This is a genomic window from Pseudoalteromonas sp. 2CM28B, assembly GCF_023161935.1.
This window is the reverse complement of the sequence record NZ_JALNTH010000028.1, coordinates 1-57,671: the sequence shown is the minus strand read 5'-3', so window position 1 is coordinate 57,671 and position 57,671 is coordinate 1. Positions and strand designations below refer to the sequence as shown.

Here is a 57,671-nt window from a genome sequence, read left to right as displayed (position 1 = left end):
CCTTGTTGTTGTGTTAGGCTATATTGTGCGCCTAATAAACTAAATGCTGAGTTATTTAAATCGGCATTTAAGCCCGAACTTTGTACGTGGCTTACATAATCGCGATAGGTAATTGGGCCAGTGGCATTAAGCAGGCCACGTTGTTTATCAATCAGTGCTGATTGTGCGGACAAACTCATGTTAACGGTGTTAATATCAACATTGCCAGTAAATTCAGCGCTTTGCGTTCCTAAAAGCTCAACGTCATCAGCGCTGATATCAACCGTTCCAAGCTCAAGGCCAGCAAGCGGTTGCCAAGCTCTGGTTTGCATTGAAGTGCCACAAAAATTGTGTGTCAGTTCAGTTTCGGCAAGCGATGGTGCGCTCAGTACGCTTAGCATCAAAATGCCCCAGGTTTTGCTCATTTATCGACCTTTATGCTCTGTGATTAGTTACAAGCTATACATAATAAAGGAAAACAATGGCAAAGTAATTAGTGAAAAATAGATAGCTTATAAAATGACACGCTTTGAGAGTTTACAACAGTTTATTAATACTCACTTTAGTGAGCAATCCTATGCGCTTAATGCAATAACTGCAGATGCCAGTTTTCGCCGTTATTATAGGTTAAACGCTGAAAATAAAAACTTTATTGTGATGGACTCCGATCCAAAAAAAGTTAACAACGTCCCTTATATTGCATTAAACAAGGTGTTTTCTGGGCAGGGGTTTTTATTACCATCCATTATTCATAGTGACGAGCAGCAAGGTTTTTTTATTCTAAGTGATTTAGGTAGCACCCATTTAGCTGACTTGCTTGATGATGCCAATCGCAGCGAGTATTACCAGCAACTGATCAGTTTAAGTGCCAAGTGGGCAAAAACTCCAGCCGCGCCGTCAATGAATCCGTATGACCGTGACTTTATTGCATTAGAGTTGGATATTTTTAAAAATTGGCTGGTTAATGATTTTATTAGCGCAGAGCTCAGCGCTGAGCAGCAACAGACTTGGCAAACAAGCACAGCGCTGCTAATAAATACACTGCTTGAGCAACCCACAGTCACAATGCACCGGGATTATCACAGTCGTAATATTATGCGCTGCGAGCAGCAATGGGCGATTATTGATTATCAAGACGCGGTACAAGGTCCGTTATGTTATGACTTAGTCTCACTTTTAAGAGACTGCTACTTTAAATTGCCTAAAGACGAGCTGAATCATTTACTTGAGTTTGGTTACGACGAATTTAAACGCCAAGGTTTAATAGCTAACGAGTCATTTGCAGAATTTAAATATTGGTTTGATTTAACGGGTTTACAACGCCATTTAAAAGCGGCGGGTATTTTTTGTCGTTTATATTTGCGTGATGGTAAACAAGGTTACTTAGCAAACATACTCCCTACACTTGAATACGTAATAGAGGTGGCGGCACAATACCCTGAGCTTAGCGACTTATCGGCTTTGATAAAAACTAGCGTGGTGCCAAAGGTGCAACAGCGGTTAAAAGAGGAACAACCATGAAGGCGATGATATTAGCCGCTGGGCGCGGTAAACGTATGATGCCGCTCACCGCACAGTTACCTAAGCCTATGTTATGTGTAGCGGGAAAACCACTGATTGAGCATCATATTATGCGCCTAAAGGCTGCAGGTATTACTCAAATTATAATTAACCTTGCGTGGCAAGGAGATAAAATAAAAACCTATTTTGCTGATGGGCGCGCGTGGGGCGTGACTATAACCTATAGCCAAGAAGTGACGGGCGGGCTTGAAACCGCAGGCGGTATTATTCAAGCACTTCCCTTATTAGGGGAGTCATTTATTGTGATTAATGGCGATGTTTACAGCGACTACGATGTCAGTGCATTAATGCAGCTACATTTACAGCCTAAAGAGGCGCACATTGTATTGGTTGAAAACCCTGCGCATAATCCTGATGGCGATTTTACACTGAGCCACTTACCGACAAGTAGCCTGCGGTATACCTTTTCAGGGATAGGGCGCTATCAAGCTGACTTTTTTGAGGGGCTAGCCCCAGGCATTCGGCCATTAGGCCCTTTGCTACGTGAAAAATTAAATGAACATTTAGTCTCCACTGAACTCTATATTGGCCAATGGGACGATGTAGGCACACCAGAGCGCTTATCGGCTCTTAACCAACAACTAGCGCCATAAGCTAAATATAAAACATTAGAGGTAAGTTTTAAAATGTGGGGAAAAATTCTCGGTTTCTGTTTTGGTTTTATGTTTGGCAAAATATTTGGTGCCATTTTAGGCTTATACCTAGGCCATATGTTTGATAAAAGCTTAAAAAAAGACTTTGATAAAGCTGGCGGCTTTTCTAACCTTTTTAAGGGCGATGATGTTAACGAACGCCAAGCGTTGTTTTTTTCGAGTTGCTTTGCGGTAATGGGGCATATTGCCAAGTCGAATGGCCGTGTTAGCGAAACCCACATTAAAGCAGCGACGCTGTTTATGGATGAAATGGGCTTAAAAGGCGAAGAGCGCCGTGAAGCGCAGCAGGCGTTTCAATCGGGTAAAGACAGCGACTTTTCTCTCAAAGACACGGTTTATGACTTTAAAGAACGTTTTGCTAAACGTTATGATTTACTGCAGTTATTTTTAGAAATTCAAATCCAGATGGCGTTTTCTGACGGGGTACTTGCTGCACAAGAAAAGCAATTACTGCAAGAAGTTAGTAAGCAGCTAGGTGTGTCTAAAGCACACTTTGCCTTTGTATTAAAACGTTATCAAGCAGAGTTTAACTTTAGGCAGCAACAACAGCGTTTTAAACAGCAGCAAAGCCAAAGTAGCAGCTACCGTGAAGGCTCAGGGCATCATGTACCGCCAAGTAATGATATGAACCGTTCGCAAGCATTGGCCTTATTAGGGTTAAATAAAGACGCATCGCAACGTGATATTAAAGTAGCCTACCGAAAGCTCATGGCTCAGCACCATCCTGATAAGCTTGTATCGCAAGGGTTACCTAAGCATATGATGGAAGTCGCGGTTAAAAAAAGCCAAGATATTCAAGCGGCATACGAGTATTTAAAAAAGGCGGCGTAAAAACCCGTCTATTTCTTTGCTTAGCCGCGCATGTTGCTGCGGCGCATCGCGTAATCCAAACAACTGACGTTGGCGATAATCAAACTTTGCATTTCGGTTAACCCAACGCTGGCGGTTTTTAAGATTCATTAAGATGTCATTACTGTCTGTAGCAAAATAAATATCTAACAAAGCAGGGGCGACCAAAGATGTTATTTGGCTTAACTTTGCATTGCGTTTTGTATTAGGAAGGTAGCTACTTAAACTAATGAAGGCGTTTATTTTTAAGTCTGAAAATTCAGCGTAGTGCTCCAACAACACCCCAGCACTGGTGCCTTGTGCAATAACAACAATATTCTCAGACTCCATCGCAGCTTGTTGGTATAAAGCTTTGTAGCGAGCGACTAGTTTTAATTTATAGTTATCTACCACTTCAGTATTTACTTGTTCAACATAGTCAGCATGATGGGGCTGTTTTTGTGTACTGGTGTCTGGCTTAGTATTTGCGTTGGCTGTTTCATTATTTTTGCCCACAGGATCATTAATCGTTTTTGCTGCATCATCTTGAGCTGCTTGCCAATCAATATCAGGAACTGTCATTGCATAAGAGGTATACCCTTGATTATTCAGCTCTTTACGTAAAAAATTCATGCCTGCATTGTTTGTCGGCGTTGATTGCCAGTCAGGAATAAGTATTACAATACCTCTAAAGTCGGCACTTATATATTCACTGTATAAAGTTAAAAACTCAGTATCACCAGCTAAAATAGGCTTTACTTCATCATTTTGGGCTAGGCGAGAGATATCCGCATCAATATTTTTTGAAAAGGGAGGAGGAGCGATATACTCAGCACTCAGTGCTTGAAAACCGATTAACGTACAGCCAAGCACAAGAGTAGTAATAATGGCTTTAAACATCTGCGGAATAAACATAAATAAGCTTTTTATTTAAATCTTATTTATGTATCGGCGAAGCACGCTTAAAGTTTAGCTATTTACAGTAAATAGCTAAAAGATTAATCCGTGTTAAAACTCGCTCTCAGCTTCAAAAGTAAGTACTTGCTCCGTTACAGGGTGTTTTAGTTGTAGCATTTGTGCATGTAGCTGTAACCGAGGAGCAGCAGCAAGTGCGTCTTTATGGGCGTAGAGGCGATCGCCTAAAATAGGGTGGCCTAAGCTTAGCATGTGCACGCGCAGCTGATGTGAGCGCCCTGTAATAGGAGTAAGCTCTACACGGGTTGCCTGTGCTTCACGTTCAAGCACTTTAAAATGAGTGAGCGAAGGTTTGCCATTGTCATGATCAACCATTTGCTTAGGACGGTTCGGCCAGTCACAAATAAGCGGTAAGTCAACTGAGCCGGTTTCAGTTTCAAGTTGCCCGTAAACACGTGCAATATAACGTTTTGCTGTTTCGCGTTCTTGAAATTGCATACTTAAATGCCGATGAGCGGCTTTGTTCATTGCTAAGCAAAGTACGCCTGAGGTAGCCATATCTAAACGGTGAACAATTTTAGCACTAGGAAAAACACGATTGACGCGATTGATTAAACTATCGGCATGTTTTGGGTCTTTACCTGGGACGGTGAGTAACTCGCTAGGCTTATTTACAATAAGTAAATCATCGTCTTGAAACAGTATAGTTAAATACGGGCTCATAGGGGGATTGTAATTAACTAACACAGCAGACCTCAGTGATTTTGAAGTGCGTTATTTTAGTAGAGCGAGGGCAAAGGCTCAAGTAAAAAGCGCGATATAAATATCGCGCTTTTTTCAATGCACACACTAGTTGATCTTTAACTAACGACTGACAGCTAGATTCTCTAGTGCGAAACCACAATCAAACGAATCGCATCAAGTTTTAACTGCGCTTTTTCAATATGTGCAGTTAGCTCATTGCGTTGTTTATCGTAAAAGGTAATTTCCTCTTGGCGAATATTTGGATTAATTTGCTTCAGTGCAACTAATCGCTGCTGCTCTTCGCTTAACGATGTTTGCATTTTTACTAATGACTCGGCACGGATAACATCCAATTTTTGTTGCGCCATGTCTTTTGCGGTGTTGATCATTGGATGAACTGCACTTTGTAATGCACCAGCTAATTTACTCGCAGTTTGACGACCTACCGCAGATAGTTGCTGATTAAAGCCATCAAAACCAACATTTTCACCTAAGTTATTACTGCTCTTATCGAGTAAAATACGAATTGGCGTAGGGGGTAAAAAGCGGCCAACTTGCAGTGCTTTTGGTGCCATGGCTTCGGCAACAAATATTAGCTCAACAAAAAAGGTGCCTGGTGGTAACTTTTTGTTTTTAAGTAACGCCACCGATGAACTACCAAAATCATCATCACAAATCATATCCATAGTGCCTTGCACCATAGGGTGATCCCAACTAATAAAGTGCACATCTTCCTGAGAAAGCGCTGTATCGCGGTCAAAGGTTACTGTCATACCATCGTCTTTTAGCGATGGGAACGAAGCGTTTAACATGTGCTCAGTGGGCTTTAAAATAATGGTGTTTTCACCTTTATCTTCTTGGCTTACACCAAAGGTGTCGAACACGTTGATCATGTAGCTTGGCAGTTCAAACTGGTTGTCGAGCTTTTCAATGTCAGCCACAAGTGAATCAGCAGCACCCTGTCCCGATGAATGTAGCTCTAGCAAGCGATCTCGACCACTTTCCATTTGTTTACGTAATACTGCGTTTTTTTGTGCTACTTGCTCAAGGAGTGGATCTAGCTCATCTTCATCACAATTATGAGCTGCAATGTACTCAAGTAAATCTTCGCTGAACTCTTTATACAGCAACTGCCCAGTGGTTGATGTGCTTTCAAACGCATCTAAGCCTTCGTTATACCAACGCAGTAGTACTTCTTGTGCCGTGTTTTCGAAATAAGGCACTTGAATGTTCACATCTTGTGTTTGCCCTATACGGTCTAATCGACCAATACGTTGCTCAAGTAAATCGGGGTTGAGTGGTAAATCAAATAACACTAAGTGATGTGAGAACTGGAAGTTACGACCTTCTGAACCAATTTCTGAACACAGTAATATTTGTGCGTTATCGTATTCATCGGCAAAGAATGCCGCAGCGCGGTCACGTTCAATAATCGACATGCCCTCGTGGAACACAGAGGCTTTAATTGCTTCGCGTTCACGTAATATTTGCTCAAGGCTAATCGCTGTTTCGGCTTTAGCACAAATAAGAAGTACTTTTTCACGCTTGAGTGTTTTTAGCGTTTCAATTAACCAATCTACGCGAGGGTCAAATAATCCCCAACTTGCGCTTTCACCTTCAAATTCTTGAAATATTTTTTCAGGGAAAAGTGCACGTTGCGCAGTGAGCTCGGCATTTTGAATGCCACTCATATTACCCAGTACGGTCATTGCTGTTTTGTATTGCTTAGGTAATGCCATTGGGTAGGCATGTAATTTACGGCTAGGGTAGCCATCAATGCCACTGCGGCTATTTCTAAATAATATGCGCCCAGTGCCATGGCGATCCAGTAACATATTGAGTATTTCTTTACGTGCAGCAAGGTCGCCTTGTTGGGCTTTTTCAAGGATATCGGTGATATCTGTTTCTTTTAATAGCTCAATTAATGTGGCTTTTGCGCTGTCATCCAGTGCTTGTTCTTGTAATAGCTGATTAGCAGCTTCGGCAACGTCTTTGTAGTTTGCTTCTTCTTCTTTAAAAACGTCATAGTCGTAAAAACGATCTGGGTCGAGCAGTTGTAAACGAGCAAAATGACTACGATGACCCAGTTGATCTGGTGTTGCTGTTAATAAAATTAGCCCAGGAATATCTTGGCTCAGCTCAGCCATACGTTGGTATTCGGCACTGGGTTTATTGTTGTTAATGCTTAAATGATGCGCTTCATCGATTACTAATAAATCCCAGTCGGCCAACGTAGCTTGTTCAAACCAGCGTTTTTTCTTGGTTAAAAACTCAAGGCTAGTAAGTACCAGTTGCTCGGTATCAAATACATTGGGTGAATCAGCAAACGCTTCGTCGCAGCGTTCTTCATCAAAAATTGAAAAACGTAAATTAAAACGGCGTAGCATTTCTACTAACCATTGGTGTTGTAAGTTCTCAGGCACAACAATAAGTACACGGCTGGCACGACCGGTGATAATTTGTTGATGTAAAATCATGCCCGCTTCGATGGTTTTACCTAAGCCTACTTCATCAGAAAGCAATACCCGTGGTGCAAAACGTTTACCGACTTCTTGAGCAATATAAAGCTGATGCGGAATAAGGTTAGCGCGTTGACCGATTAAGCCTTTAAGAGGTGATTGCTGACGTTCAAACTGATGTAACCAGGTTTGATAGCGCAAAGTATACCGATCAAAACGGTCTACTTGGCCTGCAAATAAGCGGTCTTGCGGTTTATTGAACTTGATAAAGTGATCTAAAAAAGTTTCTTTTAATTGTACTTTTTCACCGTTATCAACACGCTCTCCGTGATAGCACAGTAACTCACCCTGCACTTCAATAGACTCGACTTGTAATTCCCATTCTTCAACGCTTCGGATCACATCCCCAGGATTAAATGCTACGCGGGTTACCGGTGCTTCTGCAGAAGAATAAACACGGTTTTCACCACTGGCAGGAAATAAAATACTGACCTGGCGGCCATCAATGGCAACAACGGTGCCCAATCCTAAATCTGACTCTGTGTCACTTATCCAACGCTGACCTAAGGAAAAATTCATGTATGTCTCGTCTATGAAGAAAAAGGCGGCTATGTTACCTGTTAGATAACACCACTGCAAGGCGCTATTTGCCTGACTTTTAATTAATTTTATAAGTATGAATTATTACCAACCCAAAGCGCTCATTAGTGCGTCGATTTTGTGGAAAATTCAAACTAAATGATATTTGTCATAAAACAGACTTTTATGACAAATAGACTAAACTCAAATTATATCTAAGTAATTAATCAAGTTTATTAGTAACCACTGATTAGTTTATTGGGTATAGCATAAAAATCATAAAACGTAAGGAAAGTACTATGGGAAAAGCTTCAAATTTTGATAGTAAAATGTATGTGCTAGATACCAATGTATTACTTCACGAACCCCTCGCGTATTTGTCATTCCAAGAGCACCAAGTGGTTATCCCAATGACCGTATTGGAGGAACTTGATCATATAAAAGATAGAAAACACGATGTGAGCCGCGATGCGCGAGTGGCTATTCGTGGCCTTGATGGGGTGTTGAGTCAGGCAACTCCCGAACAAATGCTACAAGGTGTGGCGCTGCCAAAGAATAAAAAAGGCGGATCGACAGGCAGCTTAATTATTGTAAACGACCATTTATTTGCCGATTCTATTTCTGGTTTGCCGGGCAATGAAAACGACCATCGTATTATTAATTGTGCGGTGCATTTACAAAACCAGCATAGCGATAAAAAAGTCATATTAGTAACTAAAGATATTAACATGCGCTTAAAAGCCAAAGGGGCGGGGCTTAAATATGTTGAAGACTATCGTACTGATCAGTTAATTGACGATATTGATTTACTCACCAGTGGTTATAAAAAAATTGAGGGCGATTTTTGGCAGCACGTCGGTCAGTGTAATACTGAGCAACACGGACGCGAAACAGTTCATCATATCCCTAAAGATTTAATTCCTGATGTGTTTTGTAATGAATATTTACTTGATGATGGCGATCAGTTTGCCGCTAGAGTTAAATCGTATGATGGTGAGCATATTACCATTAAAGATATTGGTGCAGAGCGGTTGATGCATCAAAGTGCATGGGGAATAAAACCAAAAAATATTTACCAAGCAATGGCTCTTGATGCCTTGCTCGACACGTCTATTGAGCTTGTTATTTTAACCGGCCCAGCGGGATGTGGTAAAACTTTACTGGCACTTGCGTGTGCGCTAGAGATGGTGATTGAAAAAGGTATTTACGACAAAGTCATTGTAACCCGTAATACCCCTGAAATTGCAGAATCAATTGGCTTTTTGCCTGGTACTGAGGAAGAAAAAATGGCGCCTTGGTTGGCTGCCATAACCGATACCTTAGAAGTGCTGCATAAAGGTGATGAAAACCCAATTTCGAGCCGTAATTACATTATGGAAAAAGCCAACATTCAGTTTAAGTCGGTGAATTTTATGCGCGGACGCAGTATTCAAAATGCGGTGGTGATTTTAGATGAAAGCCAAAACTTAACGGCTTCTCAGCTAAAAACTATTATTACTCGTTGTGGGGAAGGAACAAAACTAATTTGTACTGGGAATTTAGCTCAAATAGACAGTAATTATTTAACGGCGGTTACTTCGGGGCTTACCTATATTGTAGAGCGGTTTAAACATTTTGAAGGTGGTGCTACCGTAAATCTTAATGGGGTAGTACGCAGTCGACTGGCTTCGTTCTCCGAGGAAAATTTATAACTTGCGCTTAACATCTTGGCTCTATAGTCTACAGTTTTATTTTTGAGCTAATAATTAGGTAGGTCGTTGAATTTTTTACCGCTAAAACATTATCATCGCTCTGTTTTTGTGGCGTTAGCAATCCCTTTATTGGTGGCCTCTTTTTTGTGTTTGCATTTTTATGATATAAAAATGGACCGTGCAATAACAAAAAAGACCACCGATTTCAGTGCGTTATCGGCGCAGCTTGACCATGATATGCAAGGCATGGACGATTTACTTAATGCGATGTTTATAATGTATGACAAACACGCCCCACAACCAGCGAATCAGGCCTTCACAAAAAACATTAATCAATACGAGCATTATTATTATAGCCAGGTAGCACATTTTAATGGCGAAATAGTAGGAAAAGGCCAATTCAGCTATTCCGAACAGGCATTATCTCGCTGGCAAAAAGTCATGTCGCTGGCTCCGTCTTTCAACACTGCCTTAGCGCTGCTGTCGTCGCTGCATTCTGTAGCCTATGTTGATGAGCGCGGCTTTGCTTATTTAGCTCGGCGTAACAATACACAAAGTTATATTTTAACGCAGGTACTTAATGGCGATTTTAAACCCTTACCTTCAGCGAACACACTCACTTCAAGTGCCGTTATTAAAGTAGACAATAACGCATATTTTGCAGTTGGCCGACAGCGAGAGCTTAACTCCTCAGATTATATTGTTTTAATATATGACTTACAGGCTATCTCTAGTTGGTTGAAAAAAATAACCTCAAAGCAAGGCGAGTATGTTTTTATCAACCAAGAGAATGAAATTATTGCCAGTTCACAGCAGCCAATTAATCAAGCCATAAAGTTATCGACCTATTGGCCTAATATTAAAAGCCCCTCACAAAAGAGTAATGCGCGAGCAGACTCATTATTTTTAATTCAACCTTCAAAAAAGAACCCTATTCATCTGGCGTTTCTTGCTGACAAGCACACCCTCTCAAGCGGTATCGTGTATGAAGTATTGATAGAGTTTATTTTGTTAGTCTTATTTTTATGTTTGATGTTTTACATCTTTTTTTGGTTAAGCAAACGTATATTTATCAAACCTATGACCGAGTTGATACGTTATTTAGAGCATCATAACGATGACAATAGCGGGTATTTAAATTACCAAATACCGTTAAACTGGCAACCTTGGTTTGCGCGGGTAAAAGCTATTTTTGCGAAAAATGAGCACTTAGTTATTTCTTTGCAAAATGCTAATCAAAAGTTAGATGATCAAGTACGGCAACAATCGAAAAAGCTAAAACATAGCGACCAAGCAAAAGAGCGTCATTTAGCGTTATTAAACACAGTACTTAATAGCGTGCCTGATTTTATTTATTTTAAAAATACAGAAGGCATTTTTTTAGGCTGTAATAAAGCGTTTGAGTTGTTTATTGGAAAAACTCAAGGTGAACTCCTTGGGCAGCAAATACACAACATAAGTAACGAGTATGAACAAATTAGTTTGCTGGAATATCAAGTATTACAGCATAAAATGCAAATTCAGCAGCGCATAGATGTTGCTGAGCGAACTTATCAGTTAACCATTGCTCCCTTTTACAATGAACAGCAGCAATTATTAGGAACTATGGGGGTTGGCCGTGATATTACAGAACAACAACATACTTTGTATGCATTAAAAGAGTCTGAATCTATATTTAGAAGCGCAATTGAATTTGCCGCAAATGGGGTGTTTTTACTGTCGCTTGAGTACGCTATTTTACAAGTAAACAAAGCCGCACGAAAATTATTTTCCAAGCATGATAAATTAACCGATACTCCTTTTTATGCGCTTTTTAATAATACACAATGGAAGAAGCTTGAAGCGTTACTACAGCAATTATTAAATAATAAAAAAAGGGTGTTTCACTTAACCTTGGCTCATACCCAATTAAATGCCTGGTTACAGTTGAGTATGTCGTTAATTTGGAATGAAAATAGCCAGCCGCTTTATTATGTTATTCATATTCAAGATGTTACAGAGCTTACCAAAGCCAAAGATGATGCAGAGCGTGCCACGTTAGCTAAAAGCCGTTTTATTGCTAATTTAAGCCACGAAATACGCACCCCCCTCAATGCCGTGTTGGGGTTATTGGATATGCTCGCAGAGCACGGGTTAACGCAGCGGCAAATTCAACAAACTAGCCAAGCAAAATATGCGGCTAATAATTTGTTGCAGATGCTAAATAGTATGCTTGATTTTGCCCGCGTTGAAAGTAAAGAAGCAACGCTGCAATTAGCGCCATTGTGCTTAGTTGATTTGATTGACACCTGCGAAAGTTTAATTTTACCTTTATGCCAAACAAAACAGATACAGCTAAAAATCGACATAGACTCGCAAATTTCTCCATTTTTAGTCGGCGATACAATTCGTTTGCAACAAGTATTAGGTAACTTACTTACCAATGCCGTTAAGTTTACCAATAAAGGCAGTGTGACATTAAAAATGACATTACAGCCGAGCCAGGGCGATAAAGAGCAGCGTATTTGTTTTCAGGTTATCGATACAGGAGTGGGGATTGCTCAAGCGGATCAACGCCGTTTATTTGATGCCTTTACACAAGGTGATGAATCATCTACTCGCTTGCATCAAGGGGTTGGCTTAGGGCTAGCAATTGTAAAGCATAGTGTGGCATTAATGGGAGGTGAAATTGCACTCAGTAGTGATAAAGGCCATGGCTGTCATTTTTACTTCACGCTTGATTTAGCGACAGATACCGAGAAATCAGCAAGCTTTACAGATAGACTATTACTGATCACCAGCGCGAAGAGTCAGTTGCTTAATCAGGTTATTACCGCGCATCCTTTTTTCAATAATCAAGCTCTTGAAATAGTCGTAACTGATCCTGATTGTTTGCAACAAGCGCATACCATTGTAATCGATGCTGATGACGTACCTGCCTTTCTCACGTCAGCAATAAAAGCAGTATTACACACTCGTACTACTTCACTCATCGTTATAGAGCACTCGCAACCGAGTCAGCTTTCAATAAATGACTCTTTTATTAGCCAGTATTTACCGCGCAGTGCACTGGCGCAGCGGTTACTTAGTTTAACCCCTGAAAAGTTAAAGAAAGTAACTCAATATAAAGCGGATAAACCACAGGAAGAAATAGCGGGAACCTTAGTATTAGCCATAGATGATAACCCGCTCAACCTCGATATTATTAGCAGTATATTGTGTAAAGCCGAAGTGAATGTTGTGACTGCTAGTGATGCTAAACAGGGGGTTGAATGGGTGAATATATTGCGCCCCGATTTGGTTTTAATGGATATTCAAATGCCGGGTATTGATGGCTATCAAGCAACCCAAATAATACGCCAACAGTTTGACGCCCAGCAATTGCCTATTTTTGCATTAACTGCACATTGTGAGCCTGCCGATATTGCACGTTCATTGAATAGTGGTATGAATAAACATTTAACTAAGCCCGTGGTTGCGCCTATTTTATTGGCATCGATAGCTGATTTAGACATATCTAAGCCTTGCTTTTTTGATAAAACCTTCGCTTTGACACAGTTCAATAATGATGAGAAGCTATTGCAAAGCATGCTTACTAAGTTAGCGGTGTTAAATGAGTCATATTCAGCTGAGCTTCAAAAAGACATACCTACTATTGAAATGGTACGCTTAGTGCATAGTCTAAAAGGGATAGCAGGAAACTTAGGGTTTAACCGATTATTATTATGTGCTCAACATACTGAGCAATTATTAAAAGTGGGCGACAAGAACGCCAATGCTGCAATTAAAGAGCTGATAATACAGTTAAAACAAGTTCATATTTTTATAAAAATTTTAGATGTAAGCAATGATAAATAAAGCAAAAATATTAATTGTAGATGACGATGCGCATAACCGAATCATTTTAGAAAAAACCTTAAGCGATGAGCATGATGTTTACTTAGTGACAAGCGGTGAAGACGCGCTGGAGTTTGTTAAACACACGCAAATAGACTTAATCATTTTAGATATCATGATGCCTGGTATGAATGGTTATGAAGTGCTCGTACAGCTAAAAGAGAACAGTATAAGTCAGGCTATTCCTATTATTTTTATCTCTGCAAACAACCGTCATGAAGATGAGGCAAAGGGGCTAGAGCTCGGCGCAATGGATTATATTGGTAAGCCATTTAGTGCCGCTATTGTGAAAGTTAGGGTGCGGAACCAGCTATTAATTAAGCAAAAAAATGATTTGCTAGAAATGCTTGCCTCTATTGATGGCTTAACAGAAATACCCAATAGACGTTATTTAGATGAGAACTTAGAAAGAGAGTGGCGTAGAAGTAAGCGTAACCACTCTCCTTTGTGCGTTTTACTCATAGATATTGATCATTTTAAACGTTATAACGACTACTATGGCCACCGAGCTGGAGACGAATGTTTAAAAACAGTGGCAAAAACGTTAGCCGTGCAATGTGAGCGTGGCGGTGATTTTATTGCGCGTTACGGCGGTGAAGAATTTGTGGCCGTATTACCAGAAACCAATCAGCAAGGTGCAATCGCTTTTGCCAACAAGTTACGTAACGCCGTTAATGATTTGAATATTGAACATAATGCGTCTTTAAACGCTACACACGTCACCATTAGCATCGGTATTGCTTCTAGTGAGAGTAGCCAAGCTTACACTGAAAAAGCATTGTTAGAAGAAGCTGACTCCGGTTTGTATAATGCGAAAAAGTTAGGGCGCAATCAAATTAGCGCCCAATAAATGCTGTCGTTACTTAGTTTGTCAGCACTTGCAGTGCTGAGGCACCAATACCAACTAATTTATCATTTTTAAATACCAACGGTGTGCATTCATCTTTAGTCATTTTACCATCTGAATGGATGCTGTGCGTTGCATAAAATAAGACTTGGTAAACATCCTCTTCTTTTTTGAGTAATTCGGTGAAGTCAGGTGTTTTTAGGGCTTTTAATACAGACTGATAAGAGCTATCCATTGCCAAGCCTGAAATAATTTCACGATTATTCTTATGTGTTGCCTGCCAGCTAGAAGAACTATTACCAGCCCAATGACCCTCCGCTTCGCCATCGGATACAGCAATAACACAGCCAGTTAAAAAAGGAGTGGTAAGGGCGGCGATTAAAAGTGTTTTTTTCATTTTTTATTATCCTAGATGATTAATTACAGACTTTAGAGCAAAGACTAGGCCAGTTTTTTAATCCTTAAAAATCAATTATTTACTTTTAAAGTGATTTTTTTGAGTTAGTGGCTTTTTTAAGAAATAAAATTAAAAAGCCACTTTTTAGTTATTTTGACTAACTTAATTTAACGGCATTAAACCAAGCGATTACGCGACTCTTGTTGACTAAATGCAGCGATATTTAAACTCACTTCTTTAACCAAGCGCGCAATAGATTCGGTACTGGCCCACGCTATATGTGGGGTTAGTAGTAAGTTATCTCCCGTGTAATTGGCCAGTGGATTGTTGTGCTCAGCAGGCTCTTTGGTTAGTACGTCAACACCTGCACCAGCAATCACATTGGTTTTTAAGGCTTGTGCTAAGTCTGCTTCGTTTATGATCCCCCCGCGCGCGGTGTTAATAATAAGCGCAGTTGGTTTCATCATTTTTAATTCATTAAGCGTAATTAAGTCACGCGTTTCATCATTAAGTGGGCAATGTACGCTGATAATATCCGCTGTTTTTATTGCGGTTTCAAAAGGCGTGCGTCCTTGGCGACACTCAGCACCTTTGCGCTCTGCAACAATGACATGAGCACCAAAGGCTTCAGCCACTTTAGATACAGCATTGCCCAGAGTTCCCCCACCAATAATGGCTAATGTTTTACCTTGAAAGTCATTAAAGCTGTAATCAAGGCGACAAAACATTTCACTTTTTTGCCATGCACCTTGTTGGCAGTCCGCTTGGTAGCGATGAGTATTGCCTAATAAGTTAGTAATTAACGAAAAGGTGTGCTGCACAACCGAGGGGGTTGAATAACCAGCAACATTGGTTACCGCAATGCCTAAATCTTTCGCGGCATTTAAATCAACATTATTGGTGCCGGTAGCACTAACACAAATAAGTTTGAGTGATGTTAATTGTGCCATGGTGTCACGATTAATCACTACTTTATTGGTGATTAACACCTCTGCATTTTGGCTATGTGCTAGCACTTGCTCAGGGCTAGTTAGCTGATGCACGGTAAGCTTTCCCAGTGCTGAGATACAATCAAGTGAGGTGTTTGCCAGTGTAGCGTTATCAAGAATTGTTATGTTCACGGTGTGTCCTAATAGTGTATGTGTTAAGGGAATAATACCCCCTGTACGCGAAGTACTTGTGATAAAAAGAGTATCATCTATTTGAATGTTATTGGGTTTATCATGTTGCGTTTACATTAGCAGTTGTAGAGGCATATTTAAATGTGGTCTGCCCACTGAAGCTTAACTGGCATGTTATTATGAGCAACTGCCTTGCTAAGTTAATTTGAATAAAGTGCTGTTAGTAAGGTCTACCCATTTAAATTAATAATTAATAGCCATAGTCTATACGTATGCGTTGTTAGCAAGACAGCTAGGCTCAGCGTTAAACTATAACGCTATGAAAACTCAGTAAATCGAACTTTAGTATTGCTAGTTTCGTATTTTTGATTGAGTTATAATCAAAATCAGACACAGCGGGGCGTTTTAACGCGCCGTTTTTAACTTTGTAGATGCAGTAAATGATTGAATTAGAAGATAAGTACGCAGATATAAGACCTTACAATGACGATGAAGTTGCCGCCTCATTAACGCGATTAATTAACGATAATGCGTTTATTGATGTAATTGCAAAATACAATTTGCCACGCTTTATATCCGCAGTTGGGTTTTTAGCACGCGCTATAATAAAGCATCAGTTGCGCAAAAAGTGGGGCAAAGTTAAAACGGTTGAAGATGTACAAAATGAAGTGGCACATTACTTAAATATATTAATAAAACGTACCACCTCAAAAGTCACTTTTTCTGGCTTAGAAGACTTAGACCCTAATCAAGCCTATCTTTTTGTTTCAAACCACAGAGATATTGTACTTGACCCTGCACTGGTTAATTGGGGCTTATTCCAGCATAAAATGAAAACAGTGAGAATTGCGATTGGCGATAACTTGCTGCAAATTCCTTACATTACTGAGCTTATGCGCTTAAATAAAAGTTTTATTGTGAAACGCTCAGCGAAAGCCCCAAAAGAGATGTTAAAAGCGCTGACTCAGTTATCAGCTTATATTTATGATTCACTCAGTAGCGGGCACTCAATTTGGATTGCCCAAAAAGAAGGGCGCGCTAAAGATGGGGTTGATCAAACTGATCCTGCGCTTTTAAAAATGTTGCAACTTAATGGCCGTAAACAAAAGAAAGAATTTGGCGAATACATTAAAGAGCTCAAAGTGGTGCCAGTTGCAATCTCTTACCAATACGAGCCTTGTGCTATAGCTAAGGCAAAAGAGCTATATCATAAACAACATCATGGGAAGTATGTTAAATCGGCGGGTGAAGATATTGCCAGCATTGTTGAAGGGTTTAGTTCAGCCAAAGGGCATGTGCATTTATCGTTTGGTCAGCCTATTGAGTCAGGTTGTGACAGTGCCGATGAACTGGCAAAAACCATTGATAAGCAAATTATTGATTCGTTTTACTTACACCCAGGCAACTTTATTGCTGCTGGCTGCACTGAGGCGGTGATCAATAAAAATGACGTAGTACAATTTGAAGAACGTTTGGCCAAGGTGCCAGAAGAGTTAAGGGCTTTGGTTTTAGCTATGTATGCCAAGCCATTTCATCGAAAAACACAAGTAGATGAACAAAGCTGTGAGCAGTAATTAACAGCTTAAGCTAACAACAAAGCAGCAATTTATTTGCTGCTTTTTTTTTGCACAAAAATAGCGCTATACTCAGGCTATGCTTTTAATACCGGAGGGTAAAATGCAACAAATTGAAATATTTGATATTCCTAGCCCTTGTAAAGGTATTTGCTTAGTTAATAATCGCGGTTATTGCAAAGGCTGTTATCGCAGTCGCGATGAGCGTTTTTCATGGAATTCGTTAACGAATTCTCAAAAGAAAAAAGTATTGAGTTTATGCCAGCAGCGCTATAAACGTTACTTACAGCAAAAAAATAAAGTGGCACAATCATCACCGCAAGCAGATCAACAAGGTTTTGATTTTTAAAAGTGTAGGTTGTATTTTGACCTGAGTTTTGCAACTGTGCCGTTATTGTGTAACTTATCCAGTGTAGCTTCTAGCTGGGGAACAATATCCGCATGACTGTGATGTAAATAATGATAAAGCGGGTAGGTTGCAACTACATGTTTTTCATAGCAGCCTAAAGAGGGAGGAATGGTTTTATTTGCCATCGCAAAATCAATAAGTAACGCTCCTTGTACTTTTTGCTGGATCAGTAAGTTAAGCTGCGTATTATTATTTTTAACTTCAATTACCTTACCTTGAAAATCAATACTGTCTAAATATCGCTGTTGCACAGGGTAACTGGAAATAATAGCAACGCTATCTATGGTTTTAGTGGAGCTGGGCTCACAGCGTTTATAAAGTTCAAGGTTAAATTTAAAGAGTGGATAGTTAACTCGAATTAAATTTTTATAGGCACTTTCAATACTGATATCGCGAGCAAGCTGCCCATCTAACATGCCATTATCTGCTGCAAATAGTGCATTTTGACGATTAAAATCGACAATATTTAGTTTAAAGCCCATATCTGTATAGGCCAATTGTAATAGCTCAATGGTATAGTTTGCTTGTTGAGTGTTTTGCGGGCGATTAAATGTGTAGCTATAACTGTGCGCAAAAGACATATTACTAAAAACTAAGCACAGTAATACCAGCAATCCGTTAAAGCGTTTAAGCACGTCAGTATTTCCAATTAATTGCGGCAAGATAATAAGCAGCCATAGTAACAAATTGTCTGTCTTTTGCACAGTTTGCATTAGTAATCTTGCAAAAGTTACCACCAACAATTATTGATTACGTTGAATTATTTACAGTCGCTTATTTTTATTAGTTATAGAGTTAGTTTTTTATAAGCTTAAACGTATAATCTATGTTTTATTGAGCGAGGGGCTGTTGACCTTTGCGGATGGAAATTTGTTCAAACTAGGGGCGCTCGGGCGAGTTGTTTAACCTAGTGGGCTAGTAAAAGCCGAGCAAAGCCTCCGTATGCTGCTCACGCCACTTACCTGTATTCATGCAGGCAACAATAAGTTTATAGCCACTAATAATTGGAGTGAATATGAGTTTTAATCTGTGTAACTTGCCGCGAGAGCAAAAGTATCAAATTCAGTTAGATTACGAGGCCTCATTTTGGGCTTATCAAATTAAGCGCGGTAAAAAAACGCGTGAGCAAGTGTACGACAATCTGCATAGTCGTCCTGTTGCAGAGCAAGGTGTTTTAAAACAAAAATTTGAGCAGTATTTGGCCATTATGCTTAGCTAGGGTTTGCCTACTATGCTTGTAATTAAACAATTAGAATCAATTAAAACGCCCTTAGTTAATAAGTTTTATACGTTATATAACGTCCGCGGCCGTGCTAATAAACAGGATCAGGTCTGGGTCGCTTACGATAATAATACGATTATTGCCGCCTGCCGGTTACAGAATAAGCCCACATTTTTATTTTTATCAACGGTGTTCGTGGCTCCTTCTTATCGTTCAAAGGGGGTGGCAACCCAGTTATTAGTTGCCCTTTTAAATGCGCAAACAGAACCTGTTTACACCTTTGCTTATCAACGCCTTACTGATTTTTATCAAGCACTTGGTTTTAACCAAGTGTTAACATATACTCCTGCATTATTAACGCTATTTGATGCTTATAAGCACCGAAATATTACCGCATTGAAATATCAATAAAACATAAATTAGTAATAGGGCAAGCATGGGTATGAGTATTAATGGGTTTATCACAGCCATATTTGTGCTGTTTATGCTCATAAGCGTTGAAGTAACAGCGCAAGTAAAACGATTATCCCCAAGCGAAGGCTTATCTCAAAGTTACGTTAATACCATGCTTATCGATAACAATGGGTATTTATGGCTCTCTACTGAAGGGGGCCTTAACCGTTACGATGGCTATCAAGTTATTACAATCAATGGCCCTAATGGTGAGTTAGAAGAGGCGAACATTGATCGCATATATCAAGATCAGCAAGGGCATATCTGGATTGCCTCCTTATTAGCAGGCTTGTTCAGATACGATCCGAAAACGGATACCTACCAACAATACATAGAAAAACCTGTCACAGAAGAGCAAATACTACAGCAGTCCGTTTTTACTATGTTAGCCACCGATGATAAAACCTTATGGATTGGACAAGGCCGAGAGTTTGCAAAACTCGATATAGACAACGGCTCTATTACCTCCTTATTTACACTTCCTGAGCAATTTGAAAATGCGTTTGTGCGTACTTTGTTTCATTATAACGGTTATATTTTTATAGGTAGCACAGACGGTGCGTATGTTTTTAACATCGCAACACAGCAGGTAAGGCCACTCGAGCACTTGAGTGAAACGGATGTACATATTTATCAAAATAATGTGAAATCATTTGCGCTAGGTAATAATAATCAGTTGCTTGTAGGTGCGGTTAAGGGCTTATACGCTGTTGATATTAGTAATTTAGAGGTAATGTTTAACAACCGCGAACAATCATTTACAAGCCAAAAATTACTGGCCGATTTGAATGTTTGGGATATTGATAATCAGCAAGGAGTGCTCGATTTAGCAACAGATAAAGGCCTGCTTTGTTTTAATTTAACTACTAAAAAAGTGGTAAAAAATAAACGTATCCAGCAGAGTAAGTACACCCTCGCCGATAACAGTATTATTGATATGGTGAAAGATAAATCGGGCGGAATGTGGCTAGCCACTAAAACCGATGGTGCGTTTTATTTATCGGGCGACAATTACAAGTTTTATAATGTAGAGGGAAATGCACTGATTGGGGATGGTTTATCACATCATTCGGTATGGTCAATTAAGGAGTTCCAAGAAAAGCTATGGTTAGGCACACACAATGGTTTAACTGCGGTTGATTTAAAAAGTAATCGCTCGAAGGTGTATTTAAAAGATTATAAAGTCGATTTACTGACCACAGAGTTTACTATTTTCAAAATTATGCCTTACAAAGATAAACTCTGGCTGCACTCAAACCGAGGATTATTCATTTTTGACCCGCAAACTCAGCAACTTACCCAACCAAAAACTAACAGTCCTACCAATCAGGTTTTTTTAAATGATTGGATGCATGGCCTGACATTGCTACCAAACGGGGATTTGTATTTTGTACACCCAGATCATGGTATGTTTAAATATAATATTGATAGCCGACAATTAGTTCACTTAAAAGGCGAATTAGCACAATTTGACCCTTTTTTAGCGCATGGCTTTTTACCTCCATTACCGCATCAACCCGAGAAGCCATTATTTTTTAGTGGTGGCGTTTTATATCAATTTAACCCCAATGATTTAAGTTTAAACACCATTTATAAAGTGCCTAAACACCATGAAAATGTAGCCGTTAGTATTCTTTCCTACGTGGTAGATGGGCAAGGCATACTTTGGCTATCGTTATCTAATTTTGGGCTGATTGGTATAGATGCAACGACCTATGAGTTAGTGCACACAATTGATTTAGATAAAAATAAGCTAGGCACCTTGTTGTACGATATGGTTCTTGATGAAGAGGGAATGATTTGGATGAGTAGCCATAAAGGAATATGGCGACTAAATCCTGAAACAATTCATTTTCAGCAATTTACAACATCAGATGGGGTGCTCTCTGCTGAGTTTAATAATGGCGCTATGGCTAAGTTAGCGGATGGTCGAATTGCCTTCGGTAGCCTCAAGGGTTTTACCTACTTTGATCCTAAAGACAATAAAAATAGCCAAGGTTTATTAGAGCAGGTCAATATCACGCGCATCAACTTAATGTCTCGGGACTTGTCTATAAATTTACAGCAGCCATTAAAAAATATCACTTTAAACCATGATGATATCGGGCTTGAGATTGCATTTTCAGCGATGTCATTCAGCTTCCAAGAGCGCATTATTTATGAATATCAGCTCGATAAAGGTAAAAAAAGTTATACCCGAAATAATCGGGTGGTGTTTCCTAAATTAAACCCAGGCAGTTACCAGTTAAAAGTCTGGGCAAAAGATCCATTGACCGGCGACTATACTGCGCCAGCAACGTTAAATATTAAAGTGAAATATCCGCTATGGCGTGCTCCATACTTTTTAGCGCTTTATGCCATTTTATTGATCACCATAGTGACTGCATGGGTAATGAGGCGCAACAAAATACAGCGTATCTTATTGGCAGCACACAAAGAAAGCCAAGACAGTGAAGCGCGTTTAAAGCTTGCACTAGAGGGAAGTGAGTCCGGGGTATGGGATTGGCAGGCGAGCCAGTTAAATATTTATCAGCCTAGATTAGTCAACGAATTAGGCTACGAAGATGACTCGGTGAGTTTAGATGACTACCTAGAAAAAATTCACCCTCAAGAGCGTGCTATTTTTAGGTTGGAGTGGTTAGAATTTTTATCAACAGATAAAGGGTATTTTAATTGTACCTACCGATTACGCCACGCCAAAGGTCATTGGCGCTGGTACAAAGACTTTGGCAAGGTGGTTGAATGGGATAAAAAAACGCCGCAAAAAGTAGCCGGTACGTATACCAATATGACACGTGAAAGGGTGTTTGAAGAGCATGCACGGTTATTTACCGCCGCGTTTGAACAAACCCGAGATTGGGTGTTTATCTTAGATAAAAACTTTAATATACGTGCCTCAAATAAATCGCTGCAAAGCGCTTTTGGCTTATCAGCAGAGCCTCGTTCAACCCGTGCGCTTAACTTGGGAATGTCCCGCAGTAGCTATTTTGATTATTTACGAATTATGCAAAAGCTTGAAGTGGGCGAACATTTTTCATGTGAAGACACTGTCGTTCTGGCAAACAAAGAGCAACGCCATGTACTGGTTAAAATAAGCGCCGTGGCTGATGAAAGCCAAAGGCTGAGTAGTTTCGTGATTATTTTAACGGATATTCATGCACAAAAGTTAGCTGAGAGCGAACTGCACATACTAGCTAATTACGATTCACTTACAGGGCTGCCAAATAGAACCTTGTTTAACGACAGAGCTATACATGCCATCGATCAGGCGCGCCGCCATCAGTGTAAAGTGGCTTTGTTACACGTTAATATAAAACGGTTTAAGTATTTTAATGATTCATTTGGTACAGAAAACGCCGATGAGATAATAAAGCTGGTGGCAAACCGCTTGAAAACAGCATTGCGCCCTTGTGATAGCGTCGCGCGTTTAGGCGGTGATGAATTTGTAATTCTAGTTGAAGATATTCAGCAAATAGAAGAAGTATTACTTATATGCACCAAACTAATGGATTGCGTGAGTAAAGACATTGTTATGAATCAGCAAAGCGTCAATGTGCACCTAAGTATTGGTGTGGCTATTTTCCCTGATGATGCCGCGCATTATAAAGCACTATTGAAAGCATCAAATGTGGCGCTTTATTATGCTAAAGATGGCTTGGAAGGGTGTTATAAGTTTTACAAACAAGAAATGAATCAACGTGTTGAAAAGGCGATGCATTTAGAATCACAGTTGTTCAAAGCTTATCATGAACATAAATTTTGTAATTATTATCAACCCATTATTAATGCGTCTACGCAAAAAACAGTGGGCTTTGAGGTGTTACTACGCTGGCCTGATAATCAGTTAGCGAGTACACAAGAGTTTGCAAACGTAGCTGAAAATATAGGTTTAATCACTAAAATAATGCTACAAACATTTAAGCGTGCTTTGGTGCAGTTAGCTCGTTGGCGTAAAGTGTGTCCTGATCTATACCTATCAATTAACCTCTCAGCACTGGATTTTGAATTTATCGGACTCGTCCCTGAAATTCGCCAAGCACTAAACAATGCAGCACTGCCGCCCGAGGCTATTGTATTTGAAATAACAGAGTCTATTTTAATGCGAGACTCAGAACATGCGCTTAAAAATATGGACTTATTAAAGCAACTAGGCTGTAAGTTGTACATGGATGATTTTGGAACAGGGTATGCCTCGTTAACTTATTTGAAGCGCTTTCCGATTGATGTATTAAAAATAGATCGTAGCTTTGTGCAAGATATTGGTATTGATTCGGATAACGAAGCGATTATTCAATCTACACTAGCTTTAGCAAGCAGTTTAAGTAAAGAGTGCATTGCTGAAGGGGTTGAAAGCGCACATCAGTTGGCTTTTTTAAAAGCGCAAGGTTGTAGCTACTTTCAAGGTTACTTGTTTAGTAAAGCGGTGCCTAAAGAGCAGGTGCTTGAGCTTATTGAGCACGATTGGCATCCTGTATTCTCACAAGCTTAAAGCGCCGCTTAATACATTATTTTATTAAGGACGTTTACCACAGTGACGGCAAAATAAGTGTGAGCTGCGTTTATTTAGCTCCGCTTTTATTGCTTTATTGGCCTCTAGCTTACTTAGCCCTAGTTTGTAGCGTAACTCCTCAAGGTGATGCATCTGCTCATCAGTGAGCTTACCATCGGTTATTTTCTCGTGGGTGGCATCTTCAAAGAGCTGGCGACGTTTGCGTATTTGCTCTGAGAAACTCGACGCTAATAAACCGGTTGGTATGGCAACCATCCCCATACTCACCAACGTGATTACGCCACCAAATAGTTTACCAATAGGCGTTATAGGCACAACATCACCATAACCAACCGTGGTAAGGGTTGCCATTGCCCACCACATGGCAGCAGGAATAGAGCCGAACTTGTCTGGTTGAATGTCGTGCTCTAATAAATAAATACCGCAAGAGGCTAAAATAAGTAACACAGACATAATAAAAAATGCCGCCAGTAATGAACTCGACTCATCAATAAACGCCTGCAATAACAATTGCATTGCTCGTGAATAACGAGTGAGCTTAAATACCCGCAACAACCGCAGTACCCGTAAAAAACGCAAATCGATAGCAAAGAAAAACATTAATAAACTAGGCAAAATGGCAATTAAATCGATAATTGCCAGAGGTGATAAAATATATCGAATCCGTTTTTGTGTGTTTGAGCAATTCATGGAGGCGTACTTTACGCGATCGACACAGGTCCAAGCACGTATTAGGTATTCAGCACTAAATATAGCCACTGATACCAGCTCCAAGATTAAAAACTCGCTATAGTACTCGGTTGCGATGCTGCGCACCGACTCAAGTACAATCGCCACCACATTAATCATAATGATACTGATCAGTATGATATCTAAAATGTGTCCCGCTCGCTGATACTTACCTGACGCTTCAAATACTTGGTTTATGGTTTGTCTTAGTTTACGCATAGTACCTATTATAATGTGAGCAGCATATTGATACTGCCTTCTTCAAAATCACGACTTATTTTAAATCCGAGTTTACGAGCTAACTCAATCATGCCGGTATTTTCTGGCAGTGTGATACCTTCAACCGTTTTCACGCCTTGGCGTCTGCAGTGAGAAATAGCCGCGTTCATTAAAATACGCCCTAACCCAAGCCCTTGGCAATCAGAACGTACCACAATGGCAAACTCTGCTTGTAAATTATCGGGATCCATAATCACTCGCGAAACCCCTAATGTGTGTTGTTGCTCGTCTTGTGTTTGGGTAACAATAAACGCCATTTCGCGGTCGTAATCAATTTGCGTCATTTTAGCGAGTTGATCATGGTTAAATTGTGGCAATTCACCAAAAAAGCGCTTGTACCTATCTTCTTTGCTTAAGGAGCGATCAAACTCTTGATGTGCTTGCTCATCTTCTGGTTTGATTGGTCTGAGCGTTGCTAAGGTCTTATTTTTTAGGGTCACCGTTTCAACCAACTCAATAGGATAAGGGCGGATTGATAAACGTTTTCGGTGCGCCTGAACCTGATACTGATTTAGGTTCATGGTGGCATCAAGGACTAAAAACTGCCCATTACTGGCTAAAATAGGATTAAGCTCTAATGAGGTGATATCAGGTTGATCAACAACGAGTTGAGAAATTCGGGTCAGTAGCGCACATAAACGATATTTATCTACTTTTTCTGGCAGAATGCGATCTTTAAGGACTCCCTTATCATGGGCGGCGGCAATTAAATATTTAGCTAGGTTCATATTCAGTGGTGGCAAGGCCACCGCCGCTTGAGCGTACTCAAGCCCTGTGCCAGCTTCACCTAATAAAATAACTGGCCCAAAATTAGGCTCTGTTTTAATGGCTATGCGCAGCTCATTGGCACCTGCTCTAGGCGCCATTTTTTGTAACGAAAAGCCATCAATAATAGCATCAGGGTAGGTGTTTTTTATTCTTAACAGCATGGCAAATGCCGTTTGTTCTACCTCTTGCGCATCATTGAGGTTGAGTACTACGCCACCGACTTCAGACTTAGAGGGAATGCTGGGGCTCATCAACTTTAATGCGACCGGAAAACCTAGCTCTATTGCTTGCTCTTTTGCCTCAGTAGGGGTGTAGGCTACTTCAGTTTGGATACAGTCTATACCGTAGCTACTTAAAATTTGACTCGCTTGATGGGTTGATAAGTAATGTTGCTCATCATTTAAAAACTCTTTAATAGCTGCTTTCGCTGCTACTTTATTAATAGTCGCATCATCGGTGTTTGATTCTGGCGTTTGGGTTAAATGTTTTTGGTTACGACGATAGCTTACCAAGTGCATAAAGGCACCTACTGCGCCTTCTGGGGTACGATAGGTCGGGATGGCGTTATTTGCGCAGATGCGTCTGGCTGCGAAGGCGGCATCTTCTCCCATGAAATTAGTGATCACATACGGGCGTGCCATTTTTGGTAATTTGTTTAGTGCCTCAACAATAACCTGAGCGTAATTTTCACTCGGGGCCAATGCCGATGGAGTATGAATGATCAGTAAGTTTTTAACTTCTTTAGCATTAAGCAGTATTTCTAATGCGTGTTTGTAACGCACTGGCGCAGAATCGCCAAATATATCGACAGGGTTGGATGTTGTGTCTGAATGTGGGATCACTTTATTGAGTGCTTCGCGCGTTTTATCACTAAGCTGAGCAAGTTTACCTGAGCTTTGAATAAGTTCATCAACGGCCATCACTCCAGGGCCGCCGCCATTAGTTAGTATAGTTAGCTGCTCTACTTGCAATAATTTGGGGTGCATTGCTAAGGTTTGAGTGGCGGCAAAAAGCTCGCGCAAATCATTTACTCTTAACATCCCTGCGCGTTGAAACATGGCATCATATACTGCATCTGAGCTTTGTTTTCCGCCGGTGTGTATTTCAGCAGCAAGAGCGCCTGCACTGGTTCTGCCCGTTTTAATAGCAATTACGGGCTTAGAAAATGCCGCCGCACGCGCGGCAGAAATAAAGCTGCGAATATCATTAATGTTATCTATGTAAAGTAGGATAGCTTTGGTTTTAGCATCGCGGCCTAAAAAGTCGAGTATTTCGTCAAACTCAATATCTAAACAATCTCCCATAGATATAAAGTATGAAAAGCCAATTTCTTTATTTTTAGCCCAATCAAGAATCGTTGAACAAACAGCCGCTGATTGCGACACAAAAGCCAGTTTACCTGGCGTGGCAACAGTGTGCGAAAAACTCGCGTTTAAACCTATATGCGGAATAAGTAACCCTAAGCAATTTGAGCCAAGCAGCGTTACCTTATGCTTCACAGCATTATCTTTAAGTTCTTGTTTTTGCGCGCTTGTTAGGCCATCAGCAATAATAATAGCGCTATGACACCCCAGCGTACCTAGCTGCTCAATAATTTTCATTAAGGTGTTTTTATTGGTACAAATAACGGCTAAATCAGGTACTTTGGGGAGAGCCTCAATACTTGGGTAAGCTAATACGCCATGCACCGCAGTATGATTGGGGGTAACGGGCATGATGGGCCCTTTAAACCCGCCTTGTAATAAATTACGCATTACCACATTACCAGCCCGAGTAGGGGTGTTTGATGCCCCAATAACAGCGACTGAGCTTGGATTAAAAAACTGGCTAATACGTTTTAGACTCATTGCGTTTCCTTGGCTGATTAAGTTTTGCTATCTATACCCTTTCAATGTAACCTGTTTATTATGTTTTTTCGAGCGTGAACGTGCTTATTATTGATATTAGGGTCTGTTGACCTTTCAAGGTTAAACTTGCAGCAGTCTGTTTGGTATTTAGGCAAGGCAGAGCCTATGTGGTGTGGTTATTCCCCATAAATAGGCGATAACGCAGCATCAATGCCAAACAGGCGCTGCCCGAAGGGTTCTGCCTAGGGGCGATTTACTCTTTGTTGCTCGGTTTTTACTTAGCCCACTAGGTTACAAACCTCGCGCCGCGATTAAATCGCCCCTAGTTTGAACAAGTTTTAATCCGCAAAGGTCAACAGACCCTAATCAAGGAGATTAAGGTGAATAAAATATCGAATTTAAGCGTTGTTATGGCAGCGGCGTGTTTAAGCATTGGCCTAATTGCATTGGGTTTTATTGTAAAAGGGGCTGCGCTTGATATTAAAGGGATGGAGCGCACGGTGCAGGTAAAAGGGTTAGCTGAACGTGAAGTTGTGGCAGATACCGTTATTTGGCCTTTACAGTTTAACGATGCCGACAACAATCTTGAAAAGCTTGTTGAGCGAGTTGAGCAAAAAAATGATGCGGTGATTGCTTTTTTAAAGTTACACGGCTTTGATGATCAAGAAATATCGACAGGTACTCAATCTATTATAGATAAGCAAGCCCGTGAATACGCGAATGATAATCAAAAGTTTAGGTATGTTATTAGCTCAAATATTATTGTGTATTCAAATGCTCCTGATAAAGTTAAAAACGCACTGAGCAAAGTGAGTCAGTTAGCTAAACAAAATATAGCTATTGTGCAAGACAACTATCAAACCCGTATTGAGTATATTTTTACTGGGCTTAACGATATAAAACCAGCCATGGTGCAAGAAGCCACAGAAAAAGCTCGTGAAGTGGCAGATAAGTTTGCTAAAGATTCAAATTCACGCTTAGGTAAAATTAAAACCGCTCGCCAAGGGCAGTTTAGCATTAGCGATCGGGATTCAAACACGCCGCAAATTAAAAACGTACGTGTTGTTACCAGCGTAGAATATTACTTATCAGATTAGAGCCGCCACTTGTTCAGTAGAGCGCTGTAAATAAGCGGCGCTCAGTAGCAAGGTTATCTCGCTTGGGGGATTATTTTTTAATGCCTCAAGTATTTGTAATTTTGCTGCAGGATTTTGTTTTTGCTCTATTTCCATTAATGCGAGCAAGGCCGAAAATTCATGTTTTATCGGAAAGTTTGGCTTATGTGCATAGGCAATGTAACTGGCAACCGGAGTGAGCCCTTGCTTATTTGTATGTGCTAACGCATGTAGTAACTCTTCATTAGATTCAAATAACATCAACGAGCGAACATAGTTAAAAGGCAGTTGTGTGGGCATTGCTTGCTTAAATACATTATGCAGGGCGTTATTGCCAGTGTCGTCTGTACTAATAAACCCCTTATTTAATTTAAGTGCAGGCGTAAAAAAGCTCAGCGCATCTAAACTGGTTAGTTTTTCAATAAACGGCGCTGGTGGCGTATTGGTGGTTAAAATACGCATGGCGATGTTTTGCATAAAATCGTATTTAATACTCATGCGTAGCGCACTTTCAAACAGGTAATTAAGCTGTATTACTTGCTGTGCCTCAGTGAGCTTTTTAAAATCGTTATCTAGTTCATCAAACTGCTGTTGTTTAATACGCGCATTGAGTAGCTGTATGCTTAGATCCATTCTGTTCTCCTTGAGTTCCAACTTTATCCTAGCTTAATTTTTTGCTTTATAAAACAAAAGGCCGCAATTGCGACCTTTTATACCTTTAAGTAAATACTTAAAAATTAAGCTTGTTTGCTGGCAATCCACTCATTAACGAAGTTTTCTAGTACGTTTAATGGTACAGGGCCATTTTTAAGCACTACATCGTGGAACTGGCGGATATCAAACTTATCGCCAAGTTGCATTTTAGCATCTTCACGTAGTTCTAAAATTTTCAGCATACCTACTTTGTAAGCCGTTGCTTGAGATGGCATTACAATGTGGCGCTCAACCATTTTCACACCGTCAGAAGTCGCGTTAGGAGTGTTGTTAACGTAGTAATCAATACCTTCTTGACGAGTCCACTTCATTGCGTGAATACCGGTATCAACCACTAAACGACATGCACGCCATAATTCCATGGCTAAGCGACCAAAATCTGAATACGGGTCTTCGTAAAGGCCCATTTCTTTTGGTAGTAATTCTGAGTATAACCCCCAGCCTTCAATGTAGGCTGTGTAACCACCAAATTTACGGAACTTAGGTACCCCTTCAAGTTCTTGTGAAATGGCAATTTGCATATGGTGACCCGGAATCCCCTCATGATAAGCCAAGGCTTCCATTTGGTAAGTAGGCATTGCTTCCATGTCGTATAGGTTGGCGTAGTAAATACCTGGGCGAGAACCATCTGGCGCAGGTTGCTGATAAAACGCTTTACCTGCCGCTTTTTCACGGAATGCTTCAACACGTTTTACAATCATGTCGGCTTTTGGTTTTACAATAAACAGCTCATCTAAGCGTGTTTTCATGTTATCAATTAAGCCTTTAGCTTCGCTTAGGTACTGCGCTTTACCAGCTTCAGTGTTAGCTAAATAAAATTGCTTGTCGGTTTTCATAAACTGCATAAAGGCGTTTAAGTCGCCCTCAAAGCCGACTTTATCTTTAATGGCACGCATTTCATCATGAATACGTGATACTTCAGCAAGGCCAATGGCGTGAATCTCTTTTGCTGTAAGGTCTGTCGTGGTGGTGCGTTTCAGTGCGTTATTGTAAAACACTTCGCCATCAGGGAATTTCCAAGCACCGTCACGGTCATCAGCACGTTTTTCTAACTGTGCAATGTAGTTGATTAACTTAGAGTAAGCAGGTTTAACTGCCGATTTTAATGCATCAGTCGCTTCACTAATAAGTGCATCTTTTTCAGCTTGGTCGATTTCTAATGCATTCACTTTACGTTTAAAGTCAGCCAAAAGAGTTGAATCTTCACCTTGTTCAAACGGCGCACCTTTAATGATGTTTTTGCTTGAATCAATCACGTGTGGAAATACAAATTTAGGGGCGATGATGTTTTTATTGGCGCGAATTTCTAAGTCGGTAATCAGTTGTTCGAATACACCCGGAACCCCGTTTAAACGGGCAATGTAATCGTTGGCTTCTTTTACGTTGCTAATTTGATGCTGGTTAATTAAAAAAGCCGGCACCATAGAATGTGTACCAAACATTTGGTTTACTGGGTAGTTATGGTAACGCCATTTGAAATCAGCAATGCTGGCTTCTAAATCTTGTTTTTTTAAATCATAACTTACTTGAGTAGCTGCATCTAATTGCGCACGGTCAATGTTGTTGAGCGTGACTAAATCGGCTTTAGTTTGTGCCAAGTCTTTTAGCGCTTTTTCTTCGCTGTTGTCATCCCATTTATCGTAATCTTTTTTGATGCCCATATAGGTTTGATAAACTGGGCTACTCATTACATCACGATTAAAAGTGTCTTCAAAAAAAGCATTCGCTTTATCAATTTCACTTTGTACAGGTTGAGCTTGAACCGCCGGTGCAGACGTTGATTGTTGTGTTGCTTGTTGGCAACCGGCAAGCAGTGCCACGCTGATGGTGGCAGCAATTAAAGTAAGTTTACGCATTCGTTTCCCTTTTGTTGTTAGAAACCTATTATTGTCACTAAACAAATAACGCAAGTAGATCATTTAAAAAACGTTGGCCTTGGAGTGTAACGTGCCAGTGGCTGTCTGTTTTTGTTAGTAAACCGGCATTAATGGCTTTATCTAGTGCATGCTGTTGGCTTTGCAGTGGTTGCTGCGTCAGCGCATTAAAATCATTTATAGGGCATGGCTCTATTAAACGAAAGCGATTCATAAAAAATTCAAACGCTAAGTCGTCTTGCTCTACTTGCCAGCTTTTGTACAGGTAGGGTTTAATAATATCCATGTAGCCCCGAGGGTGTTTTACTTTTTCAGTGCGTGTTATCACCCCCGTTTTCGCATCAGTGACCTTACCATGAGCGCCGCAGCCAATGCCAAGATAATCGCCAAACCGCCAATAATTCAAGTTATGTTGGCATTGATAGCCAGGTTTTGCATACCCTGATATTTCATATTGCTGATAGCCAGCTTGTGCTAATAATGCTTGGCCTTGCTCTTGAATATCCCATAAGGTTTCATCTTGTGGCAAAGTCGGCGGTTTTGAAGCAAATTGCGTATTGGGCTCAATCGTGAGCTGATACCAAGAAATATGCGGTGGATTGAGCGCAATAATTTGTTTTAAATCACTCAGTGCATCATCAAGAGACTGCCCTGGTAAGCCATGCATTAAATCAAGATTAAAGCTATTTAATCCCGCTTCATTGGCTTGTTGTGCTGCATAACTGGCTTCATCGGCACCATGAATTCGACCTAGAGCTTTTAACTTATCGTTCTGCATGCTTTGCACACCGATAGAGATACGGTTAATGCCTGCTTTTACATAATCTTTGAAACGGCCAGTTTCGACTGTGCCGGGATTTGCTTCAAGGGTAATTTCACAGTTATCGCTTAAGCCAATTAGGCTATCTACTTCCTTGAGTAAACGGGTGTATGCCGCGCCGGTTAATAGACTTGGTGTGCCGCCGCCAATAAAAATACTGTGAATCTTACGCCCTTGTACTAAGTGTAAATCAGCTTTTAAATCGTCGATTAAATGCTGTACATACTCAGTTTCAGGGATGTCACCTTTTTGCCCGTGGCTATTAAAATCGCAATAAGGGCATTTTTGCACGCACCATGGCACATGCACATATAAACTCAGTGGAGGAAGGTTCACAGGCCGCCTTTGTGTTGTAGCTCTTGCAGTAACATTTTAAGTGCTTGCCCACGATGACTTAGGGCATTTTTTTGCGCTTTTGTAAGCTCTGCACTGGTACAATTTTCTGATGGCACAAAAAAGATAGGATCGTAGCCAAAGCCACCTTCACCGTGTTGGCTAAGGGTAATTTCGCCCTCCCAGCTAGCACTGCAAATAAGTGGGGTAGGGTCGTCGGCGTGACGCATCAGTACTAACACACACCAAAAACGAGCGCGTCGGTTAGGGTTATCGCCTAAATCAGCCAGTAATTTATCGATATTATCTTGATCACTTGCGCCTTTACCTGCAAAGCGAGCAGAGTAAACACCGGGTGCGCCATTTAAGCTATCAACTTCTAATCCCGAATCATCAGCAATAGCCGGTAATCCAGTTATTTTAGCTGCATGACGCGCTTTAATTATCGCGTTTTCTACAAACGTGGTGCCTGTTTCGGCCACGTCACTGACATTAAAGTCGCTTTGTGGTACTACATTAATGTTAAGCGAGCTGAGCATGTTAGCCAGCTCATTTACTTTGCCGGGATTGCCGGTTGCAAGTACTAAGGTGTTGGTCATATTTAATCTACGTAAAATTTTTGCTGAAATTTTAATGTTTGGAACTGGTTACCTTGTTGGATTTCAATTTCAAAACGTAAAATCTCTTCGTTGGTGTAATCTACTTGTGCTAGGTAATAAACAGAATCGCCTTCAACCACTTCTTTAAAGTTAAGGGTTTGCTTGTTACCTAATAAGTTTTTAGCGGTGCCTTGTAATGTCGCTTTTTGCGCTGTTTTATTAGCATCATTTTTTAAGATAGAAATATTAACAATGCCTTTATAGCCACTGCGTTCCAGGCCGTACGTTTTGGCTATTTGTGGCTGAATAAACGTTGATGGAAAGGCTATATAATGAACTTGCCAAGGGCCTAGTTCTTTATATTGAGCGCCTTGTTCTTGTGCGCTGTGCGCATTAAATGCTAAAGCGAGACAAGCAATAAAACAAAACTTTATTAAACGTTGCATAGTTAACTCCTGAGTATGTAAAAAGAGGCACTAGGCCTCTTTTATATTACGTTATGCTTAAGCTAAAAGGTCCATTAGCAGCATTTGTAAAAACTGAATGCCGATGATTAGTACCAGTACCGATAAATCTAAGCCTCCTAGTGGCGGTAAAACTTTACGGATAGGCTTTAACATTGGCTCAGTAAGCTGATGGAATGCCGCTTCAATTGGGTTATAGCCTTGGCTTACCCAGCTTAAAATAGCGCGGATAATTAACACCCAAAAGACTAAATTTAAACCTTCTTTTAAAACAGTTATTAGCGCCTGTATAAGCACAGGTTGAATAGCCCAAGAGCTATAAATAAGCCACATTAGGGTACTTATTTTTGCCGCAGCCACTATAAATGCCAGCAACAAAGAGGCTAAATCAAGCCCGCCTAGCCCCGGAACGATTTTTCGCAGCGGGTTAACTGCAAACGAAGTGGCTTTCACCACAAATTGGCTCATCGGATTGTAAAAGTCGGCTTTTGCCCACTGTAGCCAAAAACGCAGTAGTACCACCATTAAAAATAGATCAAACAAGGTGCTAATTAAAAATTGCATGGCATTCATAGTATAACCTTCAATAAAAAATGGTTTTAAAGTTCTTGTTCCATTTGCACTGCACGCGCAATACACGCATCCATTGCATCGCCTACGGTTTTAGTTAAACCTTGTGCTTTTAAATGCTCAACAGCTGCATGCGTGGTACCGCCTTTTGATGTCACATTTGAACGTAATTGTGAAATGCTAATATCAGTTTGGCTAAGTGCCATTTCAGCTGCGCCAAGGGCGGTTTGCTGCACTAAGCGGCGTGCGTCTTCATCACTAAACCCAAGCGCTTTGGCTTTTTCTTCAATGGCTTCCATAAATAAGAAAAAGTAAGCCGGTGAAGAGCCGGTAACAGCTATCACATCGTTAATTTGTGATTCTTGCTCTACCCATACAACAATACCGGTACATTCAAATACTTGCTGTACAAACTCATGCTCGCTTTGGGTTTCGCCTGCACCATATAAGCCAGATACACCACGGCCAAGTAATGATGGCGTATTTGGCATACAACGTACCATTTTTACATCTTGACCAAGCATTTCACGTAAGCGCTTAACGGTTAACCCTGCCGCGACTGAGATAAATAATTTATCGCTAAAGTCGACACCTGAATCTTGAAATGATTGACATAAATCGCCCATCATTTGTGGTTTAACAGACAAAACAATGACATCGGCATCGCGCATAGCTTCGTTATTGTCACTGGTGGTTTGCACTTTGAAATCGGCAGCTACCTTAGCTAGTTTTTCTTGGTTGCGGTTAGTCGCAATAATATTATTTGCGTTAAAGCCGTTTTTTACCATGCCACCAATGATGGCGTAGCTCATATTACCTGTGCCTATAAATGCGATTTTTTTATCTGACATATGTCTGTTATCACCTTTTAAGTTCGTGTTCCAAAAATATCTGTGCCGATCCTCACCATGGTTGAACCTGCCGCTATGGCAGCTTCTACATCGTTACTCATCCCCATCGACAACGTATCTATATGAGGATATTGGGTCTGTAGTTTATCAAAGCAAGTTTGTAATTGCTCAAAATATTGAATTTGCGTGTTTGCATCGTCACTTTTAGCGGGAATAGCCATCAGTCCGCGCAACTGTAAATGGGCACATTGGTCTATATATTGCGCCAGCTCAGTGATTTCATTGGGGTGACAACCAGACTTTGCTTCTTCTTCGCTAATATTGACTTGAATAAGTACATTCAGTGGCGGCATTGTCTCAGGGCGTTGACTGTTTAAGCGCTTGGCTATTTTAAGTCTGTCTACACTTTGCACCCAAGCAAAATTGGCAGCGACTAAAGCACTTTTATTTGACTGAATAGGGCCAATGAAATGCCAAACAATATCGCTAAATGTGTCTAGTTGCGCTATTTTATCTACAGCCTCTTGAACATAAGATTCACCAAATTGACGTTGCCCTTGATCATAAGCTGCCATAATATCAGTAGCGGGTTTGGTTTTAGATACTGCAAGTAACGTAATATCGTTACTATTACGTTGTGCTTTGTGCGCTGCCTCTGCAATTCTAGCGTAGGCGGATGTGAGTCGTTCTGCTATTGTAACCATATATTTATCAGTTAGTTGTGGAGTCATAAATGGATATCACCGAATTATTGGCATTTAGTGTGCAACATAAAGCATCAGATTTGCACTTATCATCAGGGGTATCACCTATGATACGTGTTGATGGCGATGTGCGACGTATTAATATACCAGCACTTGGAGATAAAGAAGTCAGCAGTCTGGTTTATGACATTATGAACGATAACCAGCGTAAGGACTATGAGCAAAATCTCGAAGTGGATTTTTCTTTTGAAGTCCCTAATTTAGCACGTTTTCGTGTAAATGCCTTTAACTCTAATCGTGGCCCTGCTGCTGTGTTTCGTACTATCCCGAGTGACGTACTCACTCTTGAAGATTTAGGCGCACCTGAAATATTTAAACAAATTTCAGATAACCCACGAGGCCTAGTGTTAGTCACAGGCCCTACAGGTTCAGGTAAGTCGACCACGCTTGCGGCGATGGTCGATTACATTAACCAAACTAAGCATCATCATGTGCTGACTATTGAAGATCCTATCGAATTTGTTCATGATAATAAACTCAGCTTAATTAATCAGCGGGAAGTTCATCGTGATACACATAGCTTTTCTAATGCACTACGCAGCGCACTTCGTGAAGACCCTGATGTTATTTTGGTTGGTGAGCTACGAGACTTAGAAACTATTCGCCTTGCTATGACCGCTGCGGAAACGGGTCACTTGGTGTTTGGTACTTTGCATACGACCTCTGCACCTAAAACCATTGACCGTATTATTGATGTATTCCCTGGCGAAGAAAAAGATATGATCCGCTCTATGCTCTCTGAGTCATTACGTGCAGTTATTTCGCAAACACTGATAAAAAAAGTAGGGGGAGGGCGAGTGGCTGCACATGAAATTATGTTGGCAACGCCTGCTATTCGTAATTTAATCCGTGAAGATAAAATTGCACAAATGTACTCATCAATTCAAACCGGTGCGTCGCAAGGCATGCAAACCATGGATCAATGTTTAACAAGCTTAGTTAACCGTGGCATTATCACTCATTCAGCGGCATATACAAAAGCGCAAGATAAGACACAGTTTAGCGCTTAAGGAATTATTATGACTTTATCTTTAAATCACTTTTTACAAATAATGGTCGACAAAAAAGGCTCTGATTTATTTGTATCGAGCCAACTTCCTATTAGCGCTAAAATTAACGGCGAGTTAACTCCTCTTAATGACGATAAATTAACAGATGAGCAAGCGCTGGAATTAGTCGAATCAGCGATGAGTGAAAAACAAAAAGCAGAGTTTCATAACACTAAAGAATGTAACTTTGCGGTTGCAACTAGCGAAGGGCGCTTTCGTATTTCGGCTTTTTGGCAACGCGACAGAGCGGGCATGGTTATTCGCCGAATCGTCACTAAAATTCCCGACGTTAAAGAGCTTGGATTACCTTCTGCATTGACCGATGTGATTATGTCAAAGCGCGGACTCGTGTTATTTGTGGGTGGTACGGGAACCGGTAAATCAACGTCTTTGGCGGCACTTATTGGGTATAGAAATCGCAATCAACGTGGCCATATTTTAACCATAGAAGATCCGATTGAATTTGTGCATGAGCATCAAAAAAGTATTATTACCCAACGTGAAGTGGGTTTAGATACTGAAAGCTTTGAATCAGCACTTAAAAGCTCTTTGCGCCAAGCGCCTGATGTTATTTTAATTGGTGAAATTCGTTCGCAAGAAACCATGGAATATGCGTTGAGCTTTGCAGAAACGGGTCATTTATGTGTTGCCACCCTGCATGCTAACAATGCTAACCAAGCGATTGACCGTATTATGCATTTGGTACCAAAAGAAAAGCACGATAAGCTTAAATATGACTTAGCATTAAATTTACGCGCTATCATTGCTCAGCAACTTATTCCGACCTCTGATGGGGAAGGGCGTGTTGCTGCCATTGAGGTATTACTTAATACGCCAATGGTCAGTGAGCTAATTAAAAACGGTAATATTGGTGGTATTAAAGAAACCATGGCCAAATCAACAGAGATGGGCATGCAAACCTTTGACCAAGCGCTGTTTGAGCTTTACAGGCAGCAACGTATTAATTATGCCGATGCGCTGCATCATGCGGATTCGCCAAATGACTTACGCTTGATGATTAAACTACGTAATAACGAGCAGCAAGGCGCAGGCTTTTTGCAAGGTGTGACCATTGATGGCCTTGATGACAAAGGCATATGACCTAGATACAAAAAAAGCGCCTTAGGCGCTTTTTTTATGTGGGTTAAGTGCTTTATTCACCATAACTGGCTTCAAAAAAACTCTCTAGAATGATCACCGCAGACATATTATCTACGTTACCTTTACCTAAATTTTTATAGCCACCACGTTCAAACAACCGTGCCTTTGCATCTGCAGTCGTTAAGCGCTCATCTTGAGTATGAACTGCAATGCCGTAATGGTTGTGCAAACGATTAGCAAACTTTTTAGCTTTAAAGGTAACCTCTTGTGAGGTGCCATCCATGTTTAGCGGTAACCCGACAACCATTAAATCGGGTTGCCACTCTTTTACTTGCACTGCAATGTCATCCCAATTAGGAATGCCATCTTGGGCTTTCACCGCTTTTAAGCTGGTAGCGCTGCCTGTGAGCTCTTGACCAATAGCTATACCAATACTCTTGGTACCAAAATCAAATCCCATAACTGTACGCTCACCTTGCGGCTTTACTGTTTTTTTAGTCATGTTTATCTTTTATGTTATTACGCATGTCCGGCTTCGGGGCTTAATTGGCCAATATCAAAACCAAGCATAGAGACTGCCATTTCCCAGCGTTTTTCTACTGGAGTATCAAAAATTATCTTAGGATCGGCTTTAATGATCAGCCAGCTATTATCTAGTAGCTCTTGCTCTAATTGACCTTGTTCCCAACCGGAGTAGCCTAAAGTAATAATAAATTGTTCGGGTGCTTGGGCTGTGGTTAACGTGGCTAACACATCTTTTGAGGTGGTGATCATAATATCACTGCTCAACTTTTGGCTTGCCGAGTACCCAGGTTTAGGTGAATGTAGCACAAAGCCACGGTCTGTTTTTACCGGCCCGCCAGCAAACACAGTCACTTGCGCAGCATGTTGAGATTTATCGTTATCAATATCAATTTTGTCGAGTAACTCACCTACGGTGACATCAATCGGCTGATTGATCACCAATCCCATAGCGCCTTCTTCGTTGTGTTCACAAATATAAGTGACGGCACGTTTAAAAAAAGGGTCTTGCATTGATGGCATTGCGATTAAAAAGTGATTTTCTAATGACTGCATAAGTTTTACCCTTTTAGTTATTGAATCTTGAGTATGGCATAGTCCCATGTTTTAACACTAAAAATTTATTCGAGTTTTCAGCGATGACACAATAAGCGTCATCGCTTTATATCTTAGAGGTGGTTCAGTGATAATTTATTTATTAAGCTTTTTCTCTATGGCGTCAAATAAAATGCCGGTAATTGAAATATCGTAAGCGGCTTCAATTTCTTTTACGCAGGTTGGCGCTGTTACGTTAATCTCAGTTAACTTATCACCAATAATATCTAAACCTACAAATATTAAGCCTTTTTCTTTCAAAGTAGGGGCGACCGCCTTTGCAATCTTAAGATCTGATTCGCTAATTGGGCGTGCTTCGCCACGACCGCCTGCGGCTAAATTACCGCGTGTTTCGCCATTTTGTGGAATACGCGCTAAGCAATAAGGAATCACTTCACCATCAACAACCAATACGCGCTTATCGCCTTGAGTGATCTCTGGGATATAATTTTGCGCCATGGCAAAGCGGCTACCATGCTCGGTTAAGGTTTCGCATATTACGCCTATATTAGCATCATCGGCTTTTACTCTAAAAATAGAGGCGCCACCCATGCCATCAAGCGGTTTTAAAATAATATCTTTATGCTGGGCTAAAAACTCACGGATTTGTTTTTGGCTGCGCGTTACTAATGTATCTGGCGTGTGTTCACTAAACCAAGCTGTAAAGAGTTTTTCATTGGCGTCGCGCAAGCTTTGTGGTTTATTAATCACTAATGTGCCTGCTTGCTCTGCACGCTCTAAAATATACGTTGCGTAAATATATTCAGTATCAAAAGGCGGATCTTTACGCATTAAAATAACGTCTAAATCAGCCAGCGCTATGGTTTCTTTTTCTTCAAGTTGGTACCACTTTTGAGCGTTATCAAAAACTTGAGCTTTGGCTGCAGTGGCGTAGGCATTGCCTTGACGCAGCGATAAATCATCCATTTCCATGTAGTAAATTTCGTAGCCACGGGTTTGTGCTTGCATCATCATTGCAAAACCGGTGTCTTTTTTAATATTAAATCCACTAATAGGATCTGAAATAATACCTAACTTAATTGCCATGCGCTGTGCCTTAATTTATGTGTTTTTTACAACTGTAATCTTGATATGTGGGTGCTTTTAGTTATTTCAATTAGCTAAATCGCCAAATTGTAATTGCAGTGCACTTAAAACGGTTAACGCTGCTGTTTCTGTGCGAAGTACTCGCGGACCTAAGCGAATATCTACAAATTCTTGTTGTTTAGTTTGCGCCATTTCATCATCGGTAAATCCCCCTTCAGGGCCCACTAAAAATCGCACGCCACCATCAGGAACAGTAATGGTTTTAATGCTGTGCTCGGCGCGCGGGTGTAAGGTTAATTTAATTGCATCGGTTTGCTGTTCAAGCCAGTGTTTTAAATCTACGGGAGGATTAATGGTTGGTACAAAGTTGCGCCCGGACTGCTCTGCAGCAGCAATGGCTATTTTTTGCCATTGCTGGTGTTTTTTTTCTAGGCGGTCGCCGCTGAGTTTTACGCCGCATCGCTGGCTAAAAATAGGTGTTATTTCAGTGATCCCTAATTCAACCGACTTTTGAATGGTAAAATCCATTTTATCACCACGAGATACACACTGGCCTAAATGAATCTTTAATGGCGATTCAACGTCATGAGGATTAAATTCGAGGGGCATAACAACCACGGTTTTTTTACTCACTTCAATAATTTCACTGAGAAATTCACCCCCTTCACCATTAAACATAGAAACCTGTTCGCCCACTTTCATACGTAGCACACGACCTACATGGCCTGCAGCGTCATCGTCAAGATTTAAAGGGGTGTTGAGAGCAATCGGTGATGATTGATAAATATGGGGCACTCGCATGGCAAATCACTTTTTTACATAAGAAGTTATATCCCTCTATGGTAAGTAAGCAAAGGCTTGGGTGCAATTATTTATTTTTCATATTCGGGGGTTAAAAGCGCTGTTAACTCTTGTGCAGTTTGAGCTGTGTCAGTATCACACGATAAATGGTTTGAATGGCATTCATCTTTTATGGGCTTAATTTCATAGCCTTGATCTGTTTGAATAACCATATAGCGTTTTTCATGCCGTGAGTTATAAAAAAAGCGCTGTGTATCATCGGCGAGCAAGTAGTCTGTTTGGTTAAACAGTACCCTCAGAATATTGTGGTGTTCGTGTAGGTAGCTGGCCAGCTCAGATATGCTTATTTCGTTTTCAATATCGCAATAGCAATAACCTTTAACGAGTTCATCAAACATCATTTTAACCAGTTTTTGGGTATTAGCCCCAGTGATAACGATGTCTTTTTAGCTGGAACATTTGTATTTATATAGTGTTTAATGAATGGCTAAATTCATTGCCTATATCAATTAAGAGATAACTCGCTGTTTTTATTTCCATATGCCTAAAGTCCCTGTTAATTTACCAGACTATTAAATAGGGACGTTTAGTAACGGCTTAATTTAACCAGTTTGGTACTAAATTGAAAACATACTTATAAGTAAGTAACCAATAGCACAAAATACAGCAAATTCAATACACGCAATACCAATATTATCTTGATGATCAACCTCAAGTGCGGTGTCGATATTAGGCATTGAAATAATTTTTATAATATACGTTAGACAGTATAGTAACAGCCACATCACACCGCAATGCATTACCAAGGTAAATAAGTTTTCTACCATTTTACCATTTTGAAATGCCGCACTAGATAAACCAGCATACGCCGCAAGTGCTAATCCAATTGACTTACCCGCATAGCGAATACCAATAGAGGTATTTTCTAAGCCAAAATTACTTTGCAATGAGGCGCCCTGATTTGCTTCAGCAAAGCGGTATTCACGTATTTTACTGTCCAAAGCAAACATTCCTTGCAACACAAAAAAGCTTACTGAGGCAATTAATAAATTACTAAACCCCTGAGTATGTGTCCATGTATATAAACCCAGCGCTAAAATACAATTGGCAATAAGCATCCCCGAGTCAACCAGCGCAGCACAGACGTTTTGCTTTAGTATTGCGGCTTCCTCATTAAAGCGGCGTAATATCCATTTACGATGGATTAAATGCCCCATTTTTATAAATGAAAAGAGCAGCACAATTAACAAAATCACTTTTAATGGATTTGATTGTGCGGTGCTAATACTAATTTCATCAAATAAAAACGCCATGGTGGCTATAACAACAGATATTTCAGAGGCAAAACTAATCCCCATTGCAAAGTTATCATGCTGCGCCAACTCTTCTTTAAGTGCTTGTTTTGCTTTTATTTGAGTAACAATTCTTAAACTGATGATGATGACACAAATAACCACAAAACTAATAGCAATCGCAACTAAACTAGTGTTAGATAATGACAAATATGACATGGTGTTCCTAAATAGATTTACCTTGATAGGTTTTTAACCATTCTAGTATGGTTATTGGTGAGATAAAAGAGGGTATTGATGAGTAACGACACGCAGCTTCCTATTGAATTACAAAAACTCGGTGAAACACGCTTTGCCGCGCTGTACCCAGAGCAACAAAACCAGCAGCAGATAATACGGCTATTGGCGTTAAGTGATTTTGCTTGGCGCAGCTTAAGCTCTCAACCTGCGCTACTGTCTTGGTTACTGTGTGAGCACGAAATTAAAAATAGAGAAATTTTAGACCCTTTTGCACAGCTAGATATAACTAAAATAGAAGAGAGTGAGTGCCATAAGTTACTGCGCCAATACCGAGAAAAATACTGGTTAAAGGTGGCTTTTTTAGATTTATGCTGCAAAAACCCAATTGAAAATAGTATTGAATATATTAGTGAACTTGCTAATAAACTGATCGACAGTGCTAATCAATGGGCTTATAAAAATGTCGCTAAAACCAATGGTGAGCCATTAGATGAGCACAACAACCCGTTACCGTTAATGGTATTAGGAATGGGTAAACTAGGTGGACAAGAACTCAATTACTCATCTGATATCGATCTTATTTTTGCATATCCTCGCAATGTTAAAACCCAAGGTGGGCGTCGCTCGCTTGAAGCACCTGTCTTTTATACTAAAGTTGCCCAAAAGCTAATTACAGCACTTAATCAATGTACGGTTGATGGCCAAGTTTTTCGTGTAGATATGCGTTTGCGACCATTTGGGGAAAGTGGTCCGTTGGTAATGAGCTTTAATGCCATTGAAGACTACTACCAAGAGCAAGGGCGTGATTGGGAGCGCTACGCGATGTTAAAAGGGCGCTTAATTGGCACGCCTAACATTTATTGGCAGGAGTTTAATACGTTATTAAAGCCTTTTGTGTATCGCCGTTATATTGATTTTTCGGTTATTGAGTCGCTAAGAAAAATGAAGCTTATGATTGCCCAAGAGGTGCGTCGTAAGCGCTTAACCAATAATATTAAGTTAGGTGGTGGTGGCATTCGCGAAGTGGAGTTTATTGTTCAGGCTTTGCAAATGGTGCGAGGTGGCAGAGAGGCAAACTTACAAACGCAATCTTTATTAATGGCATTAAAAGAGTTAACACTAAGCCAAGTTATTGATGAGCTTGAAGCTAAAGATTTAAAAAGCAATTACTTATACTTACGCAAAGTAGAGCAATACCTACAAATATTTGATGATCAACAAACACAAACACTGCCCGATGATGAGCTAAATCAACAGCGACTCAATGTGTTGCTCGCTCAGGCCGATTTTGCGGCAACGCTTGTGAAAATAGAACATGTGATGAGCCAAATACATAATGAATTTACACAGGTTATAGGCGAAGAAACTGAACCACTTGATACCTGTGAAGGGGCGTTTATTAGTGCTTGGGATCACGGCGATGTTAGCTTTTTAAATGAGCTCAGAGATGAATGGCAAACACCATTACACGACTTTAAACAACGAGTTTCTAAAGCTAAAGTCGGCAATCGTGGGCGCGATATTCTTGATAAATTAATGCCGGCATTACTTAAACAGTTAAACGACTTTAATGCCAGTGCTAGCGCCTTTGCAACGGTATGCCAAATATTAAATAAAATTATTTCGCGCACCGCTTATCTAGAGTTGCTGTATGAAAATCCAGGAACGCTAAAACAATTGGTTTTACTTTGTTGTCACAGTAAATGGATTGGGGAGCATATTTCATTATACCCCATTTTGCTCGATGAACTTATCGACCCAGCTGTGCTTTACAAGCCAACCCCATTAACTGCGTATAAAGATGAAATAAGGCAGTATTTTTTACGCATTGAACATGACGATTTAGAGCAGCAAATGGAAGCGCTGCGTCAGTTTAAGCAAACCCATCAATTACGCATTGCCGCAGCTGATGCGACGGGCGTTATTGATGTAATGAAAGTAAGCGATCACTTAACAGCATTGGCTGAAGCTATAGTCGATCAGGCTGTAAATATTGCGTGGTACCACTGCGTAAAACGCTTTGGTATGCCACCTAACACCGATGATGAAAACAAGGGGTTTGCGGTTATTGCGTATGGTAAAACTGGCGGTTTTGAGGTGGGTTATGACTCTGATCTCGATTTAGTCTTTGTGCATAACCATGATGGTACAAGCTACACCAATGGTGATAAAGCGATTGACTCAAGGCAGTTTTATTTAAAACTCGCACAACGATTAATGCATTTATTTAATACCCGTACCGCCTCAGGTATTTTATATGAGTTAGATACTCGTCTGCGTCCAGAAGGTGCATCAGGGCTATTAGCTATTAACCTAGAAAGCTTTAATCATTATCAGCAAACGCAAGCATGGACATGGGAGCATCAAGCCCTGGTTAGAGCCAGGCTGATTTTAGGCCAAGCTGAATTAGTAACACGGTTTGCACAAATTCGCGCCGAGATATTGTGCCAACAACGTGATGAAGATACTTTAAAGGCAGACGTGATTAAAATGCGCGAAAAAATGCGTGCCCATTTGGCTAAAGGCAATGCGCAGCAATTTGACTTAAAACAAGATGTAGGTGCCATGACCGATATTGAGTTTATAACGCAATACTTGGTATTAAAACATGCCCATGAGTTTACCCACTTATGCGATAATTCTGACAATGTGAGAATTTTAACTGATGCGGCTAAAATTGGCTGTATCAGCGATATTCAAAAACAGCAGCTTATTAAAGCGTATATAGACTATCGCTCACGCTATCATGTATTGAGCTTAGACCAGCAAGGTCGCTGCGTTAAACGCGAAGAGTTTAGTGAAAATATCAATAATGTTAGCACTGTTTGGAAGGCAATATTTGGGCTAGATTGAGCAATTTAATGTTATGCGCTCAGCAATATTTGAGCGCATATCAACAAAATTAAACCCAATGTAGTTAATTGCTTAGCTTTAAACAGTTTGAGCGTACAAATTCAGACGGTAGCTCGGTAATAACCGCTGCACGTTGTTCAGGGCAGAAAAACGCATACACTTCATTTGAAAAGTCATCATTAATAGAGCGGCTAACGCGGTATAAAGCGGAGTTAAAACTGCTATCTATACGAAAGTGATCTTTTATTACGTAATCTTTGTCTAAGTACCACATTAAAGTAATACCTTCGTTATTAGCGTATTGGGTCAGTACAGTACGCAAGGTTGAATCACGTTGAAAACGACGCGGGCCTACTTCTCCGCTCCAATTTAAAGGCATAGGCTCTACTACAAAAGAGCGTTGGTTTAGCGCTCTATCAAGGCTAAGGTCGGGTTTTTCGAGTTCAATTATAAATTTGTGATTGTCTTTATTGACAGAAACTCTATTTCGAATTGATGCATAAAACCGCGATAACCCTTCGGCCGCAGCGTTATTGGTTTGTTGATAATTAAATGACGACGAACCATTTAGTAGAAAATAGATGGCTGCACCAATTAACAATAAAGCTAAAAGTATATATCTAATCCAAAACCACATCGCTGTCACTCGTCTTTGTTATTTTAGTAACCCATCTTTAATAGAAAGAGGGGGCGTCTTTATCGGGTCGTGTTTTAAAACGTCTATGCAACCACATATATTGTTCAGGGGCGGCATTTATTGATTGCTCCATGCGCTGATTAACACGTGTTACATCGGCTTTATCATCGCCGCTTGGGAAATTTTCAAGCTCAGGTACGATTTCTAAGTGATACTTTCCGTTGTTATCCCTGTAAGCAATTAAGCTCATTGTTTCGCAGTTTTTACTACCTGCAAACATTAGTGTACCAGTGGTGGTTGCTGTATCGGGTACTGCGTAAAAAGGCACAAACTCACAGCGGTTACGGCCATAATCCTGATCGGGTAAGTAATAACACAGCTTTTTATTTTTTAATGATTTTAATAGCCCTTTTACGTCCTTTTTACCAACCATGTATTCATTAGAGCGCAGGCGCCCATTGGTGGTAAAGTATTCCATAAGCGGATTGTTATGCGGGCGGTAAAAGCCAATACCTTGGCACTTCAAACCCATTACACGACTTGTCATTTCAAGATGAAGTATATGTGGAACAAGTAATAAAACACCTTTTCCTGATTGTTGTACGCGCTCAAAGTGCTCAAGCCCTTTTATTGACCCGAGTACTTTTTTGACCCGCCATTGTGGCCACCACCAAGCCATACCGGTTTCAACCATGGCAATACCGGTATTTTCCATATTTTTAAGTACCAGTTGTTGTTGCTCGGCTTCGCTCATTGTGGGGAAACAGCGTTTAATATTAACCTCAGCAATATGCCTTCTACGCTTCATATATTTATGAACCAAGCGTCCTAGCTGCTTACCCATAGCTAATTGTAGTTTTTGCGGTAACCAAGAAATGAGATATAAAAATAAGACACCAATCCAAGTTAGCCAGTAACGAGGACCTAAAAAAGAGGCTTTAAAAGGGGATGAGTTAACCACAAAAATTTCTCTAAAAATAAAAGGCTAGGGTCTGTTGACCTTTGCGGATTAATATTTGTTCAAACTAGGGGCAATTTAATCGCGGCGCGAGGTTTGTAACCTAGTGGGCTAAGTAAAAACCGAGCAACAAAGAGTTAATTGCCCCTAGGCAGAACCCTTCTGGCAGCGCCTGTTTGGCATTGATACTACGTTATCGCCTATTTATGGGGAATAACCACACCACATAAGCTCTGCCTTGCCTAAATACCAAACAGGCTGCTGCAAATTTAACCTTGAAAGGTCAACAGACCCTAGTTTAACGCTATGTGTTAAAAAATACAAAAAGCCAGCAAAAAGCTGGCTTTAGTGATTATTTATAATGAAGTCGTCTGCTTAGTTAACAGTATTTAAACCTTGGTTTATACCCACTAAATCTTCACGGCTTAATGTTCCTGTCGCTTGTTTTAAGCGAAGCGTTGACACAACATAGCGATAACGCACATCAGCAAGATTACGCTTTGCGTTGTATAAGTTTTGCGTACTGACGAGCACATCAACAATGGTACGTGTACCCACTTCAAAACCCGCTTCCGTGGCTTTTAATGCGCTTTGTGCTGAAATAACCGCTTGTTCAAGCGCTTTATAGGTCGCAATATCAGATACCACTTGGTTATAAGAAGTAATAACAGAGCGAGTTACTGCGCGATAATTGGTTTCAAAATCTTGGCTAGCAGCAACGTAAAATGCGCGTGCTTGCTCTGTTGCAGCAACCGTTGCGCCACCTGAGTAAAGTGGGACGCTAAAGTTTAGTCCAATAGTGCTTGAATCTGAACGAGGTTGGTCGTCAAAACTAGCGCCATTTAACTCACTATCTGTTAATGAGTCGCCGTAGCTAGCATTTAACGTTAGTTTTGGGTAATGACCTGCTTTTGCGAGTTCAATTTGTTCTTTAGCTATATCAACCGTTATTTTTGATACTTGCAGATTTAAGTTTTTGTCTTTCGCTATTTTAACTAAATCAGTTGCAGGCGTACTTGGCTTAACCGTAGAAAATGTTTCGGTGTTTAACATATCTAGCTTTGCGTGGTACTTACCAGTGATCTCACGTAGTTGCTCACGGGCTGTTTCTACCGCATTATTAGCAATGATTTCTTGCGCTACTGAGTTATCAAATTGTGCTTGTGCTTCATGTACATCGGTAATAGCCGTTAAACCTACAGCGTAACGTTGTTTAGTTTGTTCAAGTTGGCGCTCAATGGCACGTTTTTCAGCTTGTACAAATTCAAGGTTATCAATAGCGCTTAATACGTTAAAATAGCCTTCAGCCACACGTACTATTAAATCTTGTTTAGCAAAATCGTACTGGCCACTAGCTTGCAGTGCTTGTTTGTCAGCAATGCCGAGTGAATTCCACGCGCCCAAATCAAATAGCGTTTGGCTTAAGCTAATACCACGTCTGAATTGGTCCGTTTCACTTTCGACTTTAACTTGGTTTGATAAATCGCCTATGCTTTGAAAAGAGGTCGAGTCACTTTTTTCATAACTCATGCTTAAACCAATTTGCGGTAATAGTGCGCTCATAGCGCGATCGCTTTGGTATGATTGTGCATCAGCTTGGGCTTTTGCTTTTAAAACGGTAGGATCGTTGGCTGTTGCGATTTCAAAAACTTGAAGTAAATCTTCTGCATTGGCTACGGTTGAGCCCAATGCGCATGATAAACTAACCAGTGCAGCAAGGATGTTCTTTTTCATGTGATGTTCGGTCCTTAGACAATTTTTGTACTAGTAGCATGTTAACCTGTTTTAACTAATAACTAAAAAAAAAATTAGTAAAACAGCGTTCTCAAGTGTAACAGAATATATACCTAAATGACGTTGATGTATTTGCACCCTCAAAAAGGAAAGAATAGATGGCGAATAAAAGTCGTATTAAATTTACCCATGACGATGTGAGATTAAAACCAATTGAAAATTTGTATGATGGTTTTTTTAAAATAAACCTTTATCAATTTAAGCATGCCTTATTTGCGGGTGGAGAGTCTGAGGTAATTCGTCGAGAAATTCTTGAACGCGGAGATGCGGTCGCAGTTTTACCTTATGACCCAGTAACTGAGCAAGTGCTGCTAATTGAACAAATTCGAATTGGCGCAATTAAAAGCAAACACACGCCTTGGCTGTTAGAATGTATAGCGGGCATGACCGATGGCAGTGAAGATTACGAGTCGGTTGTTAAAAAAGAAGCGTTTGAAGAAGCGGGACTTAATTTAACAGAACTTGAGTTTATGTTGTCTTACCTTTCAAGCCCCGGCGGTACTACAGAGCGTTTGTTTTTATATTTAGCTCACGCCGACTTAAGCCAAATTAATACCGGTATATATGGCTTAGACACCGAAGGTGAAGATATTAAAACGCATATTATGGATTTAGATGAAGCATTTGAGCGACTCAATCGTGGCGAGATAGATAATGCGGCTACGGTAATTTGCTTGCAATGGTTAGCACTAAATCGCGACAGAATACGTAAGAAGTGGGCATAGTTTTTAATTTTTTAATAGTAATGGCGGTATTTTGACAGCACTTTTAACGACTAATCGATACATTCAAAGCCTTCCAAAGTATTTAACACTTTGTGAGCATAATTACGTACGCCTTTTAAAATTACTACCTCGTGAACGAGCGATTGGCAGTGTCAGAGAAATCAAACTGGGCCACAGTAAATTTGCCATCAACATAGATGATATTGCCAAGTACACCCTTGATATATCTATTAAACAGTTATCAGGAATGGTAAGTGATATTTCGCCTTTGTATTTAACAGTGCGCTTATATAATGATGCTAAGGTAGCCGAAATTGTCCACCATGATTACCACCAACGAATCAAACCTTCCTATGGCTACCCTAATCCTAAGATGCATCAAAAAGATGAAAAATATCAGTTGAATGCTTTTTTATATGATTGGTTGGTTGCCTGTGTAGAGCGAGGTCAATCAACACTTAATTGGGATGTAAATAATGGCTTGGTTTGATGATACGTATTATTTTGAGCAAGCCCAGCTTCGTATAGCCCATATAACGGATTGTCATCTTTTTAGCGATAAGCAGAGCGAGTATTTTGGGGTTAACACCGCAGATCATTTTACTAGGGCACTTTCAGATATAGCAAAACAGCAGCCTGATGCCTTGATATTTGGTGGCGATTTAACCCAAGATCACAGCTTTAATTCCTATTTATTATTTGCTGAACTGATTCATAATAGTGACCTTGATTGCCCCGTATTTTGGGTTCCCGGCAATCATGATGAAATTGATCAGCTCAATTTAATTAGTGGCGGGCAAATACAACGCGCTAAACATATTGTGGCGCAAGGGTTTGAACTGATATTAATTAATTCTAAAGGAAATACCCCTGCTGGGTGGGTGACGCCCTCGCATTTAGAGGAAATTATGGCGTGTTTAGTCGATTCAGATAATCGTCATATTGCATTTTGTCATCACAACCCACTGCCTATTAATGGCTACCTAGACAAACACATGCTAGAAAATGGGCCGCAGCTATTAAATTTATTAGTTAATAATGGCCGCGTTGATGCGCTGTTTCATGGGCATGTTCACAATAACTACCAACAGCAATTTAGAGAGCTTGATATTTACGCGACACCGGCCAGTTCCGTGCAGTTTACAAAGCACAGTGCTACTTGGCAGCAAGAAGATAAAGGGGCGGCTTATCGTATGCTGCACTTAAATGCTGAGCAACAAAAGGTGCATATACGCACGGACGTGGTATGGTTAAACGAGTAATCTATATTCACGGTTTTAATAGCTCTGAAAAATCATATAAAGCTGTGCGCTTTGGTGAGCTTATGGCACACTATGATGTTGATTATTGTGTGCCACGCTTAAATCATGAACCTATAGAGGCGATTATAGCGCTTGAACAACTATTAACACCGAATACCGTATTATTGGGCAGCTCGTTAGGTGGTTTTTTTGCCACGTATTTATCGCAGCGTTATCAAATTCCTGCGGTGGTAATTAATCCTGCCGTTGCCCCATATACATTATTAGAGCCTATACTTGGGCCTAATTATAATCCGTATCAAGATTATAATTACCAATTACAATCTCGTCATATAGATGCGTTAAAAGCATTAACGGTGACAGAGTTAAAACACCCTGAACTGTTGTATTTATTACAGCAAACAGGGGATGAAGTGTTAAATTTTCAGCACGCAATAAAGTATTACTCACAATGTAAACAGTTAATTGAATTTGGCGGCGATCATAGCTTTAATGGCTTTGAGCGAGCTTTTTCAAGCATTGTCGATTTTCTTAAAATCAGATATTAGCGTATATAAAGATAAAAACTATGACTCAACAAAATTATAACGCCGAAGCCATTGAAGTACTTAATGGATTAGAGCCGGTAAAACGCCGCCCAGGCATGTATACAGACACATCGCGCCCCAATCATTTAGGCCAAGAGGTTATTGATAACAGTGTTGATGAAGCAATGGCCGGGCATGCGAAGCGTATTGATGTCATTTTGCATGAAGATAACTCACTTGAAGTGAGCGATGATGGTCGGGGGATGCCGATAGATATTCACCCTGAAGAAGGTATTCCTGGGGTTGAACTAATATTCACCAAATTACACGCAGGTGGTAAATTTTCAAATAAAAATTACCAGTTCTCTGGTGGTTTGCATGGGGTAGGTATCTCGGTCGTTAATGCGCTATCTACCCGTGTGGAAGTAACGGTTCGCCGTGACGCACAGCAATTTAGAATGGCTTTTGAGCATGGCGATAAAGTTGAAGATTTAAATGTTATTGGCTCAGTGGGTAAACGCAATACCGGTACTACCGTGCGCTTTTGGCCAGATACCAGCTATTTTGATTCTGCTAACTTTTCACTGACTAAGCTTAACCATTTATTAAAAGCCAAAGCGGTACTATGCCCAGGTTTGCGTATTAAGTTTGTAAATAAACAAACGAAAGAAACCCAAGAGTGGTTTTATGAAACCGGCTTAAAAGATTACTTAGTAGAAGCAGTTAAAGGCTATGAAATACTGCCTAAAGACCCATTTGTAGGTGAGTTTTCAAGTTCTATTGAAGGCGCTGATTGGGCCGTTGTATGGATGCCTGAAGGCGGTGAGTCAACAGCCGAAAGTTATGTAAACTTAATTCCTACCGCACAAGGTGGCACCCACGTAAATGGCCTGCGCCAAGGGCTTTTAGAGGCGATGCGTGAATTTTGTGAATTTAGAAACTTATTACCACGTGGTGTAAAGCTCACCCCAGATGATATTTGGGAACGTTGTAGTTATGTATTGTCGGTAAAAATGCAAGACCCACAATTTGCAGGGCAAACCAAAGAAAAACTCTCATCACGTTCATGTGCTGCGTTTGTATCGGGTGTCGTAAAAGATGCTTTTAGCTTATGGCTAAATGAGCACACTGACACTGCAGAGTTACTTTCTGAATTGTGTATTTCAAATGCACAGCGTCGCTTACGCGCGGCTAAAAAAGTAGTTCGTAAACGTGTTACTTCAGGCCCTGCATTACCAGGCAAACTGACCGATTGTAGTGCTGCTGATAATGACCGCACAGAATTGTTTTTAGTAGAGGGTGATTCAGCGGGTGGCTCAGCTAAACAAGCGCGAGATCGTGAGTTCCAAGCAATCATGCCACTAAGAGGTAAAATTTTAAATACTTGGGAAGTAGAATCAGGGCAAATTTTGGCCTCTCAAGAAGTGCATGATATTTCAGTGGCATTGGGTATTGACCCCGATTCAAGTGATTTATCAGGGCTGCGTTACAATAAAATATGTATATTAGCGGATGCTGACTCGGATGGACTGCACATTGCCACTTTATTGTGTGCCTTATTTGTGCGCCACTTCCCACAATTGGTAAAAACTGGGCATGTGTATGTTGCTATGCCACCGCTGTTTAGAATTGATATTGGTAAAGATGTTTATTACGCGCTTGATGAAGATGAAAAAACCGGTATTTTAGCGCGTATAGAAGCAGAGAAAAAACGCGGTAAGGTAAACGTGCAACGCTTTAAAGGCTTGGGTGAAATGAACCCGCTACAATTGCGTGAAACAACCATGGATCCAAATACCCGTCGATTAGTGCAGCTAACACTTGATGAAGAAGAACAAACAATGGAAATGATGGATATGTTACTTGCTAAAAAGCGTTCATCAGATCGCCGCCAATGGCTTGAAGATCACGGTAACAAAGCACAAGTTTAATAAGCCTTTGGGCTACAGGAGAGGCAAATGAAAAGACTATTTAGCACACTGTTGTTACTCTGCTTTATGTCATCGCCAGTGATGGCGAAAAATATTCTCGACAAGCTGACCGCTGCCCCAGGGTTTGAAATAAGCTTATTTGCTGATGATGTTGAAAATGCTAGGCAAATTGCAGTATCAAGCCGAGGTATAGTGTATGCAGGGTCGCGTAATGCGGGTAATGTGTATGCATTGATTGATCATAACAGCGATGGTGTGGCAGATAAAAAAATAGTGATTGCAGAGGGACTGAATATGCCCTCGGGTTTAGCGATTAAAGACGGTGACTTATATGTCGGTGAAGTGCACCGTATTATTCGTTTTAAAAATATCGATAAGCACCTCAAAAACCCTGAGTATGAAGTGTTTTATAGCGATTTACCGTCAGAGCGTCACCATGGCTGGAAGTTTTTACGCTTTGCGCCAAACGGCGAGCTGATTATTCCGGTGGGTGTTCCCTGTAATATTTGCGAGGAAGATCCTCGGTTTGGTCGTATTTTTTCGTTAAACACCGACACCAAAGAAATAACCACTTTAGCCAAAGGTGTGCGCAATACTGTAGGCTTTGACTTTCACCCTAGCACGCAAATGCTATGGTTTAGCGATAATGGCCGTGACATGATGGGGGATGATATTCCACCCGATGAGCTAAACCGCATCACTAAAGAAGAAGAGCATTTTGGTTTTCCATACGTGCATGGCGGCGTTATTGTTGATCCGGAGTTTGGTGAAGGCAAAAACATTGCTGACTACACTCAACCTGCATTGGCATTAGGTGCGCATGTTGCGCCATTAGGTATTCATTTTTATACCGGCAAGCAGTTCCCTGATAGCTATAAACAACAGTTATTTGTAGCTGAGCACGGTTCATGGAATCGCTCTAAAAAGGTCGGTTATAAAGTGGCAGTGGCAACTATAGAAAATGCCAAGGTAACAAAGTATACGCCACTGATCACCGGCTTTATGCAAGACGAAACGACATTTGGACGCCCTGTTGCATTTGCACAATTAAATGATGGCAGTCTATTGGTAAGCGATGATTACGCAAACGTAATTTACCGCGTAAGCTATAAGAAAAACTAGGTAAGCTTTAATGAGTGATACAGATACCTTGCTAATGCAAGGAATTGAACAGCAAACAATGGGGCGTTTTACCGAAGACGCCTATTTAAATTATTCAATGTACGTGATCATGGATCGTGCCTTACCGCACGTTGGTGACGGCCTAAAACCAGTGCAACGTCGTATTATTTATGCGATGAGTGAGTTGGGATTATCGGCAAGTGCTAAATACAAAAAATCAGCCCGTACCGTGGGTGACGTATTAGGTAAATACCATCCTCATGGTGATAGTGCCTGTTATGAAGCCATGGTACTTATGGCGCAGCCGTTTTCTTATCGCTACCCGTTAGTTGATGGTCAAGGTAACTGGGGTGCAGCAGATGATCCGAAGTCGTTTGCGGCAATGCGTTATACCGAAGCGCGTTTATCTAAATTCTCTGAAGTATTACTTAAAGAGTTAGGCCAAGGGACTGTTGATTGGACGCCAAACTTCGACGGCACCATGGATGAACCATTAGTATTGCCATCGCGCTTACCGCATATATTACTTAATGGTGTCACCGGTATTGCTGTGGGTATGGCAACCGATATACCGCCGCATAATGTGCGTGAAGTAGCCAGTGCCTGTTGTTTATTACTTGATAAACCAAAAACAGAACTCGAAGAGTTATTGGATTTAGTGCATGCGCCTGATTATCCAACTGATGCTGAAATAATTACGCCTAAAGCTGATATTCACAAAATTTATAAAACCGGTCGTGGCTCAATTAAAATGCGCGCTGTGTATTGTGAAGAGCAGGGCGATATCGTTATTACTGCGTTACCGCACCAATGTTCGGGTGCAAAAGTACTTGAGCAAATTGCAGCGCAAATGAACGCTAAAAAGTTACCAATGGTGGCTGACTTACGTGATGAGTCTGATCACGAAAATCCAACCCGTATTGTGATTGTGCCGCGTTCAAACCGAATTAAAGCTGAGCCATTAATGGCGCACTTATTTGCCACCACCGATCTTGAAAAAAATTACCGCGTAAACTTAAACATGCTGGGCTTAGATGGCCGTCCACAAGTTAAAGACTTACGTAGTATTTTAACTGAATGGCTGACTTTTAGACGTGAAACAGTGCGTCGTCGTTTGCAATATCGACTCGATAAAGTACTCGCAAGATTACATATTTTAGAGGGCTTGCTTGCTGCCTTTTTAAATATTGACGAAGTTATAGAAATTATTCGCTCTGAAGATAAGCCTAAACCAATATTGATGGAGCGCTTTGAGTTAACTGATATTCAAGCGGAAGCCATTTTAGAATTAAAACTTCGCCATTTAGCAAAACTTGAAGAGTTTAAAATTCGTGGTGAGCAAGACGAATTAGCCAAAGAGCGTGACAAATTAGAGCAAACATTAGGCTCAGACCGTCGCATGTCGACGTTGCTTAAAAAAGAAATTCAAGAAGCCGCAGAAATGTATGGTGACGATCGTCGCTCACCTGTTATTGAGCGTGTGGAAGCCAAAGCTCTGAGCGAAAAAGATTTAATCCCTTCAGAGTCTGTGACTGTTGTTCTATCTGAGAAAGGCTGGGCACGTGTTGGTAAGGGGCATGACTTAGATGTAGAAGGGTTAAATTACCGCGCCGGTGATGGCTATAAAGCATCAGCGCGAGGTAAAAGTAATCAACCTGCAGTATTTTTAGATTCAGCAGGGCGTGCATTTGCGACCGATGCCCATAGCCTTCCTTCTGCAAGAAGCCAAGGCGAGCCTATGACAGGGCGCTTTAACTTAACCTCAGGCGCAAGCTTTGAGCACGTAGTTATGGGTGAAGACGCTCAAGTATTGCTAATGGCTTCTGATGCCGGTTATGGCTTTATTACTGACTTTAAAGATTTAGTCAGTAAAAACAAAAACGGTAAAGCCTTAGTGAGTGTGCCAAAAGGTGGTGTGTTGTTATCGCCAATACGGGTTAATAACGTTGCCAGTGATTACTGTATGGCAATTTCTAACGAGGGGCGAATGTTGTTATTCCCACTGCGTGATTTACCTAAGCTAGGTAAAGGCAAGGGCAATAAGATTATTTCTATTCCGGGCGCTAAAGTACAAGCGCGCGAAGAGTTTGTAAAAGTATTAGCTGTTGTGCCGCAAGGGAGCAGTGTTACGCTGCATGCAGGTAAGCGTAAATTGACGCTTAAACCAAGCGACCTTGAGCATTACCATGGCGATCGAGGCCGCAGAGGGAACAAGTTACCTCGTGGTTTACAGCGCGTTGATGAAGCCGTGGTAGAGTTGACGCCGCAGCAAGTTGATGAGCCAAATTCAGATACTGAGCAAAATTCAGATACTGAGCAAAGTTAAAACACTCGGAAAATTAGACTAAACTAGATAACGGCTTACTTAGGTAAGCCGTTTTTTTATGACTGTTTTATTTCAGCGAACGCTTGTGCGCTATTTTCTCGTCTGCGCAACAAAATAACGTTATAATAAAGCAATATATGATTGTGGTTATATTGGAGAGGCGCACTTGCTAGCTGTTATACGTATTTTAATAATGCTGTTGTTTATATTATTAAGTTGTTTTTTTGGTTTGTTGTTATCAATTTTTAGACCATTTCATCCTAGTAATGTGCACGTTATTGCAAGTTGGTTTGGCTCAATGGCTAAAATGCTTGGGGTTAAATTAGAACTAAAATATCATCCTGATGCGCTTAAGGTGGGGCCTGCTGTGTATGTAGCGAATCATCAAAATAGCTACGATTTATTTACTATTCCAGCTATGGTACCAAAAAATTGTGTGAGCGTTGGCAAAAAAAGTCTTAAATGGATCCCATTTTTTGGTCAGCTTTATTGGTTGTCGGGTAATATTTTAATCGACCGATCAAATCGTTCAAAAGCTGCTGGCACAATCTCAAAAGCAGCGGCTAAAATAAAACAAAAAGGTTTATCGGTGTGGATGTTCCCTGAGGGGACGCGTAGTTATGGTCGTGGTTTACTCCCCTTTAAAACCGGTGCATTTCATACCGCAATGAGTGCAGAGGTGCCTGTTGTGCCAGTATGTATGAACACAACCGATAAAACCATTAAACTAAATCGCTGGGATAATGGTACAATTTACATTGAAATGTTAGCCCCCATAGCACTTGATAACAGTATCAGTGCCCGTGAACATGCTAAAAGTGTGCACAGTATTATGGCTGCTAAAATAACAGAATTAGATGCTCAAGTGAGAGAGAAATAATGGAAAACTGGCGTGAAATAAGTGAAGACATCGTAACTTCACTACTTGAAGATGGGTCTGATCCAGAAATTCTTTATGAAGTAGAACACCACTTTGTATGTGAAGACTTTACTAAGTTAGAACAAGCGGCATTGGCTGCGTTTAAACTAGGTTACGATGTAGAAGAGCCAGCAGAACTTGAGCTTGAAGACGGTGAAAAAATTTGGAGTTTTGACATTGTTGTTGAAGCCGAATTAGATGTCGACGTGATAATGGAAGACGTTGATAAACTCGCGCAACTTGCTGTTGAATGCGATGTTGAATACGATGGTTGGGGCACTTACTTTCAAGAGTAATGGTTACCAATGCAAAAGGCGAACAATGATGTTTAACACCACTCGTTTAAGAACGAGTGGTGCTTTTTCGTTTATATCTAACCGGATATTTTTGTGTCTTTGCCAGCACC

General features: G+C 40.6%; 49 protein-coding genes and 1 pseudogene (1 of these 50 running past the window's edge). 24 read left to right on the top strand and 26 right to left on the bottom strand.

Annotation, left to right across the window (positions count from 1 at the left end):
- Nucleotides 1–404 carry the beginning of an LPS assembly protein LptD gene (gene lptD / locus MTN96_RS26640; protein ID WP_248533267.1) on the bottom strand. Its footprint begins 1,843 nt before the window's first position, so the window shows 404 of its 2,247 coding nt (coding positions 1–404); the start codon lies at nt 402–404; its stop codon lies off the left edge, out of view.
- A gap of 94 nt (nt 405–498) precedes the next feature.
- Between lptD and MTN96_RS26635 the strand changes: the two genes are divergently transcribed.
- Genes MTN96_RS26635 through djlA form a run of 3 tightly spaced genes read left to right on the top strand, consistent with a single transcriptional unit; the run spans nt 499 to nt 3,044 of the window.
- Nucleotides 499–1,500, top strand: a complete 1,002-nt coding sequence (locus MTN96_RS26635) for an aminoglycoside phosphotransferase family protein (RefSeq protein WP_248533265.1) — start codon at nt 499–501, stop codon at nt 1,498–1,500.
- Nucleotides 1,497–2,153 (top strand): N-acetylmuramate alpha-1-phosphate uridylyltransferase MurU, encoded by a 657-nt coding sequence (gene murU, locus MTN96_RS26630; protein WP_036980213.1) that lies wholly within the window; start codon nt 1,497–1,499, stop codon nt 2,151–2,153. Before MTN96_RS26635 ends, murU begins: the two co-directional genes overlap by 4 nt.
- A gap of 33 nt (nt 2,154–2,186) precedes the next feature.
- Nucleotides 2,187–3,044 carry a co-chaperone DjlA gene (gene djlA, locus MTN96_RS26625; RefSeq protein WP_008113211.1) on the top strand — a complete coding sequence of 286 codons (858 nt, stop codon included), beginning with the start codon at nt 2,187–2,189 and terminating at the stop codon, nt 3,042–3,044.
- Here the strand turns inward: djlA and MTN96_RS26620 are convergent.
- The 3 genes from MTN96_RS26620 to rapA form a co-directional block, all read right to left on the bottom strand.
- Nucleotides 3,027–3,956, bottom strand: coding sequence for a DUF3530 family protein (locus tag MTN96_RS26620; RefSeq protein ID WP_248533263.1), 930 nt, complete (start codon nt 3,954–3,956; stop codon nt 3,027–3,029). The two genes, djlA and MTN96_RS26620, sit on opposite strands and share 18 nt — an antisense overlap.
- A gap of 93 nt (nt 3,957–4,049) precedes the next feature.
- A complete protein-coding gene (rluA, locus tag MTN96_RS26615) occupies nt 4,050–4,703 on the bottom strand; it encodes a bifunctional tRNA pseudouridine(32) synthase/23S rRNA pseudouridine(746) synthase RluA (RefSeq protein WP_248533261.1) in 654 nt (217 codons plus the stop codon).
- Nucleotides 4,704–4,843: 140 nt separating this feature from the next.
- Nucleotides 4,844–7,738: an RNA polymerase-associated protein RapA gene (rapA, locus tag MTN96_RS26610; protein WP_248533260.1), complete on the bottom strand. Its 2,895-nt coding sequence runs from the start codon at nt 7,736–7,738 to the stop codon at nt 4,844–4,846.
- 299 nt (nt 7,739–8,037) lie between these two features.
- Here rapA and MTN96_RS26605 point away from each other — a divergent pair, with 299 nt between their 5' ends.
- From MTN96_RS26605 to MTN96_RS26595, 3 genes are all read left to right on the top strand, one after another.
- Nucleotides 8,038–9,429: a PhoH family protein gene (locus MTN96_RS26605; protein WP_248533258.1), complete on the top strand. Its 1,392-nt coding sequence runs from the start codon at nt 8,038–8,040 to the stop codon at nt 9,427–9,429.
- Nucleotides 9,430–9,495: 66 nt separating this feature from the next.
- Nucleotides 9,496–13,266 (top strand): PAS domain-containing hybrid sensor histidine kinase/response regulator, encoded by a 3,771-nt coding sequence (locus MTN96_RS26600; protein ID WP_248533256.1) that lies wholly within the window; start codon nt 9,496–9,498, stop codon nt 13,264–13,266.
- On the top strand, nt 13,256–14,155 hold the full coding sequence (locus MTN96_RS26595) for a diguanylate cyclase (protein ID WP_248533253.1): 900 nt from the start codon (nt 13,256–13,258) through the stop codon (nt 14,153–14,155). The genes MTN96_RS26600 and MTN96_RS26595 overlap by 11 nt, the downstream gene beginning before the upstream one ends.
- A gap of 13 nt (nt 14,156–14,168) precedes the next feature.
- Here the strand turns inward: MTN96_RS26595 and MTN96_RS26590 are convergent, their stop codons facing one another.
- Together MTN96_RS26590 and MTN96_RS26585 are read right to left on the bottom strand one after the other, a co-directional pair.
- Nucleotides 14,169–14,549: a DUF3192 domain-containing protein gene (locus tag MTN96_RS26590; protein ID WP_248533251.1), complete on the bottom strand. Its 381-nt coding sequence runs from the start codon at nt 14,547–14,549 to the stop codon at nt 14,169–14,171.
- Between the two features lie 176 nt (nt 14,550–14,725).
- Entirely contained in the window at nt 14,726–15,670 is a 945-nt protein-coding gene (locus MTN96_RS26585; protein ID WP_069439849.1) for a D-2-hydroxyacid dehydrogenase, read from the bottom strand.
- 440 nt (nt 15,671–16,110) lie between these two features.
- Here MTN96_RS26585 and MTN96_RS26580 point away from each other — a divergent pair, with 440 nt between their 5' ends.
- Both MTN96_RS26580 and MTN96_RS26575 read left to right on the top strand, forming a co-directional pair.
- Complete coding sequence (locus MTN96_RS26580) at nt 16,111–17,244, top strand: 1-acyl-sn-glycerol-3-phosphate acyltransferase (protein ID WP_138627326.1); 1,134 nt, start codon at nt 16,111–16,113, stop codon at nt 17,242–17,244.
- A 103-nt stretch (nt 17,245–17,347) separates the two neighbouring features.
- Entirely contained in the window at nt 17,348–17,593 is a 246-nt protein-coding gene (locus MTN96_RS26575) for a DUF1289 domain-containing protein (RefSeq protein ID WP_013465866.1), read from the top strand.
- On the opposite strand, the gene MTN96_RS26570 is transcribed toward MTN96_RS26575, so the two are convergent.
- Nucleotides 17,590–18,234, bottom strand: coding sequence for a transporter substrate-binding domain-containing protein (locus MTN96_RS26570; protein ID WP_248533294.1), 645 nt, complete (start codon nt 18,232–18,234; stop codon nt 17,590–17,592). The two genes, MTN96_RS26575 and MTN96_RS26570, sit on opposite strands and share 4 nt — an antisense overlap.
- A gap of 434 nt (nt 18,235–18,668) precedes the next feature.
- Here MTN96_RS26570 and MTN96_RS26565 point away from each other — a divergent pair, with 434 nt between their 5' ends.
- From MTN96_RS26565 to MTN96_RS26555, 3 genes are read left to right on the top strand one after another with little or no spacing between them, the layout of a single operon-like run.
- Nucleotides 18,669–18,872 (top strand): DUF3283 family protein, encoded by a 204-nt coding sequence (locus MTN96_RS26565; RefSeq protein WP_248533249.1) that lies wholly within the window; start codon nt 18,669–18,671, stop codon nt 18,870–18,872.
- 12 nt (nt 18,873–18,884) lie between these two features.
- Nucleotides 18,885–19,286: a GNAT family N-acetyltransferase gene (locus MTN96_RS26560; RefSeq protein ID WP_069439852.1), complete on the top strand. Its 402-nt coding sequence runs from the start codon at nt 18,885–18,887 to the stop codon at nt 19,284–19,286.
- Between the two features lie 25 nt (nt 19,287–19,311).
- Nucleotides 19,312–23,817: an EAL domain-containing protein gene (locus tag MTN96_RS26555; protein WP_248533247.1), complete on the top strand. Its 4,506-nt coding sequence runs from the start codon at nt 19,312–19,314 to the stop codon at nt 23,815–23,817.
- Between the two features lie 24 nt (nt 23,818–23,841).
- On the opposite strand, the gene MTN96_RS26550 is transcribed toward MTN96_RS26555, so the two are convergent.
- On the bottom strand, nt 23,842–24,786 hold the full coding sequence (locus MTN96_RS26550; RefSeq protein WP_036980200.1) for an ion transporter: 945 nt from the start codon (nt 24,784–24,786) through the stop codon (nt 23,842–23,844).
- An 8-nt stretch (nt 24,787–24,794) separates the two neighbouring features.
- Entirely contained in the window at nt 24,795–27,461 is a 2,667-nt protein-coding gene (locus MTN96_RS26545) for a bifunctional acetate--CoA ligase family protein/GNAT family N-acetyltransferase (protein WP_214552228.1), read from the bottom strand.
- A gap of 380 nt (nt 27,462–27,841) precedes the next feature.
- On the opposite strand from MTN96_RS26545, the gene MTN96_RS26535 reads away from it, so the two are divergent.
- Nucleotides 27,842–28,558, top strand: a complete 717-nt coding sequence (locus tag MTN96_RS26535) for an SIMPL domain-containing protein (RefSeq protein WP_069439855.1) — start codon at nt 27,842–27,844, stop codon at nt 28,556–28,558.
- Here the strand turns inward: MTN96_RS26535 and MTN96_RS26530 are convergent.
- From MTN96_RS26530 to MTN96_RS26495, 8 genes are all read right to left on the bottom strand, one after another.
- Nucleotides 28,550–29,209: a hypothetical protein gene (locus MTN96_RS26530; protein ID WP_036980197.1), complete on the bottom strand. Its 660-nt coding sequence runs from the start codon at nt 29,207–29,209 to the stop codon at nt 28,550–28,552. The genes MTN96_RS26535 and MTN96_RS26530 overlap by 9 nt on opposite strands.
- 104 nt (nt 29,210–29,313) lie before the next feature.
- Nucleotides 29,314–31,146 (bottom strand): DUF885 family protein, encoded by a 1,833-nt coding sequence (locus MTN96_RS26525; protein ID WP_069439856.1) that lies wholly within the window; start codon nt 31,144–31,146, stop codon nt 29,314–29,316.
- A 37-nt stretch (nt 31,147–31,183) separates the two neighbouring features.
- On the bottom strand, nt 31,184–32,320 hold the full coding sequence (gene hemW, locus MTN96_RS26520) for a radical SAM family heme chaperone HemW (RefSeq protein WP_069439857.1): 1,137 nt from the start codon (nt 32,318–32,320) through the stop codon (nt 31,184–31,186).
- On the bottom strand, nt 32,317–32,916 hold the full coding sequence (locus MTN96_RS26515) for an XTP/dITP diphosphatase (protein WP_069439858.1): 600 nt from the start codon (nt 32,914–32,916) through the stop codon (nt 32,317–32,319). The genes hemW and MTN96_RS26515 overlap by 4 nt, the downstream gene beginning before the upstream one ends.
- A gap of 2 nt (nt 32,917–32,918) precedes the next feature.
- Nucleotides 32,919–33,362, bottom strand: coding sequence for a DUF4426 domain-containing protein (locus MTN96_RS26510; RefSeq protein ID WP_036980192.1), 444 nt, complete (start codon nt 33,360–33,362; stop codon nt 32,919–32,921).
- 57 nt (nt 33,363–33,419) lie between these two features.
- Nucleotides 33,420–33,953, bottom strand: a complete 534-nt coding sequence (locus MTN96_RS26505; protein ID WP_069439859.1) for a YggT family protein — start codon at nt 33,951–33,953, stop codon at nt 33,420–33,422.
- A 26-nt stretch (nt 33,954–33,979) separates the two neighbouring features.
- Nucleotides 33,980–34,801, bottom strand: coding sequence for a pyrroline-5-carboxylate reductase (gene proC, locus MTN96_RS26500; protein ID WP_036980188.1), 822 nt, complete (start codon nt 34,799–34,801; stop codon nt 33,980–33,982).
- Between the two features lie 17 nt (nt 34,802–34,818).
- On the bottom strand, nt 34,819–35,532 hold the full coding sequence (locus MTN96_RS26495) for a YggS family pyridoxal phosphate-dependent enzyme (protein WP_069439860.1): 714 nt from the start codon (nt 35,530–35,532) through the stop codon (nt 34,819–34,821).
- Nucleotides 35,533–35,534: 2 nt separating this feature from the next.
- Between MTN96_RS26495 and MTN96_RS26490 the strand changes: the two genes are divergently transcribed.
- Both MTN96_RS26490 and MTN96_RS26485 read left to right on the top strand, forming a co-directional pair.
- Nucleotides 35,535–36,575, top strand: a complete 1,041-nt coding sequence (locus MTN96_RS26490) for a type IV pilus twitching motility protein PilT (RefSeq protein ID WP_013465851.1) — start codon at nt 35,535–35,537, stop codon at nt 36,573–36,575.
- Between the two features lie 9 nt (nt 36,576–36,584).
- Nucleotides 36,585–37,715 carry a PilT/PilU family type 4a pilus ATPase gene (locus MTN96_RS26485; RefSeq protein ID WP_036980184.1) on the top strand — a complete coding sequence of 377 codons (1,131 nt, stop codon included), beginning with the start codon at nt 36,585–36,587 and terminating at the stop codon, nt 37,713–37,715.
- 52 nt (nt 37,716–37,767) lie between these two features.
- Here the strand turns inward: MTN96_RS26485 and ruvX are convergent, their stop codons facing one another.
- From ruvX to MTN96_RS26455, 6 genes and pseudogenes are all read right to left on the bottom strand, one after another.
- Nucleotides 37,768–38,217, bottom strand: coding sequence for a Holliday junction resolvase RuvX (gene ruvX, locus MTN96_RS26480; protein WP_013465849.1), 450 nt, complete (start codon nt 38,215–38,217; stop codon nt 37,768–37,770).
- Between the two features lie 17 nt (nt 38,218–38,234).
- Nucleotides 38,235–38,792 (bottom strand): YqgE/AlgH family protein, encoded by a 558-nt coding sequence (locus MTN96_RS26475; protein ID WP_013465848.1) that lies wholly within the window; start codon nt 38,790–38,792, stop codon nt 38,235–38,237.
- Nucleotides 38,793–38,927: 135 nt separating this feature from the next.
- Nucleotides 38,928–39,878 (bottom strand): glutathione synthase, encoded by a 951-nt coding sequence (gene gshB / locus MTN96_RS26470; RefSeq protein WP_013465847.1) that lies wholly within the window; start codon nt 39,876–39,878, stop codon nt 38,928–38,930.
- Between the two features lie 66 nt (nt 39,879–39,944).
- On the bottom strand, nt 39,945–40,679 hold the full coding sequence (gene rsmE / locus MTN96_RS26465; RefSeq protein ID WP_069439861.1) for a 16S rRNA (uracil(1498)-N(3))-methyltransferase: 735 nt from the start codon (nt 40,677–40,679) through the stop codon (nt 39,945–39,947).
- Between the two features lie 71 nt (nt 40,680–40,750).
- Nucleotides 40,751–41,219, bottom strand: a pseudogene (locus MTN96_RS26460) (hypothetical protein).
- Between the two features lie 77 nt (nt 41,220–41,296).
- A complete protein-coding gene (locus MTN96_RS26455) occupies nt 41,297–42,190 on the bottom strand; it encodes a hypothetical protein (RefSeq protein ID WP_036980180.1) in 894 nt (297 codons plus the stop codon).
- Between the two features lie 78 nt (nt 42,191–42,268).
- On the opposite strand from MTN96_RS26455, the gene glnE reads away from it, so the two are divergent.
- Entirely contained in the window at nt 42,269–45,064 is a 2,796-nt protein-coding gene (gene glnE / locus MTN96_RS26450) for a bifunctional [glutamate--ammonia ligase]-adenylyl-L-tyrosine phosphorylase/[glutamate--ammonia-ligase] adenylyltransferase (protein ID WP_248533243.1), read from the top strand.
- Nucleotides 45,065–45,128: 64 nt separating this feature from the next.
- Here the strand turns inward: glnE and MTN96_RS26445 are convergent, their stop codons facing one another.
- The 3 genes from MTN96_RS26445 to tolC form a co-directional block, all read right to left on the bottom strand.
- A complete protein-coding gene (locus MTN96_RS26445) occupies nt 45,129–45,701 on the bottom strand; it encodes a toxin co-regulated pilus biosynthesis Q family protein (protein ID WP_036980177.1) in 573 nt (190 codons plus the stop codon).
- A gap of 37 nt (nt 45,702–45,738) precedes the next feature.
- Complete coding sequence (gene lpxL, locus MTN96_RS26440) at nt 45,739–46,662, bottom strand: LpxL/LpxP family Kdo(2)-lipid IV(A) lauroyl/palmitoleoyl acyltransferase (protein ID WP_069439864.1); 924 nt, start codon at nt 46,660–46,662, stop codon at nt 45,739–45,741.
- Nucleotides 46,663–47,034: 372 nt separating this feature from the next.
- The gene (tolC, locus tag MTN96_RS26435; RefSeq protein WP_248533241.1) at nt 47,035–48,393 is read right to left on the bottom strand and encodes an outer membrane channel protein TolC; all 1,359 of its coding nucleotides are present in this window, start codon (nt 48,391–48,393) and stop codon (nt 47,035–47,037) included.
- Nucleotides 48,394–48,551: 158 nt separating this feature from the next.
- On the opposite strand from tolC, the gene MTN96_RS26430 reads away from it, so the two are divergent.
- From MTN96_RS26430 to rraB, 9 genes are all read left to right on the top strand, one after another.
- Nucleotides 48,552–49,178 (top strand): NUDIX domain-containing protein, encoded by a 627-nt coding sequence (locus tag MTN96_RS26430; protein ID WP_016900572.1) that lies wholly within the window; start codon nt 48,552–48,554, stop codon nt 49,176–49,178.
- A gap of 31 nt (nt 49,179–49,209) precedes the next feature.
- The gene (locus tag MTN96_RS26425) at nt 49,210–49,668 is read left to right on the top strand and encodes a DUF1249 domain-containing protein (RefSeq protein ID WP_138626548.1); all 459 of its coding nucleotides are present in this window, start codon (nt 49,210–49,212) and stop codon (nt 49,666–49,668) included.
- Nucleotides 49,655–50,440, top strand: a complete 786-nt coding sequence (locus tag MTN96_RS26420) for a metallophosphoesterase (RefSeq protein ID WP_138626547.1) — start codon at nt 49,655–49,657, stop codon at nt 50,438–50,440. The genes MTN96_RS26425 and MTN96_RS26420 overlap by 14 nt, the downstream gene beginning before the upstream one ends.
- Nucleotides 50,425–50,988 carry a YqiA/YcfP family alpha/beta fold hydrolase gene (locus MTN96_RS26415; protein WP_008110593.1) on the top strand — a complete coding sequence of 188 codons (564 nt, stop codon included), beginning with the start codon at nt 50,425–50,427 and terminating at the stop codon, nt 50,986–50,988. Before MTN96_RS26420 ends, MTN96_RS26415 begins: the two co-directional genes overlap by 16 nt.
- 20 nt (nt 50,989–51,008) lie before the next feature.
- The gene (gene parE, locus MTN96_RS26410; protein ID WP_248533239.1) at nt 51,009–52,898 is read left to right on the top strand and encodes a DNA topoisomerase IV subunit B; all 1,890 of its coding nucleotides are present in this window, start codon (nt 51,009–51,011) and stop codon (nt 52,896–52,898) included.
- A gap of 27 nt (nt 52,899–52,925) precedes the next feature.
- The gene (locus MTN96_RS26405) at nt 52,926–54,020 is read left to right on the top strand and encodes a sorbosone dehydrogenase family protein (protein ID WP_248533237.1); all 1,095 of its coding nucleotides are present in this window, start codon (nt 52,926–52,928) and stop codon (nt 54,018–54,020) included.
- A 10-nt stretch (nt 54,021–54,030) separates the two neighbouring features.
- Nucleotides 54,031–56,346: a DNA topoisomerase IV subunit A gene (gene parC, locus MTN96_RS26400; protein WP_248533235.1), complete on the top strand. Its 2,316-nt coding sequence runs from the start codon at nt 54,031–54,033 to the stop codon at nt 56,344–56,346.
- A 166-nt stretch (nt 56,347–56,512) separates the two neighbouring features.
- The gene (locus tag MTN96_RS26395) at nt 56,513–57,226 is read left to right on the top strand and encodes a 1-acylglycerol-3-phosphate O-acyltransferase (RefSeq protein WP_036980160.1); all 714 of its coding nucleotides are present in this window, start codon (nt 56,513–56,515) and stop codon (nt 57,224–57,226) included.
- Nucleotides 57,226–57,561, top strand: a complete 336-nt coding sequence (gene rraB / locus MTN96_RS26390) for a ribonuclease E inhibitor RraB (protein WP_008110603.1) — start codon at nt 57,226–57,228, stop codon at nt 57,559–57,561. Before MTN96_RS26395 ends, rraB begins: the two co-directional genes overlap by 1 nt.
- Nucleotides 57,562–57,671: the final 110 nt, after the last annotated feature.

Coding starts and splice junctions, on each gene's coding strand:
- MTN96_RS26530 (WP_036980197.1), bottom strand. CDS start 29,209: ATGGATCTAAGCATACAGCTACTCAATGCGCGTATTAAACAACAGCAG.
- MTN96_RS26555 (WP_248533247.1), top strand. CDS start 19,312: ATGGGTATGAGTATTAATGGGTTTATCACAGCCATATTTGTGCTGTTT.
- MTN96_RS26570 (WP_248533294.1), bottom strand. CDS start 18,234: ATGTCTTTTGCGCACAGTTATAGCTACACATTTAATCGCCCGCAAAAC.
- tolC (WP_248533241.1), bottom strand. CDS start 48,393: ATGAAAAAGAACATCCTTGCTGCACTGGTTAGTTTATCATGCGCATTG.
- parE (WP_248533239.1), top strand. CDS start 51,009: ATGACTCAACAAAATTATAACGCCGAAGCCATTGAAGTACTTAATGGA.
- rraB (WP_008110603.1), top strand. CDS start 57,226: ATGGAAAACTGGCGTGAAATAAGTGAAGACATCGTAACTTCACTACTT.
- MTN96_RS26620 (WP_248533263.1), bottom strand. CDS start 3,956: ATGTTTATTCCGCAGATGTTTAAAGCCATTATTACTACTCTTGTGCTT.
- MTN96_RS26545 (WP_214552228.1), bottom strand. CDS start 27,461: ATGAGTCTAAAACGTATTAGCCAGTTTTTTAATCCAAGCTCAGTCGCT.
- MTN96_RS26515 (WP_069439858.1), bottom strand. CDS start 32,916: ATGACCAACACCTTAGTACTTGCAACCGGCAATCCCGGCAAAGTAAAT.
- MTN96_RS26430 (WP_016900572.1), top strand. CDS start 48,552: ATGGCGAATAAAAGTCGTATTAAATTTACCCATGACGATGTGAGATTA.
- MTN96_RS26560 (WP_069439852.1), top strand. CDS start 18,885: ATGCTTGTAATTAAACAATTAGAATCAATTAAAACGCCCTTAGTTAAT.
- murU (WP_036980213.1), top strand. CDS start 1,497: ATGAAGGCGATGATATTAGCCGCTGGGCGCGGTAAACGTATGATGCCG.
- rapA (WP_248533260.1), bottom strand. CDS start 7,738: ATGAATTTTTCCTTAGGTCAGCGTTGGATAAGTGACACAGAGTCAGAT.
- rsmE (WP_069439861.1), bottom strand. CDS start 40,679: ATGCGAGTGCCCCATATTTATCAATCATCACCGATTGCTCTCAACACC.
- MTN96_RS26565 (WP_248533249.1), top strand. CDS start 18,669: ATGAGTTTTAATCTGTGTAACTTGCCGCGAGAGCAAAAGTATCAAATT.
- MTN96_RS26405 (WP_248533237.1), top strand. CDS start 52,926: ATGAAAAGACTATTTAGCACACTGTTGTTACTCTGCTTTATGTCATCG.
- MTN96_RS26455 (WP_036980180.1), bottom strand. CDS start 42,190: ATGTCATATTTGTCATTATCTAACACTAGTTTAGTTGCGATTGCTATT.
- MTN96_RS26525 (WP_069439856.1), bottom strand. CDS start 31,146: ATGCGTAAACTTACTTTAATTGCTGCCACCATCAGCGTGGCACTGCTT.
- ruvX (WP_013465849.1), bottom strand. CDS start 38,217: ATGACTAAAAAAACAGTAAAGCCGCAAGGTGAGCGTACAGTTATGGGA.
- glnE (WP_248533243.1), top strand. CDS start 42,269: ATGAGTAACGACACGCAGCTTCCTATTGAATTACAAAAACTCGGTGAA.
- MTN96_RS26490 (WP_013465851.1), top strand. CDS start 35,535: ATGGATATCACCGAATTATTGGCATTTAGTGTGCAACATAAAGCATCA.
- MTN96_RS26575 (WP_013465866.1), top strand. CDS start 17,348: ATGCAACAAATTGAAATATTTGATATTCCTAGCCCTTGTAAAGGTATT.
- MTN96_RS26595 (WP_248533253.1), top strand. CDS start 13,256: ATGATAAATAAAGCAAAAATATTAATTGTAGATGACGATGCGCATAAC.
- MTN96_RS26415 (WP_008110593.1), top strand. CDS start 50,425: ATGGTTAAACGAGTAATCTATATTCACGGTTTTAATAGCTCTGAAAAA.
- MTN96_RS26550 (WP_036980200.1), bottom strand. CDS start 24,786: ATGCGTAAACTAAGACAAACCATAAACCAAGTATTTGAAGCGTCAGGT.
- parC (WP_248533235.1), top strand. CDS start 54,031: ATGAGTGATACAGATACCTTGCTAATGCAAGGAATTGAACAGCAAACA.
- MTN96_RS26475 (WP_013465848.1), bottom strand. CDS start 38,792: ATGCAGTCATTAGAAAATCACTTTTTAATCGCAATGCCATCAATGCAA.
- MTN96_RS26510 (WP_036980192.1), bottom strand. CDS start 33,362: ATGCAACGTTTAATAAAGTTTTGTTTTATTGCTTGTCTCGCTTTAGCA.
- MTN96_RS26495 (WP_069439860.1), bottom strand. CDS start 35,532: ATGACTCCACAACTAACTGATAAATATATGGTTACAATAGCAGAACGA.
- MTN96_RS26635 (WP_248533265.1), top strand. CDS start 499: ATGACACGCTTTGAGAGTTTACAACAGTTTATTAATACTCACTTTAGT.
- MTN96_RS26485 (WP_036980184.1), top strand. CDS start 36,585: ATGACTTTATCTTTAAATCACTTTTTACAAATAATGGTCGACAAAAAA.
- MTN96_RS26605 (WP_248533258.1), top strand. CDS start 8,038: ATGGGAAAAGCTTCAAATTTTGATAGTAAAATGTATGTGCTAGATACC.
- MTN96_RS26580 (WP_138627326.1), top strand. CDS start 16,111: ATGATTGAATTAGAAGATAAGTACGCAGATATAAGACCTTACAATGAC.
- MTN96_RS26590 (WP_248533251.1), bottom strand. CDS start 14,549: ATGAAAAAAACACTTTTAATCGCCGCCCTTACCACTCCTTTTTTAACT.
- MTN96_RS26445 (WP_036980177.1), bottom strand. CDS start 45,701: ATGTGGTTTTGGATTAGATATATACTTTTAGCTTTATTGTTAATTGGT.
- MTN96_RS26505 (WP_069439859.1), bottom strand. CDS start 33,953: ATGAATGCCATGCAATTTTTAATTAGCACCTTGTTTGATCTATTTTTA.
- MTN96_RS26420 (WP_138626547.1), top strand. CDS start 49,655: ATGGCTTGGTTTGATGATACGTATTATTTTGAGCAAGCCCAGCTTCGT.
- gshB (WP_013465847.1), bottom strand. CDS start 39,878: ATGGCAATTAAGTTAGGTATTATTTCAGATCCTATTAGTGGATTTAAT.
- djlA (WP_008113211.1), top strand. CDS start 2,187: ATGTGGGGAAAAATTCTCGGTTTCTGTTTTGGTTTTATGTTTGGCAAA.
- proC (WP_036980188.1), bottom strand. CDS start 34,801: ATGTCAGATAAAAAAATCGCATTTATAGGCACAGGTAATATGAGCTAC.